Here is a 57,056-nt window from a genome sequence, read left to right on the forward strand (position 1 = left end):
TCATGAGTGAATTGGCCGCTGATTTCCATCACCGAACGCGCCGCGCTGACCATCTCCCGGCAGCGCTTGAAAACCTCTTCACCCCCCTCGCTCAAGCGCAACTTGCGCGTGGTGCGTTGCAGAAGCCTAGTGGCCAGGGCTTGCTCCAGGCGCGAGATGCTGCGGCTCACCGCCGAGGGTGAAACACTCAGTTGCCGCGCAGCCTCAGAGAAGCTGCCGGTTTCGACCACCTTGACGAAAATCGCCATTTCGCCCAGCAACGGCAAAGGAAGATTGATGCTCATGACGCACAGGTCCATTGATATTTGAACGGATTATCACCCATCCGAGCACTATTTATACTGCTCACAGAACCCTGATGCGGATGTAACCCCATGACCGAGCGCCTATTCTTTACTCACGACCATCTGACAGCCGAACTTGAAGTGCTCGCCTGTACACCGCACGAAGATCAGTTTGCAGTCACCTTGCAATCGACGATTTTTCATCCCCAGGGCGGCGGCCAGCCGCACGACACCGGTTGGCTCGGTGAGAGCGCCGTACTGCGTGTTATCCAGGAAGCCGACCGCCTCGTTCACTACGTCGATAAACCCGTCGCGCTCGGAACCGTCACAGCACGGGTCGACGAACAACGCCGCGCCCTGCACACGCGCCTGCATTCCGCCGGGCATCTGATCGGTAATGCCGGGGAAAGCCTGGGCTGGATGCCGATCAAGGCGCATCACTGGCCGGGTGAAGGCAAAATCACCTTTATCCGCGGGGAGACAGCGCAAGCCATGGATCCCGAGTTGATTCAGCGGCAGATCGAGCAATGGATCGCCGCTGACTATGCCCGTCACATGACGCTGGAAGACGGCACACGGGAAGTCGGGTTCGGCGAGTTGCCGCCGTATGCCTGTGGCGGCACACATGTGCAATCGCTGAGCGAACTGGGCCAGGTAAAGATCCTGGCCCTGTCGGAAAAGAAAGGCGCGCTGTCGGTACGCTACAGCCTGGATTAAAGCGCAATCGCCCCCGCTCGCCCCGGCTCCACCACAAACGACTTAAGGGTCGAGACCGTGGCGCTGGGGTCGCGCGGGTCGCTGATCACCCGGAAGTTCGTCACCATCTTTTGCTCTTCCAGGGCCACCGATACGTAGCCACGTTGACGGCTGTCAAAGAACTTCACATGGGGATTGAGCGGCAGGATCTGCGTAAAGGCATCGAACGGTGGGCCGTCGGACGTCACTGACGTGCCGACGAATTCGGTGGCGACAACGGGCGAGTCCGGGTCACTGGCGTCAGCGTGCAGATCCGTGGTCCAGAACGAGTGGATATCGCCGCCCCAGAACACCGGGTTTTTCACCCGTCGGCGTTGAATCGACGCCAACATGCGCTCGCGGTTGGCCATATAGCCGTCCCACCCATCGGTCCAGCGTCCGGGCTTGTGGTTGGTCAGGTCGCGCTGAGTCAGCGGTGCCACCAGCAGGTCCTGGGCGATGACGTTCCACTGCGCCCGCGACTCGGCGAACCCTCGGTCCAGCCAGGCTTCCTGCTCCCAACCGAGCATCGTGCGATTGGGTGCGCGCAAGTCCGTGCACGTATTGTCGGCGACATGCCCCTGGTGACTGCCGTTGGCGAGAATGCAGGGCTGTTCCGAGCGGTACTGGCGCCCATCCAGTACATGGAAGCGCGCCAGCCGGCCGTAGTCCAGACGCCGATAGATGCGCATATCCGGACCTCTGGGCACGCTGCCGGCGCGCAGTGGCATATGCTCGTAAAAGGCTTGGTAGGCCGCCGCCCGTTGCTGCAGGAATTGCCCCACCGGTATTTTCGGGTCCTGGGACCAGCGATTGGCGTAGTCGTTCTGTACCTCGTGATCATCCCAGGTCGCCACGCTGGGCGCGGCGGCGTGCAAGGCCTGTAGGTCCGGGTCGGTTTTGTACAGCGCGTAGCGGTTGCGGTAATCGCTCAGGCTTACCGCGTTGCCACTGCCGTGGGGGCGAATGATCTTGCCCGAGTCCGGCGCGTAGGAACTGTCGTAGATGTAGTCGCCGAGGAAAAACACCAGGTCCGGTTGCTCGGCCGCGAGGTGGCGGTAGGCGCTGAAATACCCGCGCTCCCAATGCGAGCAAGACACAAACCCCACCCGTGCCGCAGCCATAGCCTGCAAGGGCGGCGCCGTATTCACCCGCCCTACCGGGCTCTGTGCCCCAAGCCCTTCGAACTGGTACCAATACGGCCTGCCCGCTTCCAGCCCCGCGACCTCGACATGCACTGAGTGGGCAAACCGTTCGGTCGCCATCACCTCGCCCTGCTTGACGATGCGCTTCATCGCCGCATCACTGGCCACCCGCCAACGCACCGGCACGGCGCGGCTCAACCCACCGCGTCCATCCACGGCATTGAACACGGGCGCCAGGCGCGTCCAGATCACAAAACCATCCGGCAACGGGTCACCCGATGCCACGCCCAGGGTAAACGGGTAGTCCACCCCGGCACTGCGCGCAAAGGGGCTGAGGATCGAAAATGCCGTCGCCACCGCCAGCCCGGAGAGTACCCGGCGGCGGCCATGGTCCACCGCGCCGCTCACAACCGGCGCTCCCAGTCGTCACGCACGGTGGCAAACCCGAGCAAGTCCTCATACACGCCATTTTTGAGAAACGCCTGACGCAGGCAGCCCTCATAGCGCAGTCCGATTTTCTCCATGACCCGCGCCGACTCCTGGTTGCGACCAAAGCACTGGCTGCCCACCCGTTGCAACCCCAGTTCGACGAAGCCGAAGTCGGTCACTGCACTCGCCGCTTCCGCGGCATAACCCTGATTGCGACAGTGCGCCGCCACCCATCCGCCGAGGTGTCCATAGTGATGTCGAGAGTTGATACGCAGGCTGACGATACCGATCAATTCGCCGGTTGCCTGGACATGCATGCCCAGGCTCAGCAACTCGCCGGCACGATATTTTTCTGCGCTCCCGGCAATAAAAAGCTGCGCAGTTTCCAACGTGTAAGGCACTGGAATATTGGCGGTGTTATCCGCGATTTTCGGCCCGTTGGCGAGCGTGGAGAGTATCTCGGCCTGGTCCGGCTCCAGTGCCCGCAGGAGTAAACGCGGCGTGGACAAATGAGGCAGTTCAGTCGACATACGGGGCGGCTCGCGAAATAAATGCACAAGAGTGTACGGCCTTCGTGTCAATTTCATTACGTCACAAAACTGCAAGGTAACTCTTCTGAAAGACTCGTCCTAGAGCCTTCAAACCGTAAATTTTTGTTAACCGTTCGGTCATTTTTGACTGTTAGCGTGTCGCCCCTAATTCAATAACGGGGTAACGGAATGAGAACCTGGGATGAACCCAAGAAACGCAAGGCACACATCGAGTTGATCCCAATGATCGACGTGATGATGTTCCTCCTGGTGTTTTTCGTACTGGTGAGTCTGAACGTGATTCCGGCACTCGGCATGAAGACGCAGTTGCCCAGCGCCAGCAGCTCGCAACAACTCAAGCCGCAGAACAAATTCATCCTGACGCTGGGCCTGGCAGGCCAACTGCAACTCGACGGCAAAGACCTCACGGTCGACGCCTTGGTACCGGCCCTGAAGGCCGCTGAAAAGCCCGATACCAAGTCGACGATCATCGTCAACAGCGACAAAGGCGTCGAGGTTGCGCGCCTGGTGGAAGTGATGGACACCCTGCGCCAGGGTGGCTTTACCTCCGTCTCCATCGCCACGCGTAAGTCCTGACCATGTATGTATTGTTTCGTGCGCGTCAGCTGCTGGGCAGTGTCCCGGCCCTGATCGCCCTGGTGCTGATTGCCTTGGGCATCCAGTCCCAGCCCCTGAAGATCCAGCCTCAGTACGATGAATCGGCAGTCGAGCTTGCCCTGGTCGAGCCGGAGCCCGAGGTGGTGCCTGAACCCGTGGTGGAGCAAGAACCGCCACCACCGGTGATCGAGGATGAAGAAGCCGAACCGGCCCCGCCGCCACCGCCGCCCAAGCCGCTGCCCAAACCTGAACCCAAGCCCAAGCCGCTGCCCAAACCCAAACCCGTGGTGGCCGCCAAGCCAACGCCCGCACCCGCGCCAGTAGCCACCGTCGCCGCCAAGCCGGTGCAGGCCGCCGTCGCACCGACACCCGCACCGCCTGCGCCACCGGCACCGCCCAAGGTGGATGGCCAGGCATTGGAAGGTGGTTACCTCAAGGGGCTGCGCAACGAGCTGGACACTTACAAGCAATACCCCACCGGGCGCCAGGCGTCCCTCGAGCGCCCCAGTGGCGAGGTGGTGGTCTGGCTGATGGTGGATCGACAAGGCCGCGTCCTCGACTCCGGGATCCAGACCCCGGCACCGAGCATGCTGCTCAACCGGGCCGCTACCAATAGCCTGCGCCGCATCAAGCAGGTCAAGCCGTTCCCCGAACAAGCCTTCGGTGGACGCAACGAGCAACGCTTCACCGCCACCTTCAACTACAGCGTGCAATAAGCACCCGACACCAGGACGACAGTGATGAGGTTCACACGTATTCATCTGGCACTCGTTGCCGCAACGAGCATGACCCAGGGCTGGGCCATTGCAGCTACCAGCGACAGTGACGTCGGGACGATTGGCGTACAGGGCAAGGCGACCGCTGGGGGCGGTTACATGGTCCCGGAAGAAAGCGCCAAGGGCCGCTCGACCATCACCAAGGAAGCGTTGGACAAGCAAACCGCCACCGGCAACGCCATCGACAAACTCAAGTACACGCCGGGGCTGAATATCTCCAGCGAAGACAACACCGGCCTCTCCGGTTTCCGCTTTACCATGCGGGGCATGAACTCCGACCAGGTGGGCATGTCGGTGGACGGTATGCCGATCAACGACTCCGGCAATTACGCGCTGTACTCCAACCTGCTGGGCGACCCGGAAAACATCGACCAGATCTTCGTCACCCAGGGTTCCTCGGAGGCGGACGGCCCGCATATCGGTTCCAGCGGCGGCAACATCGGCATCGTGACGATCCGCCCGACCAAGGAAACCGGGGCGTTCGTCAAGCAGGTCGTGGGCAGCAACGCCACCCGCAAGACCTTCGCCCGCCTCAACACCGGCGAGGTCAACGGCCTGAGCAACTGGCTCTCGGTGTCCCACACTGAAGGCGATATGTGGCGGGGCTCGGGCGCCGTGCGCGCGGACAAAGTGGAGTGGAACAGCTTCTTCGATGCCGGCAACGGCAACACCGCGAACCTGATCCTCAAGTACCACGAGCAGGACAACAACAGTTACAGCCAGCTGACCAAGGCGCAGTTCCAGCAGTACGGCCGCAAATACGACCCGTACGCCGCGACGCCGGCCCTGGGCAGCAACGGCAAGGTCAACAACTACTACGCCTTGGCGCAGAACCCGTTCCAGACCTTTACCGGCGTGCTCAACACCCAGTTCAAGCTGGCCGACAACCTGTCGCTGTCGGTCATCCCGTATTACTACTGGGGTAATGGCAGCGGTGTCGGCTCCTCTTCCTATGCGCTGAACCGTGGCTCCAACCAGGGCGGCGTTTTCGATCTGGGCAACCTGCCGACCGCCGCCCAGTACAATGCCGATGGCTCCTCCACCAGCGGCGTCTACTATCGCCCTTCACGCACCCAGACCTGGCGCCCGGGCATCACCACCAAACTGAACTGGGACCTGGGCGACCACAGCCTGCAATTCGGCTACTGGTACGAGCGCGCACGCCAGAGCCAGACCCAACCGTTCATTGCCCTCAAGAACAGCGGCAAGCCAAGCGACACCTGGCCGGATGGCTCGTCCGTGGTCGACGCCAACGGCAACACCGTTCAGGGTCGCGACCGCTTCACCGTGACCCCGGCGCAAAAAGTCTGGGCCCAGGACACCTGGTTCATCAACTCGGACTGGACCCTGATAGCCGGCCTGGCTTACATGAACGTCGAGCGCGACGGCACCAACCATGGCAGCCTCACCGAACAACCGGAAAAGCGTAACCAGACCTACAACAAGCTGCTGCCCAACGCGGGCCTGAAATACCAGCTCGACGAACGTGACCAGTTGTTCTATAGCCTGTCGCGCAACATGCGCGTACCGCAGAACTACGTGCTGTACGACAAAGGCGCCGACTCGATCAACTCCAAGCCGGAAACCAGCTGGAACCACGAACTGGGCTGGCGCTACACCGCCGACGACATGACCCTGGCCGCCACCCTGTTCTACATGGATTTCAAGAACCGCCAGGTATCGTCCAAGGACATCAACGGCGACTTCGCCGACATCAACGCCGGTTCCGTCACCAACAAGGGCCTGGAGTTGGAATGGAGCGGCCTGCTGCCTAACCACTTCAACTACTACACCTCCTACACCTACACCAAGGCCGAACAGCAAGATGACCTGACCGTCTACAACGCGGGCAAAGCCATCGTGTTGCCCACCAGCGGCAAGCAGTTCGCCAACGTGCCCAAGAACATGCTGGCAGCCAACATCGGTTATGACGATGGGCGCTTCTACGGCACCTTCGGCGGAAAATACACCAGCCAGCTCTATGGCGACCTGACCAACGATGAATCCATCTCCGGCCGCACCGTGTTCAACCTCGGCGCCGGCATCTACCTGCCGGTGGACAAGAAAGTGGTCAAGGACGCGACCCTGCGCCTGAACGTCGACAACCTGTTCGACAAGAAATACCTGGACGGCGTGTACACCACCAAGACCAATTCGGCGAGCTACAGCGGCTTCCGCGATGGCGACCCGGCTTACATCGTAGGCGTGGACCGTACCGTCACGGTTTCCCTGGAAGCGAACTTCTAATTGCGAGGCTACAGATCATGGACATGAACCTGCTTCACGCCATCACCTTTTATGTAATGTACGCCGCCATGGCGATTGCGATCTTTATCACCATCGAACGCGGCATCTACTTCGCCTATGTGCGTCGCCAGGCACGTGCCTTGACCGAAGTGCTCGGTGCCAACGTGCACAGCGAACGCGACCTGCCGCAGGCGCTGACCCGCCGCGCCAGCCTGCCGCTGAACATGGTACTGCCGATCCTGGCACAGAAGGCCGCCCATGGTTCGCGCAAGGACCTGGATGACGAGATCGACACCCAGTACCTCAAGACCCGTGCACCGCTGTCGCGCAGCCTGTGGATCATCGAGACCATCACCACCGCCGCGCCGCTGCTGGGCCTGTTGGGCACCATCCTGGGCATCATCGACACCTTCAAGGCACTGGCCACGGCCGGCGTATCCGACCCGGGCCAGATCTCCGGTGGTATCGGTACGGCCTTGTTCGCCACCGGCCTGGGGATTGCCATTGCGCTGTTCTGCGTGGTGTTCCATAACTTCTTCCAGGACAGCCTGGAGCGCATCAACGATCAGTTGAAGATCCTGCTGATCCGCGCCGCCACCGGCGCCCGTGTCCAGGGTGAAGTCCCGCACCTGGTGCCGACGCCGCTGCACACCCGCACGGCATGACCTTCAGGGCGGGCGCGTGATGCGCCCGCCGTTCTTTCTGTTCGATGAGACGCCCATGCACCTATCCATGAAATTGCGTATCGCAGGCCTCGCCGGCGTGCTCCTCAGTCCGCTTGCCCAAGCGGACTTTTCAATTCCGGGGTTTGAACTGGTGCACACCGTACCGGTGGATACTGCGTTGGGTACGGCTGACCTGCGTCAGCCTGGTCCGGTGTGGATCGAGCTGTTCGACGGTGCGACAACGACCATTGATATCGGCCAGTTCTACGCCGCCGACCACCCAGGCTCAGTGATGGACACCGTGATCCAGCACCTGGAAGCCGCCGGCAAACGCGGTGTGAAGATTCGCTTCCTGCTTGAAGAAAAAGGCATCAAGTTATCGGAAGCCTCCACCCTGGAACGCTTGCGCGCCATTCCTAACCTGACCTTCCGCGTATTGCCCTACGGGCAAGTGAGCGGCGGCATCATCCACGCCAAATACCTGGTGGTGGACGGTAAACAGGCGTTTGTCGGTAGCCAGAATTTCGATTGGCGTTCACTGGAACATATCCACGAAACCGGCCTGCGCATCAGCGATGCGACCGTGGTGAGCCAGGTCCAGGCGATCTTCAACCAGGACTGGAAAGCCCAGGCCGCCCTCGCCGACCACAAACCCGTGCCCCTGCCGGTCACCGGCCAGGAACCTGCGCGCACCGGCAACTACCTAGTCGCCAGCCCGCAACGCTACAACCCACCGGGCGTGGGCGATTCACAACTGGAGCTGCCACGCCTGCTGAGCGAGGCGAAGAAAGAAGTGCGCGTGCAACTGTTGGACTATGCGCCGTTGTCCTATGGGCCGGATCGCACCCGCCCCTACTACGCCGTGATCGACAACGCCGTACGCGCCGCCGCCGCACGTGGGGTGTCGATCAAATTGATGGTGTCCAACTGGAACACCGACACGCTGGAACTGCCCTATCTCAAAAGCCTGGCCGTATTGCCGAATGTCGAAATCAAGATCGTCACGCTGCCCGAGGCCAAACAAGGCTTTATCCCCTATGCGCGGGTGATCCACAGCAAGACCATGGAGATCGACGGGCAGGTGGCGTGGGTCGGTACGAGCAACTGGCTCGGCGGCTACTTCGACAACTCGCGCAACCTGGAAGTGGTGATGCACGACAACGCGATGGCCAAGCGAATTGGCGAGTTGCATGAGCAGTTGTGGGATGGGCCATATGCCAAGGCGCTGGAGGTCATGGCTCAGTATCCGGAGCCACACCCAGGCAAGCCTTGACCTGAAATGTGATTCAACGCCCCCCTCCCACATTTGAGTCTTTATTGCCCTGACACCTGAGTACGATATTTCCCACACCAAGGCCTCCCTATAGCGACCTTGGTGATGGTAGTGTGTAGAAATGTTTCTGACTTATTGATCAGAAACCTCTTACTCACTATCTGCAAAGGAATGCCTCTGACAATGCACTTTCCACTCAAAAAACTGGTAGCCGCCACCCTGTTCGCAGCCAGCCTCTCGGCAGTCACCACACCCGCTTTCGCCAACCTCAGCGCCGAACAAAGCGCGACGATCATCAAGCATTTCAACGAAGCGCCGGCCACCGATTTCCGGGGTTTCCTCGGCACCCTGTCCAAGGGCGAGCTGGCGAAAACCGATGATGTCGGCCCGGCCATCGAGACCTTCCTGGCCAACAAACCGCTGAGCGCCGACCAGCAGAACGAAATCAATCGTCTGCTCGGTATTTACACGCGGGTGAAGTACGGCAAGGCCGCCCTGGAAACCCTGCGCGAGCTGGTGGAAATCCCGACGTTCAATGTCGACGGCCTGCCGCAGTACAAGAACCCGGAATTTCTCAAGATCGCCGACAAGATCCAGAGCCTGGCCAAAGCGTTCAATCTGAATTTCCGCAACGTCGACAACCGCGTCTATGAAATCACCCTGGAAGGCAGCGGTGACGAAGTGGTGGGCATCCACGCCCACGCCGACGTGGTGCCCGTAACGCCGGAAAACTGGGTGCTCAAGGACGGCACCAAACTCGACCCGTTCAAAGTCACGCTGATCGGCGACCGCATGTATGGTCGTGGCACCGAGGATGACAAGAACGGCATCGTCGTGGCCATGTACGCCATGAAAGTGATCAAGGAAGAAAAGCTGCCGCTGGCGCGCAACTTCAAGTTGCTGGTGGACACGACTGAAGAAACCTCCGGCGATGCGATCCCGTACTACTTCGAACACAACCCGGTTCCGCAATACAACCTGGCGCTGGATGGCGGCTACCCGGTGGTGATTGCCGAGAAAGGCTACGGCACGGTGATGGCGACCTTCCCGGTGCGCAAAGGTGAAGGCAAAGGCGCCGAGATCATTTCGATGACCGGCGGCATGGCCACCAACCAGATTCCTTCGGTATCGGTGGCCACTCTGGTCAGCGACAAGCCGGCTGAACTGGCGACCAGCCTGGAAAAAGCCGGCGTTGAATACGCCAAGCAGAATGGCGGCGACTTCGAGGTGGCGGCCAAAGTGGTCGGCAACGAGGTCAAGCTGACGGTGACCGGCGTGTCCGCTCACTCCTCTAAACCGGAATCCGGTGTGAACCCGGTGGCGCGCATGCTGGTGCTGATCCACAGCCTGGACGGCAAGATCGCCCTCAAACACAACCACATCACTGATGCCGCGCGATATGCCGCCGACAACTGGGGCCTGGATTACCTGGGCGGCAAATTGGGCGTGGGCTTCTCCGACCCCTTCATGGGGCCGCTGACCACCTCGCTGACCTTTGTCGGCCAGGATGCCAAAGCCTTCAAACTGGCGGTGAACCTGCGCGTGCCGAAGGGCAAGACGCCGGAAGTGCTCAAGGCCGAAATCGCCGACAAACTCAGCGCCTGGGACAAGCAATCCAAGGTCAAGGTGGACTTTACCTACTCGGTGGCCGAGCCGATGTACCGCAACCCTGAAGGCGAATGGGTGAAAGCCTTGCTCGCCGTGGCCAGCGAAAACCTGGGCATGGAACACAAGTTCGGCACTTCGCCCGGCGCGACCTCCGTGCACGAATTGCCCAATGGCGTGCAATTCGGCCTGGCGCGCCCGGAAGTCAAATACACCGGGCACACGGACGGCGAGTTCAAGAGCGTCGAGCAGTTCCTGCTCGACCTGCAGATCGTCACCGAAATGATGGGCCGCGTCGGGCAACTGCCCAAGCTCTGAGGCGATTTGAGCCCGCCACAACGGCGGGCTCAACGCATCAGGATATCTTCGAAGAACCCACCGATGGGCAGCACGGGGTGACAAAGCTGGATCTCCAGCACCCACACCATTTCGCTGGGGGTGATAGCCAAGTCAGCCAGTTCCTTGTTCCCGAACAACGCATGGGGAAAATCCGCAATGCGGTGGCCGGCCAGGTTGCGTGACAGCCGCCAGCCTTTGTCCACGGCGCGGCGTTCGGCAAAGTCATACAGTTCACAGCCGGTCATGCCTCGCAGCCAGGCTTCGCGGGTTTCATCGAAGACTTCATGCAACACCTTGCGGCACTCCAGGTGCAACGGCGCCTCGCCGAAGACAAAGGTATTGCCGTAGTCGCCTTCATAGCCGTCCCAGACCGGGCCAAGGTCCACCACCACGATGTCGCTGGGGCGCAATGTGCGCAGCGGGTCGATGCCTTCCCGGGATGGGCGCACCGTATCATCGCCAAAGCGGATGTAGGTGGGATGCCAGGTATGTGAGGCACCCATGGTTTGCAATTGCTGGGCGGCCATTTCGAGGGCGGCACCCGTGGTCATGCCCACCTTCAGTTGGCTGGCGATCGCGGCCAGTGCACGCACACTTTTCTCACGTGCCGCGAGCATGCCGTCGAGGGAATAGCGCGGCCCGACTTTTTCCCAGGTTTGATCCAGGTTGTCGAGCAGCGTATCGGCGCCGGACTGGCCACTGGGCACAAAGGCCTCTGCGATAAACCGATGGGCCGGCAAGCCCGCGTCCAGGCAAGCTGCACGCGCCTGGTTGATCATTACGCTATTGCCGCAGGCATACACCTGAGCCGCCTCCCAGGCGTGCCCATGGCTCAGCGCAACCTCCTGCACCCTGCCCTCGGTTGCCAGTACCGGGTGCCAATGAAAATGCGCAGAGTCGATGACCGCCTGATCCAGGAATGCGCGGTCGTAGAAATCTGCCGCCTGTGCGCCGCCCCAGTAAAACGTCACCGGCACATCCTGTTGCAGGGCGGTCAGCAAGATCGGCTTGATACCCGCGTAGCCGGTGCCCGTGGCGAACAAGACCACAGGCGCAGCGGCATCGTCCTGCCAGGTGCAGGCACCAAAAGGCCCTTCCAACTGCAACAGATCGCCGGCCTCGAGGTCATCCAGAAGCGTCTCGGAAAACAGCCCGCCGCGCACCCGGCGAATCTGAAACACCAGGCGCCCATCGCCTTCGGCCGGCAGGTTGGCGATCGAGAAGCAGCGCGAGTCACCGCCGACCAGGCGAAATTTGAGGTACTGGCCCGGCCGCACGGCCAATGGCTTATCCGGCATCAGGACCAACTCCGTGATATCGGCGCTGAGTGCGCGCTTGCCCAGCACCGTCGCCTCGACAACCAGCGCGGGCGTGTCCAGCGACCAGCCGGGAATTTCCAGGCGCATATCGGCGCACGCATGACTTTGGCACAACAGCATTTCATTGGCCGCCAGAGGGAAGCATGGCGCAGGGGCGCCGGGCGCCAGTGGCTTGGCCCGGTAGTGCCCCGCAGTGACGATGACCTTGCAGGATCCGCACGCGCCGCGACGGCAGGAAAACGGAACGGACAGGCCGCTGGCAAGCATCGCGTCCAGCAATAGCTCGTCACCGGCTTCAAAGGTTTTCCCCGAGGGGGCGAGTTCGATGACATGGCGTGTATTCATAAAGACCTCGGGGTGAGTGAGGCTTGATTGTTGCGCTAGACTAGGCCCATTAGAAACCTCCAGTTTTGGATACTTCAGATGGTCCAGATGCGTAAATGGCGTCCGTTGCTCAAGTTGGATGAAAACACCCGCCAGGCCTCCTATCGCAAGATCGCCGAGGGCCTGGTGGCTGCGATCGTCGACGGGCGTCTGTCGCCGGGCACGCTGCTGCCGGGCACGCGAGAAATGGCGCAGTTGCTCGACGTCAACCGCAAGACGGTCATCCTGGCCTATGAAGAAGCCCTGACCAAAGGCTGGCTGATCAGCGAGCCGCGACGTGGGACGTTCGTCAATACGCAACTGGCGCCCACGCCAACGCCGCGCGGCGCACAACAGTCTTTTGCCCCGCCATTGCTGGAACAAGCGAACGTCGCGTACTTCACCCAGAACGCCCAGGTGATCGCCCTGCAACATCGGCACGACGCGCTGTTTTTCGATAACGGCGCCTGCGACCACCGCTTGCTGCCCCAGGCCGTGCTGCATCGCTACTACCGCAACGCGCTGCGCAACAGCTTTACGTCCAACTGCGTGCGTTACGGTAGCGAAGGCACCGGCTATGAATTGCGTTGCGCACTGGCGCAGATGTTGCGCAATAACCGTGGGTTGGCCGTCAACGCCGAGAATATCTGCCTGACCCCAGGCACTCAGGTATCGCTGTTCCTGACCGCCGGCCTGCTGATCCAACCGGGGGACGTGGTGCTGGTAGAACGCTTGAGCTATCCCCCCGCGTGGGAAATCTTCCGCAAGCTCGGGGCGCAATTGGTCATGGTCGATATGGACGACGAAGGCTGTCGAACGGACCACATCGAGCGGCTATGCCACATACACAATGTGAGGATGATTTACCTCACGCCGCACCATCAATTCCCCACCACCGTGAGCCTGCATGCAGCACGTCGACAACAGCTGCTGGCACTGGCGGCGCAGCACAATTTCTGCGTGATCGAAGAAGACTACGACCACGAATACCATTTCAACGGGCGGCCGTACTTGCCATTGGCCAGTGATCACGCACAACGTCATGTGATCTATATTGGCTCGTTATCCAAAGCGTTGGGCGCAACCTTTCGTTGCAGCTACGTCGTCGCCCCCGCCAGCGTGATTGAAATGTTGCAGAGGAGCGCGGCATTGGTGGTGGGAGACAGCGACGCGGTCGCGCAGAAGATGCTGGCCGACCTGATCAACCAGGGCGAATTGAAGAAACACCTGCGCCGCGTTTCAAAAGAATACGCCGCGCGTCGGGAGGTGCTGCAGAGCTGCCTGCAGGAGGCATTTGGCGACCGTATCCGGGTACGCGAGCCGGAGGGTGGTCTCGCGCTCTGGGTGCGGTTCGAGGATGACACCGACGTCGATCAACGGGTCAACGCCGCCCAGGGCCAAGGCGTGGTGGTGCGCAGCGCCCGTCAGTTTTCGCCGATGAACCTGCCGGGAAAATGCCCTGCGCCTGGGTTTTGCCTCACTGGATCGGGATGAGATCCGTCAAGCCACGCAGCGGCTGGCAAGGGTGCTTAACGCGCACAAATAAAAACGCCGATCATTGCTGATCGGCGTTTTCATTGAATATGGAGCGGGAAACGAGACTCGAACTCGCGACCCCGACCTTGGCAAGGTCGTGCTCTACCAACTGAGCTATTCCCGCAAATGGCGTCCCCTAGGGGACTCGAACCCCTGTTACCGCCGTGAAAGGGCGGTGTCCTAGGCCACTAGACGAAGGGGACACGCTACTGAAACACATGGTGTGTATTTCAGTGCCCAGAGGTTAAATCCGAAGATCGTACCCTGGTTTCACTCAATGCCGCCCGAAGGCAACACTGCTTAAATTGGAGCGGGAAACGAGACTCGAACTCGCGACCCCGACCTTGGCAAGGTCGTGCTCTACCAACTGAGCTATTCCCGCAAATGGCGTCCCCTAGGGGACTCGAACCCCTGTTACCGCCGTGAAAGGGCGGTGTCCTAGGCCACTAGACGAAGGGGACACGCTACTGAAATACATGGTGTGTATTCCAGTGCCCAGAGGCCATGTCCGAAGACTTGGTCCTGGTTTCACTCAGTGCCGCCCGAAGGCAACACTGCTTAAAATCTGGAGCGGGAAACGAGACTCGAACTCGCGACCCCGACCTTGGCAAGGTCGTGCTCTACCAACTGAGCTATTCCCGCATATTGGCGTCCCCTAGGGGACTCGAACCCCTGTTACCGCCGTGAAAGGGCGGTGTCCTAGGCCACTAGACGAAGGGGACACACGTACAACATTCACTGCTCAACGCGTTTTGCTGTGTGCTTTACGCGTTAAGTGGCGCGCATTCTATGGATGGATTGAAAGGTCGTCAACCCCCAAGGATAAATTTATTAAAATCAATGACTTCGCCCTGCTTCCAGGCCCGTACGGGGATTTTGTCCGTCTGGGTGTTGGCGCCTATATTCTGACGCCCGACAAGACGTTATAGTTCGTACCCGCAAATGATGGCAATGTGCATCCATGCAGGAAATATTCTATCTATATAGAAGAATCTACCTGAGCAACTGGTCGATCAGTCCTATCCGCCAGATGGCGCAGTCACTACACTCCATTGTAAACCCAATAAAGAGGCCACACCGGTGACACCACTCATGATCACCCTGCTGGTAACAGCCGGGATCGTAATACTGATCGCCATTGGCTACATGAACCACGTGGTGGAAAACAACAAGTTGGAAAAGAAGCGCACCGAGATCGAGCTTAATGATCGGTTGCGCCGCTGCGGCGAAATCACCGAAACCTTCCCAGGCCAGTTGATGACCCCCGCGCTCAAACTGTTGCTGACCCGTCTGGAACTCAACGTCAACCAGCGCCTGTTGAACCTTAACAAATCCAGCGCACCGCTCAAGGCACGCATTACTGAGCTGAATGCGCTGATCGCCCAGGGTGAATCGATCCCCGTGGCTAACCCGCCCGCGCCGATCCAGACCGAAGCCAAGGCCAAGGACGTACGGTTCCTGCTCGAAGCGCTGCACGGCCAAGTCACCCGTGCGGCCCAGGACGGCTTCCTGCCTACCAATGAAGCCAAGCACTGGATCAAGGAAATTCGCCATATCCTGGTGCTGCTGCATATCGAGTTCTTCAACAACCTGGGCCAGCACGCCCTGCAGCAAGGCCAGCCTGGCCAAGCGCGCCTGGCATTCGAGCGCGGCGTGCAGTACTTGCGCAAGCAGCCGGAACCGGTGGTCTACAGTGCGCAGTTGCAACTGCTGGAGTCACAGTTGGCCCGGGCCAACTCCACGGTGCTGACCAACAGCAAACCCGCCGAAGACGAGGTCAACGAATTGACCGAAGGCCTGAAAGTCGTCGACGCCGACGCCGAGTGGAAAAAGAAAGCCATCTACGATTGATTGTAGTGAGCGGGCTTGCCCCGCGCTGGGTGGCAAGCCCTAATGCCAGTCAGTTAAGGCTTAACGCTGTCACTGTGGGAGGGGGCTTGCTCCCGATAGCGATGGGTCAGTCGATAAACTGCTGACTGGCACACCGCTATCGGGAGCAAGCCCCCTCCCACAGGTTATCCATCGTCCGCTCTATCGCTTAACTGACTGGCATTAGGGCAAGCCCGCTCACTACATAAGCCCAGCACAACGTGCCATCAATTTGCACCTATCCCCCTTCCCTCGACTAGCGTAAAAAAGTCCCCCTCACTCAATGAAGTTAGAGGCCCGCTATGCCCGTTGCTGTGATTGATGGACAGCCGCTGCACTATCTCGACGAAGGCACCGGCCCAGCCGTCCTGCTGGGCTCCAGTTACCTGTGGGACCGCCACATGTGGGCGCCGCAGATCGAGGCCCTGTCGCAACAGTACCGAGTCATCGTCCCCGAGCTGTGGGGCCATGGTGAATCGGGGCCGTTGCCCGCCCAGACCCGCAGTCTGGACGACCTGGCGCGCCAGGCCCTGGCCCTGCTCGACCAGTTGGACATTGCCCAGGTCAACCTGGTGGGCCTCTCGGTCGGCGGCATGTGGGGTGCGCGCCTGGCATTGAGCGCACCTGAGCGGATCAACAGCCTGATGCTGATGGACACCTACCTGGGCGCAGAGCCCGAGGCCACGCGCCAGTATTATTTCTCGCTGTTCAAGATGATCGAAGACGCCGGCGCCATTCCCGAGCCATTGCTGGATGTGATCGCACCGATCTTCTTCCGCCCGGGTATCGACCGGGAATCGGCGCTGTATCAGGATTTTCGCCAGGCACTGCAGGGTTTTTCCAAAGAGCGCCTGCTGCAAAGCATCGTGCCCCTGGGCCGGCAGATTTTCAGTCGCGCCGACCTGCTGGACCAACTGCCAAAGCTGGACGCGGACACGACCTTGATCCTGTGCGGCGAGCAGGACAAACCCCGACCCCTTGCCGAGTCCCAGGAAATGGCCAGGCTGATCGGCTGCGACCTGATCCTGATTCCGGAGGCCGGGCATATCTCTTCCCGGGAGAATCCGGACTTCGTCAACGAAGCCCTGCTGACCTTCCTCGCCAACAACGCCTGATCGCCCTCCTCCTTGATCGCGGCCTTCGCGCTGCGATCAAAGGCGGAAATGCCCGACCATCCCCTTGAGCTCCGCGCCCAGCTGCGCCAGCTCAATGCTCGACGCCGCGTTACCCTGCATGCTCAGCGCCGACTGATCGGCACTGGCGCGGATGCTGGTGACGCTACGGTTGATCTCTTCAGCAACAGAGCTCTGCTCCTCGGCGGCGGCGGCGATCTGCTGGTTCATCTGCTGAATCAGTGACACCGCTACGGCGATACTACCCAGCGCACTTTCGGTTTCCAGGGCATCACTGACAGCCAGCTTCACCAGCTCACCACTTTGCTGGATCTGCTGCACCGACGCCTGCGCCGCGTGGCGCAGGGTGCTGACCAGCCGCTCGATTTCCTCAGTCGATTGCTGCGTGCGCTTGGCCAGCGCCCGCACTTCATCGGCCACCACCGCAAAACCACGGCCTTGCTCACCCGCGCGGGCCGCTTCGATGGCAGCGTTGAGAGCAAGCAGATTGGTTTGCTCGGCGACGCTTTTGATCACACTCAATACGGTGCCGATATTCTGGATTTCCGCGCTCAGGCTTTCGATGCTGGCGCTGGCACTGTTGCTGGAGGCGGCGAGCGACTCGATACGCTGCAAGCTCTGGCGAACCACCTGCTGACCGCTGTCGACCTTGTCATCCGCCGTCTGCGCGGCTTGAGCCGCCTCTTCGGCGTTGCGCGCCACATCGTGCACCGTGGCCGTCATCTGGTTCATCGCCGTGGCCACCTGCTCGGTTTCCTCCTTCTGACTGCTGACTTCGACGTTGGTCTGCTCCGTCACGCTGGACAGCGAATGCGCCGAGCTGGCCAACTGTTCGATGCCCGCCTGCAGGCCACTGACCATATGGCTCAAGCCGCTGCCCATCTGCTGCATGGCTTGCATCAGCTGGCCCATTTCATCACGGCGACTGACCTCCATGCGCCCGCTCAGATCGCCTGCGGCAATCTGCTGGGCCACGGCGATCACGCTGCGCAGCGGAGCCACAATCAGCCGCGTGATGACCCAGGCCGCAATCAAGCCCACCAACAACGCCAGGGCTGACGATCCGATAATCAGCATTGCGCTTTTCTTGAGTTGCTCCTGCATCGACTGGTCTTCGGCGGCATAGGCCTGGTTGACCCGGCTGACCACTTGCTCGGCCCGGTCATGCAACTGCTTATAGACCTGTTTTTCCTGAGCCAGCAGGCCCGTGTACTCGCCGAGCTTTTCGCTGAACGCGGCAATATGCCCGGACACTTCATTGAGTACGGTCTGGTAACCCGCATCCTTGACCGAGGTTTTCAGTTGTTCGACCTGGGCCAGGGCCTGGTCCGCCTGCTCGATCTTGCCCTGCTCGGCATCATCGGCCTCGGCCTTGCGGCTCTGGTCCAGGCGTACGCGCGCTTCGTTCATGGCTTGCAACATCAGCCTGGACACCTGGCCGACCTGACCCGCCTGCTCGATAAACTCCGCGCCTTCCTTGCCTTGGCTTTCCTTGAGGCCATAAGTACCGTCATCCGCCAGCCCCGACTGCAACACGTCAAGGTTGTTGGCCACGCTGGAGACCGACCAAGTGGCCATTTCCAGGGCCAGGTCCTTGGCCTGGGTCAGCTCGACAAATTCGTCGAACGCCTTGCGATAGGCCGCCAGCGCCTGCTCGACCTCGGTCATCACCGGCACATTGGCGGCGGACCCGGCTTTGAGGGCGGCGGCCTGAGCCGCCAGGGCATCGACACTTTCATGCAAGGCGTCGACGGCCTTGGGGTCGGCGTGCAGGGCGTAGTCCTGCTCGATCAGGCGCACCTTGAACAAGCCGCTATTGAGCGAAGACATCGCCTTGAGGCCCTCGAAGCGCTGACCAACCGTTTGCAGGGACCACACACCAATGGCCGCCACGACGGCCGTCAGCAGTAGCACCAAGGCGAAACCCAGGCCCAGTTTTTTTGCCATACCGAGGTTGGCGAAACGTCGTTGCACGGCCGAAATCATTGCACTTGATCCTCTTGCAATGGCAGATGCCATCAAGCGTGGTTTCCATGCAGCGAGATTCGCAACCACACGCCAACGACACAAGATGCTGGCGTCGGAATAATGGCAAAAAGCTACACGCCCGTCGTTTTCAGGATGGTCGAGGTCGATCTGGCAGGCCCCATGGCGCGAAACAATGCCAATGCCCGCTGATCAGCAGCATAGGCCACATTGATGCGCAGCCAGTCACTGTGTTCACCGCCCGGGTTGAACAACGCTCCCGGCGACAGAAGCACACCGAGCCGTCGTGCGCAGGCCTGCAGATGGGAATGCTCCGCCCAGCCTGGGCGTGCCCACAGGAACATACCGCCGGAAGGTACGGCAAACACCTGCCATTCTTCGTCTTCCAATACCTGCAAGGTCGAGGCCATCTGTGTATTCAGGCGCTTGCGCAGGCGTTGCACCCACTTACGGTACGTGCCGTTGGCCAGCAACGTGGCAACCACCGTTTCAGCAAAACGCGAAGTACCGAGGCCGGTCAGGGTCTTGAGGCTCGCCAATTGTGCAATGACAGAAACACTGGCACTGAGGTAGCCCACCCGCAGGGCGCTGCTCAGAGTCTTGGAAAAACTGGAAATGTAGATCACCCGGTCATCATGGGGCAGCGCCGCAAGCCGTGTGCAGCTGGCGTGCTGCAGGTCGCCATAAACGTCTTCCTCGATGATCAGGAAATCGTCGCTGCGCGCCAATTGCAGCAAGCGTTCGGCGACCTCACGGCACAGGCTGGTACCGGTAGGGTTGTGATACAGGCTGTGGATGAACAGGCACTTGGGCCGATGGGTGCGCAGCAGCGCTTCCAGCACCGGGATATCCGGGCCACCCTGTGTACGCGGCACCTCCAGCAGCGTGACGCCATGGAACGCCAACTGGCGATAGAGGTTGCCATACCCCGGTGTTTCGACCACCACCGTATCACCCGCCTTCAGCAAGGTACGTATGAGCAGGTCCTGGGCATGACTGGCGCCATCGGTGGTGAGGATACGGTCGAGGCTGGTGGCGACCTTGATCCGGGTCAGGCGTTTGAGCAGTTGTTCACGCAGCGCCGGCAGCCCCAGGGGCGGGGTGTAATTGAACAGGCCGCCGGTGTCGGTACGGCTGACTTCACGTACCGCATAAATGAGGTCATCGCTCTCGCGCCAGGCATCCGGTAACCAGCCACATCCCAGTTTCAACTCACCCAGCGGCCCATCGGTATAAGCCCCCCAACCCCGCTCCGCACCTTCATACCAGTGGTTTTCATGCAGGACCGAAGGCTGGGCCACGACAAACCCCGAGCCCTGCTTCGAGACCAGCAGCCCCTGGGCCACCAGCCGATCAAATGCCTCGACCACACTGGACTGGCTCAGCAGGTTATCCAGCGCCAGTTGCCGGACAGAGGGCAGTCGGGTGCCGGGCGTAATCCCACTTGTGCGAATCCATTGCGTCACCGCGCAGACGATTTGCTGCACCACCGGTACAAGGGCTTGTCGATCGATCCCTAAATCCATGCGCCACTCACTTCAACTGTCTGTTATTCAACCCAAAACAGTTAAGCACAGAAGCCCTTGTCGCCCCGCTCTACATTTTTATTAAAGTATTGATTTTATTGAATTATTTACCTTATGACACACATTCAGCCAAGGCCAATTGCCAGCTCTGGAAAAACCTCACATCCCATCAAACCTTTTCAAATAACGGCCTGCATGGATTCCTAGATTGCCGTCGCGCCACCGTCTACCGCCAGCGCGTGGCCCGTGGTGAAAGCCGCACCATCGCTGCACAGGTATAACACCGCGCTGGCAATTTCCTCGACCTTGCCAATGCGCCCGACCGGATGCATGGCGGCGGCAAATTCCGCCTTACGCGGGTCCGCTTCGTAGGCACGGCGGAACATATCGGTATCGATAACGGCCGGGCACACGGCGTTGACGCGGATTTTCTTTTTCGCATATTCGATGGCGGCCGACTTGGTCAGGCCGATGACCGCGTGCTTGGACGCGGCATAGATGCTCATCTTCGGCGCCGCCCCCAACCCCGCGACCGATGCCGTGTTGACGATCGCCCCACCGCCCTGGGTCAGCAACAGCGGCAATTGGTACTTCATGCACAGCCACACACCTTTGACATTGACCCCCATGATGGCGTCGAACTCATCCAGGTTGCCGTCCGCCAGCTTGCCCTTCTCGATCTCGATCCCGGCGTTGTTGAAGGCATAATCCAGGCGGCCATAGGCGGCAACGGTCTGTGCCATCAACTGCTGCACATCGGTTTCCAGCGTGACGTTGCAACGCACGAACAATGCCTCGCCGCCGGCTTGGCGGATCAGCGCGACGGTGCCCTCACCGCCGTCGACGTCGAGGTCCGCGACCACGACTTTCAAGCCTTCGGCAGCGAACGCCAGTGCAGTGGCGCGGCCAATACCGGCGGCGGCGCCGGTCACCAGGGCGACCTGGCCGGAAAATGTCATGCTCATGGGAATATCCTTTTGCAAGAAATGGCGGTGGTGCGAGTCTAGCCAACCGCCTGTACGGCGCGTCAGCACTATCAGAAGGCCGGTTGGCGCTGCATGAATCACAGTGATAACTGCCCCAGCCTGACTATCAACCCGGCCTATCGCGGTGCATTCGCGCCACTCGGACAACCTTGCTCACCGGCCATTGAGGGTCTATCACTCAAGGTTCATTTCTAAAGAGTCCTTGCCATGACTGCCCTGACTAATCGCCAATTCCTGCTTGCCAAACGTCCGGTCGGCGCCGCCACGCGGGACACTTTTACCTACCAGCAAGTGCCGGTGGGCACACTTGGAGAAGGACAAGTGCTGGTGCGCAATGAATACCTGTCCCTGGACCCGGCGATGCGTGGCTGGATGAACGAAGGCAAGTCCTACATTCCACCCGTGGGAATCGGCGAAGTGATGCGAGCGCTGGGCGTGGGCAAGGTGATTGCGTCGAACAATCCGAAGTTTGCGGTGGGGGACTACGTGAATGGCGCGCTAGGGGTGCAGGATTACTTCCTGGGAGAACCGCGTGGGTTCTACAAAGTCGATCCGAAACTGGCTCCCCTGCCCCGTTACCTGTCGGCCCTGGGCATGACCGGCATGACCGCCTACTTCGCCTTGCTCGACACTGGCGCGCCCAAGGCCGGCGAAACCGTGGTGATCTCCGGCGCGGCCGGTGCGGTGGGCAGCATTGCCGGGCAGATCGCCAAGCTCAAAGGCTGTCGCGTGGTGGGTATCGCCGGCGGTGCCGACAAGTGCAAATTCCTGGTGGATGAGCTGGGTTTCGACGCGGCCATCGACTACAAAAACGAAGACGTCCCCGCAGCGCTCAAGCGCGAGTGCCCCAACGGGGTGGATGTGTATTTTGATAACGTCGGCGGCGACATTCTCGACGCGGTGCTCAGCCGCCTGGCCTTGAGGGCACGCGTAGTGATTTGCGGTGCAATCAGCCAGTACAACAACAAGGAAGCGGTGAAGGGGCCGGCCAACTACCTGTCATTGCTGGTCAATCGTGCGCGCATGGAGGGCTTTGTAGTGATGGATCACGCGGCCAATTTTGCCGCCGCCGGGCAAGAGATGGGCGGCTGGATGGCCCAAGGCAAGCTCAAGAGCAAGGAGGACATCGTAGAGGGGCTGGAGACGTTCCCGGAGACGCTGATGAAGCTGTTCAACGGCGAGAACTTTGGGAAGTTGGTACTGAAGGTGTAGGAGCGAGCTGACTCGCTCCTACGCGGATGTATCAGGCGATTTCGGCAACCACCGCCGCCAACGCCTTCGCCGGATCAGCCGCCTGGCTGATCGGGCGACCGATCACCAGGTAATCGGAGCCCGCATCCAGAGCCTGGCGCGGGGTCAGGATGCGGCGCTGGTCATCCTGGGCACTGCCCGCCGGGCGAATGCCCGGAGTGACCAGTTGCAGCGATGGGTGCGCGGTCTTCAGGGCCTGGGCTTCCAGCGCCGAACAGACCAGGCCGTCCAGGCCGGCCTTCTGCGCCAGGGCGGCCAGGCGCAGCACCTGCTCCTGAGGCTCGATATCCAGGCCGATGCCGGCCAGATCCTCGCGCTCCATGCTGGTCAGCACGGTCACACCGATCAACAGCGGCTTGGGACCACTGCGCTGCTCCAACACTTCACGGCAGGCCGTCATCATGCGTAGGCCACCGGAGCAGTGCACATTGACCATCCATACGCCCATTTCAGCAGCGGCTTTGACGGCCATCGCGGTGGTGTTGGGAATATCGTGGAATTTCAGGTCGAGGAATACTTCGAAGCCTTTGTCACGCAGTGTGCCGACGATTTCCGCCGCGCAACTGGTGAACAGTTCCTTGCCGACCTTGACCCGGCAAAGCTTGGGGTCCAACTGGTCAGCCAGCTTCAGTGCGGCGTCACGAGTGGGGTAATCCAGGGCGACGATGATAGGAGTCTGGCAGGCGGACATTGGAATGGGCTCTCAGGCAAGTCGAAATCGGCGCGGATTGTAGCGCAAGCAGCGCCGTTGCGGGATCCGATGATCGGTAAATACTGAACAGCCGTCCATTTCACGGCGTTTCGGGTAATTGTATCAAACACGATACATTCCCGACATGCGCCCTACACGCCCCACGACTAGCCTCGCGCACATGACCGCCCGTCCAGCACTTCCAGCCATGGGGCTGGGCGCCTATGCTGACAGCAATGACCAGGCAGATGATCGCACCTATGCATACCCCTACCGTCTCTGTAAACGAAGAGCCAAAAGGCGCGGTGATCGCCGAAGACAAGCGCTGGAGCACCCGTGCGCTGATCGTCGATGATGACGTGCCGATTCGTGAACTGCTGATCGACTACCTGGCACGCTTCAATATTCTCGCCACCGGCGTGACCGACGGCGGCGCCATGCGCCAGGCCATGCAAGCCGAAACGTTTGACGTGGTGGTGCTCGACCTGATGCTGCCGGGCGAAGATGGCCTGTCGCTGTGCCGCTGGCTGCGCGCCGAATCGGACATCTCGATCCTGATGCTCACCGCCCGCTGCGAACCGACCGACCGCATCATCGGCCTGGAACTGGGCGCCGACGACTATATGGCCAAGCCGTTCGAGCCGCGTGAACTGGTGGCACGCATCCAGACCATTTTGCGCCGTGTACGCGATGACCGCACCGAGCAACGCGCCAATATCCGCTTCGACAACTGGCGCCTGAACAGCGTGTTGCGCCAACTGGTGGCCGACGACGGCCTGGTGGTGCCACTGTCCAACGCCGAGTTCCGCCTGCTTTGGGTATTTATCGAACGCCCCCGCCGGGTGCTCAGCCGCGAACAATTGCTGGACGCGGCCCGCGGCCGGTCCATCGAAGCCTTCGATCGCAGCATCGACTTGCTGGTCTCGCGCCTGCGGCAAAAACTCGGGGATGATCCGAAAGCCCCGCAACTGATCAAAACCGTACGTGGCGAAGGCTACCTTTTCGACGCCCGGGACATCGGTTGATGCGTGCCACCTTTAATACGTTGTTCGGCAGGTTGTTCGGTGTATTGCTGGTGGCTATTGTGTTGGCGCACGTGCTGGCGTTCTTTTGGTTTCACCACTACGGCCCGCCGCCACCGCCGCCCCAGGAGACCTTCGTCGAGCAGCCGGACGGTACGATGAAGCCCCTGCGCAAGCACCATCGCCCCTGGTTCGGCGGCCCGGTGGTGCCGCTGACCTTCCAGTTCATCTCGCTGATCATCGCCGCCTGGTACGGCGCGAAGCTGCTGAGCCGGCCGATCCAGCGCTTGAGTGCGGCGGCTGAGCGCTTGAGCGTCGACCTCGACAGCCCGCCTCTCAACGAGTCCGGGCCACGAGAGGCACGCCAGGCCGCATCGACCTTCAACATGATGCAAAAGCGCATCCGCGAGCAGGTCAGCCAGCGCGCACGCATGCTCGGTGCGGTCTCCCACGACCTGCGTACCCCGCTGTCACGCCTCAAGCTGCGCCTGGAGCAGATCGAAGACACCAAATTGCAAGGCCAGATGCGCCAGGACCTGGACGACATGATCGGCATGCTCGACGCGACCTTAAGCTACCTGCACGAACAGCGCACCAGCGAAACCCGGCACTGGCTCGACGTACAGGCGCTGGTCGAGTCCCTCAGCGAAAATGCCCAGGACCAAGGCTCCGACGTGCAGTTCGCCGGCACCTGTGCGCCGTTGCAGGTACAGCCGATGGCCCTGCGTTCTTGCCTGAACAATCTGATCGACAACGCCCTGCGCTATGCCGGCACCGCACGCGTGGAGTTGGCGGACAGCCGCGAGGCCCTGGTGATCCGTGTGATCGACCACGGCCCCGGGATTGCTGCCGACAAGCGCGAGGCGGTCTTCGAACCGTTCTTTCGCCTGGAGGGCTCGCGCAACCGCAACTCCGGCGGGGTCGGCCTGGGCATGACGATTGCCAAGGAAGCGGTGGAGCGTCTCGGCGGCCACCTCAGCCTGGAAGACACGCCAGGCGGTGGCTTGACCGCCGTGATGTGGTTGCCGAGGATTTAACGGGGGTTGTCTTCGCGACGCCCCTGCGCCTGGGTCGCACTCCAATCCGTCAGCAGGCTGTAGGCCACCGCCAGCAAGGTCGGGCCGATAAACAGGCCGATGAAACCAAACGCAATCAAGCCGCCGAACACCCCCAGCAGCACAATCACCAATGGCAGGTTGCCGCCTCGACTGATCAGGTACGGCTTGAGCACGTTGTCCACGCCGCTGATGATGAACGTGCCCCACACCCCGAGGAACACCGCGTAGGTGTAATCGCCTTTCCAGGCCAGCCAGGCGGTCGCCGGAATCCACACCAGCGGTGGCCCCATGGGAATCAGGCTGAGCAGGAACGTGACGATGCCCAGCACCAGCGCGCCAGGCACGCCGGCGATGAGGAAACCGATCAGTGCCAGCAAGGCTTGAGCCGCTGCGGTGCCGATCACGCCATTGACCACCCGTTGTACGGTGCCTGCCACCAGTTCGATGTAGTAACCGGCCCGCTCGCCGATCAAACGCTCCAGCAGACGGTGCACGAACACCGCCAGCCGAGGCCCGTCCCGGTAGAAGAAGAACACGAACACCAGGCTGAGGGTCAACTCAAGGATGCCGCCGCCGATCTGCGCGCTGCGCGCCAGCAGCCAATTGCCGACCTGGCCCAGATAAGGCTTGATGCTGACCATCAGCGCCGCGCCCTGCTGGTCGATGCTGTCCCAGGTCGCCACTAGGCGCTCACCGACAAAGGGGATTGAGTTCAGCCAAGCGGGTGCTGCCGGCAGGCCGTCGACCTGGATATCCTTGATCAGGCCCACCGCATCACGCACATGGTCGGCCAGGTTGAAGCCCAGCCACACCAGCGGCACCGCCACCAACAGCATCCAGCCCAGGGTCAGGATGCCGGCAGCCAGGGATTCGCGGCCCCCCAGCCAGCGGGTGAGTAAACGCATCAGCGGCCAGCTGGCGAACGCCAGCACTGCGCCCCAGAACAGCGCCGACCAGAATGGCGCCATCACCCAGAAGCTGGCACCAAACAGCACCAGCAGCAGGATTTGCACCAGCAGGCGATCGTTATTGAGCATCGGGTATCTCGAGAATAAGGCTGTAGGAGGAGAGCTTAGGCGAACGGCGCGGGTCCGTTCGCCTGGTGACGGTCAGCGTATCAGATGCAGGTGCAAACCCTTAGCGTCACCGGTGCCGGTTTCCATGCGTGCGGCACGCACACCGCTGTCGATCAGGCCCTGGCGCCAGGCTTCGGCCGTTGGCCCGGTCAAACTGACACGCAAGGTGGCGTCCAGGTTCAAGCCACGGGAGATCAAGGTGATCCAGGCCGGATCGGGTTCGCTCCCCAGTGCAGGGAAATCCAGCTCGCCGGTGCTTTTCAGCTCACGAAGCAAGGTTGCCGAAGTGGGCAGCAAGTCACCCAGGGGCGTACTCGCGTCCAGCTGTTCCACATGCAGATAGGCACGACGGTTGCCCCGAGTGATGCCGTATAGCGCCACCAGGGAGTTGTCCTGCGGCGCCGCCAGCCGTAACAGCAGGTATTCCTGCTGGCCATCGGCGCCGACCAGCTTGGCGTTGCCGAACACTTCGTTGGCCCACAGGCTGCTTTCACCGCAATCGCGGGCCTGGCACCAGAACAACAGCTGCGCGCCCTTGGCCTGCAACGCTTCGCGGGTCGCGGTAAAGGCGGCGCTGGAGGTGTGCTCGGCGGGCAGTTCATAGGTAACCGCAGTGGCTTGGCCACGCGCGGTGGCTTGGCCCTCGTAGCGCAACTGGCCGCTGATCTTGCGGATCGCCCCCATGGGGTAGATGCGCTCCCTGGCTTCAGCGGGGCGGTAATCGACGATCTGCGCGTCGACCTGGCGGGACACTGCCGGCAGATCCTGGCTGCCCGGCACATCGGCGGCGAACACCAAGGGGCTGAAGCAGCACAGCCCGAGGGCACGTATACATCCTTCACGCAGGCTCATCGGATGATTGAGCCCTGGCCATTGGAGGTCGCAGCAGTTTCAAGATGGTTCATGGTTGACTCCCTTTCAATCCGCCCAGCCTCGGCAGTTGACCCCGCCAAGTCAAGGCGTGGAGAAGAACCGATTGAAACAGTCTGCAACAAGAGCCGCACCGGGCTCATCGTTCAGGTGCAAATGATGGCCCCCCGGCAGCGTTGTCACCGTAAAGGGTAGCTGAGAAAGCAATTCTGAATGTTTCGCCAACATGCCGTCAGCCGCGACCACCAACTGTGCAGGACAAGCCACACGTTGCACGAAAGCCATCGCCTGCTCATTGGTCAGTCGTATCGGCGAAGCCAGGGTCAATCGGCTGTCAGTACGCCAGGTGTAGCCGCCCGGCACGGGCATCAAACCGCGCTGGGCGAGCCATTCGGCGGCCTCGCGACTGACTGCGACCAAACCTTTCATCCGCGCTTCAACCGCCCGGTCCAGGGTGCTGTAGACCGGCTTGCGCTTGCCCTGCAGGTTCAATTGCGCCTGCAACGCCATGCCCAATCGCTCCGCCGCGTTTTCACCGGTGGCGGTCGGCGGGATCACGCCGTCGATCAATCCCAGGTGCGTCACCCGCTCCGGCAAGGCGCCTGCAAGCACCAAGGAGACGATGGCGCCGAGGGAATGGCCAAGTAATGCAAAACGTTTCCAACCCAGCTGTTCGGCGACTTGCAGCACGTCAAACACGTAATCCCACAAGGCATAACCGGCCCCCGCAGGACGGTGCGCCGAATGACCGTGCCCCGCCATATCCAGCGCGACGATGCGCAAGCCCTGCAGTTTCGGCGCCAGCCGCGCAAAGCTGTTGGCGTTGTCCAGCCAGCCATGCAGGGCGATCACCGGCAGACCGTCTTCGGGCCCGAACAGATGCGCCGCCAACTCAATATGCGGCAAGCTGAGGCGAACCTCTTCGACCGGCGTACTCATGCGCAACTGCGCTCACGGGCTTCCCAGCGGGAGAACAGGTTCTTGATCAAGGCTGCGGTGTCCTGCGGCCGCTCCAGGGGAAACATGTGCCCGCCGGGCATGGTGAGCATTTCGCCCATGGGCAGGCGGTCAACCCCACTGGCATGGTGACGCATCACGACCCGGCTCTGGCGTCCACGCACCACCGCCAGCGGCACCTTCAACTGGCGCACCTGGCCCGGGCTGGTGTGGGGCACGCCTCGATAAATGCTGATTTCGGTGGCGGGGTCGAAGCGCAGGCGCAGGCGATCGCCCACCTGTTGCAGGCCATGTTGCAGGTAGGCATCAAAACAGTCAGGGTCGAACCCGCGAAACAGGGTTTTACCGGCGAAGTAGTTGCGCGCGGCGTCCAGGTCGCTGAACTCTTCACGCCGGCCCAGGGTGCGCCCGGCCGGGGTCAGGCGATCGATGAACCCCAAGCGCTTGGCCGCGCGGATCACCCAGCGGTCGGCACGCGTCAGCACCGGCGAATCCAGCATCACCACACCGCGATACAACTGCGGGCAACGCATGGCCGCGTGCAGGTGCAACACCCCACCGAGGGAGTGCCCGACACCCCACACCGGCTGCGGTTGCTGCTCCAAGTGGTGGATCAACTCGTCCACCAGGTTGCGCCAGTTGTCATCCACTGGAAATCGCGGGTCGTGCCCATGCTGCGGCAAGTGAGCCACCGTATATTCCGGGGCCAGGGCGGCAAACAACTTGCCGTAGGTGGCCGAAGGAAAACCATTGGCGTGGGCAAAAAACACGTGCTGCGACATACCGGACTCATCTACAGAAACAGAAGTGGATTGTCACCAGCCCCAAGCCGTACAGCAATGACTGTAACTGCCAGGAATGATGACACTCACGCCATGTCTATCGCACCGGCGGGTTTTCGCCCAGCGGCACTACGGCTATGGTCAGGCGCGAGACGCAATTGGTCTTGCCGTCATCGGCCGTCAGGCGGATGTCCCACACCTGGGTCGTACGGCCGATATGGATGGCTCGCGCCACCGCCGTCACTCGCCCGCTGCGCACGCCGCGCAAGTGGTTGGCATTGATCTCAAGGCCCACGCAATAGAATTTGCTCGGATCGATGCACAGGTAGGCCGCCATGGAGCCGATACTCTCCGCCAGCACCACCGACGCGCCGCCGTGCAGCAGGCCGTACGGCTGATGGGTGCGGTGGTCGACCACCATGCTGGCGGTGAGTGACTCGTCGTCGAAGCTTTCGAAACGAATATCCAGCAACTCACCGATGGTGTTTTTCTGCAGGCTGTTGAGTTGCTCGATATTGGGTTGGGTGCGCCACAAGCTCATAGCAGTGTCCTTATTGATTTTATTACGCCCCTAATCCTGCCACAGAATCGATTCGCCGCGCTCGCTCCAAACATGCAATTGAGCACCATAGGTCGATTCGATCACACTGCGCTTGATCTTCAGGGTCGGGGTCAGGAAACCGTTTTCGACGGCCCAACTGTCTTTGACCACCACCAGTTGGCGCAGACGCTCAGGCTTGTCCAGGGCCTGGTTGACCTGTTCCAGCCAGCGTTCCAGGCTATCGCGCAGGGCCTGACGCTCCTCGCCCGTCGCCGCGAGTACGCATAAACCTATCGGCGCGCTCAGCCCTTCGCCGACCACGCACACCTGCTCGATGCGTGGATGTTCGGCCAGGCGGTTTTCAATCGGTGCCGGGGCCACATATTTACCCTTGCTGGTCTTGAAGATCTCCTTGAGCCGCCCGGTCAGGCGCAAGCGGCCGGCCGCGTCCTGCTCACCCTTGTCGCCGGTGCGCAGAAAACCGCCATTGGTGAGGGTCTCGGCGGTTTTCTGCGCGTCCTTGAAGTAGCCGAGCATGGTCGCGCCGCTGCGCACCTGCACTTCGCCCAACGGGTCGATGCGCACTTCCACCCCAGGGCATGGCAGGCCGATCCAGCCCAGTGTCTGTTGCCCGGGGCGACATACGTGGGAATAGCCACAGCTTTCCGTCATGCCGTACACCTCGAGCACATCCAGCCCCAGCCGCTGATACCAACGCAGCAGCGCCTCAGGCACCGGCGCCGCACCGGATAGCGCAATACGCAGGGCGTCCAGGCCCAGACCCGACAGCACCTTGCGGCCTACAAATGGCCCGATGAAAGGCAGGCGCAACAGCCGGTCCAGACGCTTTTGTGGAACCTTGCCATACACACCCATCTGGAGCTTGGTCCAGATCCTCGGCACTCCGAACAGCGCTGTCGGCCGGGCCCGGCGCAGGTCAGTCAGAAAGGTCTCGAGGCTTTCAGCGAAAAATACCGTTTGCCCGGTATAAATTGACGCGAGTTCGACGAACATGCGCTCCGCCACGTGGCACAACGGCAGGTACGACAGCAGCCGGTCGTCCTCCCCCAGGCCAAACAACTCAGTGCCACGGGTGGCGGCAAAGCCCAAGGCGCCGAAGGTTTGCATCACACCCTTGGGCAAGCCGGTGGTGCCGGAGGTATAGATGATCGTGGCCAAGCGGGTGGCGTCGGGCTCGGGGTTATCTTGAATGGGTGAACAGGCCAGCAGATCGGCCCAAGTGAAATCGAAGTCGCCGGCCGGGGCCAGCGGCAGACGGACAGTCGACAAACCGGCTGGGATACCGGGCGCCATGGCCGGCCAGTCGTCCAACTTGCCGATCAACACCAATGCCGCCTCGGAATGGGTCAGCACATGGGCCACGGAGTCGGCCGTCAGGTTCGGGTACAACGGCACCGAGACATGCCCGGCCATCCAGATCGCCAGGTCGGCGATGATCCAGTGCGCACAGTTTTTCGAGATCAGGGCAATGTGCGAGCCTTGCGGCAACGCCCGAGCACGCAGCCAGTGTGCGGCGCACCGGGCCTGATGGCCGACGTCGCCCCAGGTCAGGGTTTGCACCTCGCCCCCGCCGATGGGCTGCACGAGAAAGGGTTTGCGCGGCTGCCGCGCTTCACGTTCGAAGAAGACCTGCAACGGCAAACGAAAAGCGACTGGCATGGGACGCGCTCCTTTGTGTGACCGGATGATAGCCAACCAAGCACTTGCTTGGTTGACTATATAGCACACACAGCAGCGATCACTTTTCCTACGGGTTCTTCACACTGACCAGGTTCATCAGCCCCGCCAGCGGAAAATCACCTTCCAGCTCCGCCAGACTGGCGGTGTGCATCGGTTGCGGTTGGCGCTGATGGCCATGCTGCAGGAAGCTGATCAGGCAGCCCACCAAAGGCTGGTGACTGACCAGCAGCACATTGTCATCGCTGTCGAGCTTTTCCAGCACCCGCAGCGGGTTGCCTTCGGGTGTCAGCCACGGCACCGTGCGGATATCGGGCGTGAAACCCAGCGCCTCGCGAACCAGCTGCGCGGTCTGCTGCGCCCGCACATATGGGCTGGCGATGATCGCGCCGAGGGGCTGGCCGATGAGATGCGCAGCACTGCGCAACACTTCGGCGCGGCCATGTTCGGTCAGGTTGCGCTCGGCGTCGGTGGGCGCATAGCTTTCGGCTTCACCGTGCCGCAAGATCCACAGTTTCACAGTTTTGGCTCTTCATCACGTACCGGATGCGGTGCCGGCGGCACGCTGTGGGCGGCTTCGCCTTCCGGTGCACGCGGCGTCGGCCAATCGGCGAATGGCCAAGGCTTTTGCTCAGTGTGGAAGCTGCCGAAACGGCCGATCTGCGCCAGGAACTGGCTGAGGCTGTCACCGAAGTTCATCAGGCCCAGGTTCGGCGCGGCGTAGACCAGGCGATAGATCAGTTGCACCAGCACCAGCGCGCCGAGCAGGAACTGCGCCACTTGCCACACCAGGGCAAATACCAGCATCCACACAATACGCAGGACGATGGATTCGTACTTGGGCGCTGCTTTCGGATCGTTCATGACGCGTTCCTCAGTTGAAACCACTGGTGGAAATAAAGTCGACATCGGTTTTCGGCTCAGCCCGCATCAGCAACTCGATGACCTGGTTCAAGGTGCGCCCTTCAAACAGGATCGCGTGCAGCCCAGCGACCAACGGCATGTACACACCGACTTCCTGGGCCTTGGCCTTCAACACTTTGAGGGTGTTGACGCCCTCGGCCACTTCCCCCAGGCGCGTAACGGCGTCGTCCAGGCTCAAACCCTGGCCCAAGGCAAAACCGACTTGATAGTTGCGGCTCTTGGGCGACGAACAGGTGACGATCAAATCCCCGACCCCGGCCAGGCCCAGGAATGTCATCGGGTTGGCGCCCTGGTTCACCGCAAAGCGGGTCATCTCGGCCAGGGCACGGGTAATCAGCATGCTCTTGGTGTTCTCGCCCATGCCCAGGGCCACCGCCATGCCGGCGATGATCGCGTAAACGTTTTTGAGCGCACCGCCCAGCTCAACACCAAAACGATCGCCACTGGCGTAAACACGGAACGTACGGCCATGCAGGACCGCCTGCACGCGCTCGCACAGCGCTTCATCTTCACTGGCCACCACGGTGGCCGTCAGCGCGTGCTCGGCGACTTCCCGCGCCAGGTTCGGCCCGGAGAGCACGCCGATACGTGCCTGGGGCGCAATCTCTTCGAGGATTTCGCTCATCAGCTTGAACGTGTGCGCCTCGATACCCTTGGTCAAGCTGACCAGCAGCTTGCCTGCCAGGCGTTCGGCGTGGGGCGCCAGCACCGAGCGCAAGGCGCTGGACGGCAATGCGACGAAGCACAGGTCGCAGTCAGTGAGGGTCTCCAGCAGGTCCGTGACCGGTTCCACCGCCGGATGAATCTTGATGCCTTTAAGGTAACGGGGGTTTTCCCGATGCACGCGGATGGCCTCGGCCTGCTCGGGATCGCGCATCCACTGGCGCACCGCGTGGCCGTTCTCAGCCAGCAGGTTAGCCACGGCGGTACCAAAACTTCCGCCTCCCAGGACCGCAATAGGGCGCTGTTCAGTCATATGCAATCCGTTAATCCATACCAGTGGCGATAGCGGCATTATACGGGGCGACCCGCTTGCGGCCAGCCCCCGCGTCAATTCCCATGCTTGTCGGAAAATGCCACATATACGTGAAGTAATTGCAAGTTCGACGACTGGCAAATGGCCCCACCTCAGTTAACATGGGCGGCTATTCGTCATTATCAAGGCCGCGCCGTGTATCTGGGCCCTCCTCCTCGCTCATCGCTGTTGTTGATGCTGTTGTGCAGCGCCCCCGCGCTGGCCGACGATCTGTTCCTGGACGGCCAGCCGCTGCCGCAGGTATTGACCGCCACACGCCTCAAGCAATCCGCTGCCGCCGTACCCGGCAGCATGACGGTGATCGACAGCGAGTTGATCAAGGCCAGCGGCGCACGGGACATCGCCGAATTGCTGCGCCTGGTGCCCGGGATGATGGTCGGCTACACCACCGGCAACCAGGCGGCGGTGAACTATCACGGCACCAGTGCCAGCGATGCACGGCGCATGCAGGTGTTGATCGACGGGCGCTCGGTGTACCGCGCCGGCCTGGCCACCGTGGACTGGAGCGATATTCCGGTGGCCATGGAAGACATCGAGCGCATCGAGGTGTTCCGCGGCCCCAACACCGTCAGCTATGGCGCCAATGCACTGATGGCGGTGGTCAACATCCTCACGCGGTCACCGGCCAACAGCCATGGTTCACGGGTCAAAGTCATCCGTGGCGCACGCGGGATCAACGATTTCTACGCCAGCCAGGGCGCGGGATGGGAGACCGGCGACCTGCGCCTGTCGCTGTCCGGGCAACAGGATGATGGGTTTGACAGCGATGCCGCCGGCGCCGATCGCCGTGACGGCCGGCGCCTCAGTCGCTTCAGCCTGGCCGTGAGCCAGAGCCTGAACGCGCAGCAGAGCATCGACTGGCAATTGAACGCCAAGGAAGGGTCCAACCAGCGTCCTTATACCTACAGCCCGGTATTTGCCGGGATTACCGAAGGCGGTACGAACTCCGACGTTACCGCCAAGGACTATGCCACCTCTCTGCGCTGGAACATCGATATCAACCCCGAGCACAGCTTGTATGTTCAAGGCTCGGCCCAGCAATGGGACCGCCAGCAGGTCTGGAAAGCCTGTGATGCCAAGGTCTCATTCAGCCCGGAGCTGACCCGCCTCTGGCAAATCAACCCCAACTATGCCGAGTTGCTGGCCCGGCACATGAACGCCTACACCCCGGAAAACCTGCCGCCCGGCAGCGACGCCGAACAGGCCCTGGCCAAGCAGGTCTTGCAGCAATGGGGTAGCGGCGGCAAAGACCCGGTCTGCGGCGATATCGATCAAAGTACTCGAGAAAGCCGTTACGACCTGGAGATCCAGGACACCCTCAGCCTGTCCGATAGCCTGCGCCTGGTCAGCGGTATGAACTACCGCTACGACCGCGCCGACTCCGACACCTATTTCAATGGCACCCTGGACGACACCACCTGGCGCCTGTTCGGCCATCTGGAGTGGCGCGCCAGCGAACACTGGCTGGTGCAGGGTGGGGCGATGTACGAAGACACCCACTTGAGCGGCAACTCGCTGACGCCACGAATAGCAGTCAACTACCTGATCAACCCGCGCCATGGCTTGCGAGCGGTGTATTCCGAAGCGATCCGCTCACCGGACATGTTCGAGAACAACGTCAACTGGAGCTACCGCGTCACCAACCTCAGCTCCCCGGCCTACGGGCAGAATTCGGGGCAATATTTTGTGGTGACGCGCGGCCCGGGCAACCTCGATAAAGAGTTGATGCGCTCGCGAGAGCTGGGCTACAACGGCTTCTTTGCCGACCTCGGGCTGAATGTCGACGTGAAACTGTTCTACGACGAAATCACTGACATGATCAGCTCACCGCTGCGCAACAACCAATACATTGCCAGCAACGCCAACAGCTCACGGTTCACCGGTGCCGAGTCACAGTTCGATTGGCGCATGAGCAACGCCGACCGCCTGCGACTCACCTATGCTTATGTCGATGCCAGCGCCAGCAACCCGTTGGACAAGGCACAAACCGCACGTAACAGCGGCTCGGCCGGCTGGCTGCGTGAATGGGGCCACGGCTGGTCCAGTGCGCTGTTCTACTATGGCGACGACGCACTCAACCAATATCGCTTCGAACGGGTCGACCTGCGGGTGGCCAAGCGCATTGCCCTGGGCAAAGCCAACGTGGAGCTGGCCGGCATGCTGCAACAACGCCTGGATAACCAGCCCACCACCTGGGCCGATAACAACTACGACAGTCGTCATGTCCTCTACTTCAGCGCGGAGCTGGAATTCTGACATGGCCGCTCAGTCACGGATGACCGCCTTCTTCTCAAGGCTGTGGCGGCGCGGCCTGCTGCTGGTATGCCTGTTGTTGACGACGCAGGCCAGGAGCGCCGACATCCTGCTCACCGCCGCCGAAGACGGTGCCGGCGTGCAAGCGTTCGCCCAGGCCCTGGCCCGGCAACGCCCCGAAGACCACGTGACCTTCACCCCGCTCAAAGACATGCCGGCACCGAACCAGTTGCCCGCCGCCACTCGCCTGATCCTGCTCGACCTGCCCGGCCTAGACTGGCGCCTGCAGGACTCCCAGGGCCCGCCCACCCTGGTGCTGCGTATCAGCCGCCTGCAAGCCCGGCAGCGCCTGGGCACCACGCACCCGGCCAAAATCAGCCTGTTGTGGAGCGACCCACCCTTGGAGCGCCAGTTGCACCTGATCGCGCAGATTTTGCCTCAGGCCCGCCGCATCGGCGTGCTCTACGGCACCGACAGTGAGTTCCTGCTACCCGAATTGACCCGATACGCAGCGCCCATAGGCCTGGAAATCGTGCCGCAGCGCTGGGACAACATCAATGACAGCCGGCCACTGCAAAACCTGTTCAAGAACAGCGATGTACTGCTGGGGCTCGACGACCCGCAACTGTACAACCCGAAAACCGTGAAGAACCTGTTGCTCAGCAGCTACGCCCAACAATTGCCGCTGGTGGGGCCCAACGCCGGCTTCGTCAAGGCCGGCAGCCTGGCCAGCACCTACAGCGACCAGACCGACTGGCTCGATGTGCTCGACCGGCTGCTGGACCATTCACCGGCCAACTGGCCACGCTCGTTGTACCCGGAACACTTCAAAGTCGTGGGCAACCCGCAAGTCGCGCGCTCACTGGGCATCGAACAGGTTGACGAAGCCGACGTCGCCGCCCGATTGGCCGAAGGAGAAAAACGCCCATGACCTTACGCCGTCGTTGGGATATCAACACCCGCACCCAGCTCATCACCCTGGGCCCGGCCTTGTTGCTGACCTTGCTGTTGATCAGTTTCTTTACCTTCGTGCGTATCCAGGACCTGCGCCAGGAACTGGACCATACCGGCCAGCTGATCGCCAACCAGCTCGCACCGGCGACCGAGTACGGGGTGATTTCCGGCAACAATGACGTGCTCGAGAGCCTGCTGCGCGCCACCTTGGCCACGCCCCACGTGCGCTTCCTGGAAATCCAGGACAGCGCCGAAAACATTCTGGTGTACGTTGAGCAACCGACCGAGAAACACGACCGCTCACTGTCGGTGAAGGTGTTCCAGGCGCCGATCCGCCTGCAGCATATCCAGCTGGGCACGGACTTTTTCCAGGACAACCTCAACGAACCCAAGGCGCCACGGGCGGATTACCTTGGCCGGGTGATCGTCGGCATGTCCAACGATGCCTTCAGCCAGCGCCAGCAGGAGATCCTGTTCAAGGCCGGCATCCTCGCCCTCTTCGCCCTGCTGTTTACCTTCCTGCTCGCGCGCCGCCTGGCCGCCAGCCTGTCGCAGCCGATCAGCGCGATGGGCCACGCGGTCAAAGCCATCCAGCAAGGCGACTACAAGACGCCGCTGCCGATTGTCGATGATTCCGAGCTGGGCGACCTGTCACGCCATATCAACAACCTCGCCGAAGGCCTCAACCAGGCCAGCCGCGAACAAGAACAAGCGATGGCGCAGTTGATCCAGACCCGCGAAGAGGCCGAACGCGCGAACAACGCCAAGTCGGACTTCCTGGCGATGATGAGCCACGAATTGCGCACCCCCATGAATGGCGTGCTGGGCATGCTGCAACTGCTGGAAACCACCGAAATGACCGAGGAGCAGACCGAGTATGCGGCGCTGGCCTCCGAGTCCACCGAACATCTGCTCAAGGTCATCAACGACATCCTCGACTTCTCGCGCATCGAACGCGCCGCGCTGGAGCTGGAACATATCTCGTTCAACCTGGCGGACCTGATCAGCAGTTGCGCCCAAGCCTTCCAGCACAGCGCCCAGCAACGCGGCCTGGCCCTGGAGCTGCCCATTCCCCTGGGCATGGACTCACTGCAGGTGCGGGGTGACCCGACGCGTATCCGGCAAATTCTGGTGAACCTGATCGGCAACGCGCTGAAATTCACCGAACACGGCACCGTGACCGTCGAGCCGCATTGGCAAACCCTTGATCATGAACTGGTGTGGTTCACCTGCACCGTGCGCGACAGCGGTATCGGGATCTCCCCCGAGCGCCTGGAAATGATGTTCAACGCATTCCAGCAAGCTGACAGTTCCATTTCAAGACGTTACGGCGGCACCGGCCTTGGGCTGCCCATCGCCCGCACGCTGGCCGAACGCATGGGGGGCACCTTGCGCGCCCAAAGCGAGGAAGGCCGAGGTTCAGTGTTTACCCTGGAAATTCCATTGGCCATCGATCAGAAAAGCCTGCCGGCGCTAGCCCCCGACGCCGACGGCAAAGCCAGCGCCGGTGATGGACGACACGTACTGCTGGTGGAAGACAACCCGGTCAATCGTACCGTGGTCGAAGCCATGCTGCGCAGCCTGGGTTTTGAAGTGAGCCTGGCCACCGACGGCGCCGAGGCGATCCGCAGTGCCGAGAGCCTGATTTTCACCGCCATCCTGATGGACTGCCGCCTGCCGCTGATCGACGGCTACGAAGCGACCCGACAAATCCGCCAGTTGCCCGGCTGCGCCGACTTGCCGATCATCGCCCTGACGGCCAATGCCTTGCAGGGTGACCGCGAAGCCTGCCTGGCAGCTGGAATGAACGATTACCTGGCCAAGCCATTCAAACGCACGGATTTGCAGCAAATCCTGCAGCGCTGGGTGCAATAGCGCCGCGCCATCAGCCAACTGCGACTGGCGTGAAACACGAAAGTGCGGCAGTCTTAGGCACCCAAACGGGCTGATAAACAGGCCCGGTTTAAAATTTCAGTGAACAAGTGTACATTGAGTGCCTTGACGCTGTGACTTTCACTACAACGCAATAGTCTATGTGTAGGCTGCCGCTATGAGGCATGAACGCTTCATTCGGTTCGGGAAGATTGACCCTACCCTGCCGCATGGGATTATTGAGGAGCTCGCATGACCAAACAAAACGCCTTTACCCGGGAAGATCTGCTGCGCTGCAGTCGCGGTGAGCTGTTCGGCCCAGGTAACGCGCAACTGCCCGCCCCGAACATGCTGATGGTGGATCGCATCACCCATATCAGCGAAGAAGGCGGCAAGTACGGCAAAGGTGAATTGGTCGCCGAGCTGGATATCACCCCGGACCTCTGGTTCTTCGCCTGCCACTTCGAAGGTGACCCGGTCATGCCAGGCTGCCTGGGCCTCGACGCCATGTGGCAACTGGTCGGTTTTTACCTTGGCTGGCAAGGCCTGCCAGGTCGCGGTCGCGCCCTGGGTTCGGGCGAAGTGAAATTCTTTGGCCAGGTCCTGCCGACCGCCAAGAAAGTCACCTACAACATTCAAATCAAGCGCGTCCTCAAGGGCAAGCTGAACCTGGCCATCGCCGACGGTTCGGTGACTGTCGACGGTCGCGAGATCTATACTGCCGAAGGCCTTCGGGTCGGCGTATTCACTTCCACTGACAACTTTTAAGGGTTATCCGCATGCGCCGCGTCGTTATCACTGGTCTGGGCATTGTTTCTTGCCTGGGCAATGACAAAGAGACCGTCACCGCTAACCTGCGTGCAAGTCGCCCTGGCATCCGCTTCAACCGGGAATATGCCGAAATGGGTCTGCGTAGCCAGGTTTCCGGCTCCATCGACCTGCCCCTCGAAGAACTGATCGATCGCAAGATCTATCGCTTCGTCGGCCACGCTGCCGCCTACGCCTACCTGGCCATGAAAGACGCGATCGCCGACTCCGGCCTGAGCGAAGACCAGGTGTCCAACGTACGTACCGGCCTGATCGCCGGCTCCGGCGGCGCATCGACCCTGAACCAGATGGAAGCGCTGGATATCCTGCGCGAAAAAGGCGTCAAGCGCGTTGGCCCTTACCGTGTCACGCGGACCATGGGCAGCACCGTTTCCGCCTGCCTGGCCACGCCGTTCCAGATCAAGGGCGTGAACTACTCGATCTCCTCCGCCTGTGCCACCAGTGCTCATTGCATCGGTACTGCCGTTGAGCAGATCCAGCTGGGCAAACAGGACATCGTGTTCGCCGGCGGCGGTGAAGAAGAACATTGGAGCCAGTCATTCCTGTTCGACGCCATGGGCGCACTGTCCACCCAGTACAACGAAACCCCGGAAAAAGCCTCCCGCGCCTATGACGCCAAGCGTGACGGTTTCGTCATCGCCGGCGGTGGCGGCATGGTGGTGGTCGAGGAGCTGGAACACGCTCTGGCCCGTGGTGCGAAGATCTACGCGGAAATCGTCGGTTACGGCGCCACTTCCGACGGCTACGACATGGTTGCCCCAAGCGGTGAAGGCGCCATCCGTTGCATGCAGATGGCCATGTCCACCGTTGATACCCCAATCGACTACCTGAACACCCACGGCACCTCGACTCCGGTCGGCGACGCCAAGGAAATGGAAGGCGTACGTGCGGTATTCGGCGACAAGGCTCCGGCCATCAGCTCCACCAAGAGCCTGTCCGGTCACTCCCTGGGCGCCGCCGGCGTTCACGAAGCGATCTACTGCCTGCTGATGATGGAAGGCAAATTCATGGCAGGTTCGGCCAACATCGACGAGATCGACCCGGTCGTCGCCGATATGCCGATCCTGACCAAGACCGTTGAAAACGCCAAGATCGACACCGTGATGAGCAACAGCTTCGGCTTCGGTGGCACCAACGCCACCCTGGTACTGAAACGCTGGCAGGGCCAGTAAGCCCCGCAGGTTGATCAGCTGAAAAGCCCCGACTGGTTCGGGGCTTTTTTATGCGCGACGGGCGCTGGGTGACTCGGCATCCAGCACGGATGACAGCGCCAGCACACCAAAACCCAGCCGCCACGAAAAAACCTGGAACACTCAAGTGCCAGGATGTTCTATAACTGCATGCCCTTCATCCTGCGACCCTGTGAGGTTTGCCATGCCCGTTATCGTAAACACACTGAACACCGACAACTTCCGTCATAGCCTCAACATCGACAACCACGAGCTATTTACCGACTTGCCCAAAAGCCTGGGCGGCGACGATTCGGCGCCCTCGCCCCATGATTATTTCGACGCGGCCCTGGCCTCGTGCAAAGCCCTGACCCTCAAGCTTTACGCGCAGAAAAAAGGCATCCCGCTCACCGGCGTCACCGTGGAAGTCACCCATGACGCCAGTGAAGAGCAAAAGGGCAGGTACCAGCTCAACGTCAAACTCACGCTCAAGGGCGTACTCACCGACGCGCAACGCGAGGAGCTGCACCGCGTGGCCGATCGTTGCCCGGTGCACAAGCTGATGACCACCGCCGAGATCAGCATTGACACCCGGCTATCGGAAGGCGCCTTCAGCCAATAGCACCCACTTCCCGTCGGGCGGGTTATGCTCAGCATCATCCAACCCGCTCAGACTGGGATGCACCATGACCCGCCTCACCGTGATCCACCCTCGCCCCGAAGATGTCGAAGGCCAACCCATCCTGCGTCCACTGCCATCGCGCGAATGCCGCAGCGTCGGGCCTTTTGTGTTTTTCGACCATATGCTGCTCACACGCTATGCGCCGGGCAGCGGCATGAATATCCGCCAACACCCGCACATCGGGCTGTCGACCCTCACCTACCTGTTTGAAGGCACCTTGCAGCACAAGGACAGCCTGGGCTCGGATCAAGTGGTACAGGCCGGCGATGTCAGCTGGATGACCGCCGGCAGCGCAATCGCCCACGTCGAGCGTACGCCCGAGGCAATCAAGGCCAGCGGGTTCAGCCTGCATGGCCTGCAAGTGTGGCTGGCCTCGCCCAAGGACCACGAGACCGGGCCAGGGCATTACAGCCATCACCCGGCCGCGAGCCTGCCGTTGAGCGATAACCTCGGCGTCCAGATCCGCCTGATCGCCGGCAGCGGTTTCTGTCTCGACTCGCCGGTTCCTGTCTTGTCGCCAACCCTGTATGCCGAAGTACGGATGCAGACGGCCACCACCCTGCTGGTCCCGGATGAACACGAAGAACGGGCGGTGTATGTGCTGGAAGGTGATGCAAAGCTCGACGACGAACCGCTGGAAGTGCACAGCCTGGTGGTGTTGCCGAGCGGTCAGCAGATGACATTGTCTGCCGAAACCGATTGCCATTTGGTGGTGTTTGGCGGCGCGCCGCTGGATGGACCGCGACGGATCAATTGGAATTTTGTGGCGAGTGATCCTTTGAGGATCGAACAGGCTCGACAGCGCTGGGCGGCCGGGGATTGGCCGACGGTGCCAGGGGAGTCGGAGAGAATTGAATTGCCTGTAAGGTAGGCATCGGGGGCGGTGCGATGGCTCGATTTACCCCCGACGAGGTCGGAACAACCCAGCAGCTTTACCGCTGGAACACTTCGTCCAGCAAGTTATGCATCGACTGGAAAGCCCGGGCAGCGGTCTTCACGTCGTACATCATCTTGCCCGGTACATTGGCGTGAGGGTCGGTGAAAGAATGCACCGCGCCGCCGTAGCTCAACAGCTGCCAATCCACGCCGGCCGCGTTCATTTCATCTTCGAACGCGGGTAGCTGCTCTTTCGGTACCAATGGGTCAGATGCACCGTGCAACACCAATACCGAGCCCTTGATGTTCTTCGCATCCGCTGGGTTCGGCGTATCGAGGGTGCCGTGGAACGACACGGCCGCCTTCAATGGCGCACCCGTGCGGGCCAGCTCCAGGGAGCAGCAACCACCGAAGCAGAAGCCGAAAGTCGCCAATTTCGACTTATCCACCGCGGCTTCGGTCTGCCCTTTCAGTTGCTCAAGGGCCGCCTGCATGCGCTTGTTCAGCAGCGGGCGATCATTTTTCAAAGGCATCATCGCCGCGCCGGCCTCATCGCCGTTCGAGGGGCGCACGCTTTGCCCATACAGGTCGGCAACCAGCACCACGTAGCCCTGGCCGGCCACACGCTTGGCGATTTCTTCGGCACCCGCACTCACCCCCATCCAGTTCGGCGCCATCAGCAGGCCCGGCAACGGCCCCTTATGGCTGGCATCGAATGCCAGGCGGCTTTCATAAGACTGGCCATCAATCTGATAGACCACGGAACGCACAGTGACTTGGCTCATCATTTACTCCAGTTTGAGGTGCAGTAGAACGAAAAAACCCGCCGAAGCGGGTTTTTCTACCACGGTGTTAAACCGACAGTTCAACCAGCAGCTTGTTCAGTCGACGGACATAGGCCGCCGGGTCTTTCAAGCTGTCGCCAGCCGCCAGGGCCGCCTGATCGAAGAGGATGTGCGACAAGTCGCCAAAGCGCTCTTCGCTCTGCTCGCCGTCGAGTTTCTCGATCAGCGGGTGAGCCGGGTTGAATTCGAAGATCGGCTTGGAATCCGGAACCTTCTGGCCGCTGGCCTCGAGGATCTGACGCATCTGCAGGCCCAGGTCCTGCTCGCCGATGGCCAGAATCGCCGGAGAGTCGGTCAGACGATGGGAAACCCGTACTTCGCTGACGGTATCGCCCAGGGCAGTCTTGATCCGCTCAACCAACCCTTCCTTGGCCTTGGCGACTTCCTCGGCCTCTTTCTTCTCTTCTTCGGAGTCCAGGTTACCCAGGTCCAGGTCACCACGGGCGACGTCGACGAAGGTCTTGCCGTCGAACTCGCTGAGGTAGCTCATCAGCCACTCATCGATACGGTCGGTCAGCAGCAGCACTTCGATGCCTTTCTTGCGGAAGACTTCCAGGTGCGGGCTGTTCTTGACCTGGGCGTAGGTTTCGCCGGTCAGGTAGTAGATCTTGTCCTGGCCTTCCTTGGCGCGTGCCAGGTACTCGGCCAGGGACACCACCTGCTCGCCGTCTTCACCCTGGGTGGAGGCAAAGCGCAGCAGGCCGGCGATTTTTTCCTTGTTGGCGAAATCTTCAGCCGGGCCTTCTTTCATGACCTGGCCGAAATTTTTCCAGAAACCTTTGTATTGCTCAGGCTCGTTCTTCGCCAGTTTTTCCAGCATGTCGAGGACACGCTTGGTCAGCGCCGACTTCATGGAATCGATGATCGGGTCTTTCTGCAGTATTTCCCGCGATACGTTCAGCGACAGGTCGTTGGAATCGACCACGCCTTTGATGAAGCGCAGGTACAGCGGCAGGAAGGACTCCGCCTGATCCATGACGAACACGCGCTGCACATAGAGCTTGAGGCCTTTAGGCGCTTCACGCTGGTAGAGGTCGAACGGAGCACGGGCCGGCACGTAGAGCAACGAACTGTATTCCAGCTTGCCTTCGACCTTGTTGTGGCTCCAGCTCAGTGGGTTCTCGTAATCATGGGCGATGTGCTTGTAGAACTCCTGGTATTCCTCATCCTTCACTTCGGTGCGAGGACGGGTCCACAGGGCGCTGGCACGGTTGACCACTTCCCATTCCTGGGCAGGCTTCTCTTCACCTTCGACAGCCGCTTGTTCTTTCGGCAACTCGATCGGCAGAGCGATGTGGTCGGAGTACTTCTTGATGATGTTGCGCAGGCGGTAGCCGTCAGCGAACTCGTCTTCACCCGACTTGAGGTGCAAGACAATGCGGGTGCCGCGATCCGCTTTATCGATAGTGGCGATTTCAAACTCGCCTTCGCCTTTGGAGGCCCAGTGCACGCCTTCGCTCGCATCGAGACCGGCGCGACGGCTGAACACTTCAACCTTGTTGGCGACGATGAAAGCCGAGTAGAAGCCCACGCCGAACTGACCGATCAGGTGCGAATCCTTCTTCTGGTCGCCCGACAGGTTCTTCATGAAGTCGGCAGTACCGGATTTGGCGATGGTACCCAGGTGGGTGATCGCATCGTCACGGCTCATGCCGATACCGTTGTCTTCGAGGGTGACGGTCTTGGCGTCCTTGTCGAAGCTCACACGGATTTTCAGTTCGGCGCCACCTTCCATCAATTCAGGCTTGGACAGGGCTTCGAAACGTAATTTGTCGACAGCGTCAGAGGCGTTCGAGATCAATTCGCGAAGGAAGATTTCCTTGTTGGAATACAGCGAATGGATCATGAGGTGCAGCAGTTGCTTCACCTCGGTCTGGAAGCCCAGGGTTTCCTTTTGAGTTTCCACACTCATGGTCATCAAACTCCAATTGGATGGCAGTGGCCGCGCCCTTGAGGGTTGGCGGCGGGTTGTCATCAAAGTTGGGGGCTAAGACCAGGATTTCAAGAGCGCTCCACCTCCTCGATCTTGAAATGTGCCCGAGCGGTGGCAATCGGCTCCGCCGCTGTGCTTTGCCAGGCCGTGACCGCCACATTCGCCACCCGCCGGCCCTGGCGCCATACCTGGCATTTGGCGTAAGTGTCGCGAAACTGGCCGGCGCGCAGGTAATCCAGGGAAAAATCGATGATCTTCGGCACACCGGGCGCGCCCGTGAACACCAACAGATGCAAGGCGGCCGACAGCTCCATGAAGCCGGCAATCACCCCGCCGTGCAGCGCCGGCAATATCGGGTTACCAATGTTGTCCTGGTTGGCCGGCAGGCGAAACAGCAACTCGTCGCCCAACCGCGTGCATTCGATACCGATCAACTTGGCATAGGGGATCAGGTCGAGCAACGCCGTGTAATCACCTCGCGCATGAGCCTGTTCGATACGCGTCTTGAATCGGTGTGTCATGCCTGCTCTCCCTTGATCGCGCTGCCCAGCCCTTGCGTGCCCTTGAGGCGCTTGCCCATGCGCATGAAGGTGCCGACCACATGGGCGATCGGCTGCTGCGGGTCATCCTGATACGCGAAGCCACGGGTAAAAATCACGTCGGTAGTCACCCGGTAGCATTGGGCAAAGCCATACACCGGTTTATGCGGTTCGGCGGGATGCATGTAGTCAACGCGCAGATCCAGCGTCGGGCATACCTCGAATTCGGGCAATACGCACAGCGTGGCCATGCCGCAGGCGGTGTCCATCAGGGATGTTAGCGCGCCGCCGTGTATCACGCCCGTGCGCGGATCGCCGACGATATGTGAGCCGTAGGGCAATATCAGGGTCATGCCATCCTCACTGGCGGCATGCACGCTCACACCGAGCACTTGGCAATGGCGCAGCGCTGAAACAAAGCGGGTAGCGCGTGCTAACAAAGGGTTTTCGGTCATTGGTTTCAGACTCTTATTAGTGTGGAAACGGCGGATGAAGCTCTGCGGTGAAAGTTCCTTGGAGGAAAAGCTTTATATATCTGTAGGATAAAAGGAACTAATGGTGGCCCCTTAGGTTCGAAAGGCCAGTAGATATCTTCAATAAGGAGAAACACCCCATGCGCAAGACTTTAGCTATTTCCATGATGTTGGCTGCTGCCCTCGGCCTCGCTGCCTGCGACAAGAAATCCGAAGACAAAGCCCAAGATGCTGCAGCCCATTCTGAGCAAGCTCAGAAAGACATGGCTAAAGCACAGGATAAAGTGAACGACGCCGCGAAAGAAAACGCCGAAGCCGCCAAAGCTCAGGCTGAATCGAACGCCGCCGCTGCAAAAGAAGCCGCACCTGCTGCACCTGCCGCCCCTGCAGAACCTGCCAAGCAGTAATCGCCGGGTTTGAATTAGCAGCGCTGCAAAAAAAGAAAGCCCGCTTATAGCGGGCTTTACTTTGTCTGCTGTTTTTCTGCCGACGCAAAGTAGGTGTGACGGCGACCGACTAAGACACCGCCTCTTTAGGCACTTCAGGCGTCGGGGTATAAACCATCACCTGCAATACGTCTGAGTGAAATTCCCGGCGGTACAACACCAGCACGACCCCGCTGCTCATCAACATGAACAACCAGGGGCTGACAAACCAGGCGAGCATGGTCATGCCGAAGTAATAAGAGCGCAGGCCGAAGTTGAACTGGTTGGCGGCCATGGAAATAACCCTTGCCGCCCGCAAAGCAAATGCCTTGCGCTCCTGCTCCGACACGTCGCGCTCACCGATCATCGGCGCCGACCCGACCAATACCGCCGCAAAGTTGTATTGACGCATGCACCAGCTGAAGGTGAAGAACGCGTAGACAAACACCAGCGCCAGGCACAACAGCTTGATTTCCGACATGCCCTGGGAGGCCTGCTGCACCATGGGAATGTCTGCCAGCAGCGACACCGCACGCTCCGAGGCGCCCAGCACGGTGAGAATCCCGGCGAGAATGATCAGGGTACTGGAGGCAAAGAACGAAGCGTTGCGCTCCAGGTTGCCGATCACACTGGCATCGGCAATACGGTTGTCCCGCAGCAGCATGCGGCGCATCCAGTCTTCACGATACAGATGCAGCACGCTGGCCAGGCACGCAGTGTCGCGGGCTTTCCAAGTGGCGTATCGGGTGTAGCCGCCCCAGCACAGGATGAACCAGAGGGCAGCCAGCAAGTGAATCTGATTGTTTTCGACGAACGACATGCGGGTCCTATTACACAAGAAAAAGTGATGAGCCCGGACACTGGTTGGACGCAAGCCGCCCAAGACTGACCGAGTTTCAACTTTAGAAGGTGCTGCCTCACAAGTATAAAAAATGCCCCGTATCGATTGATACGGGGCATTTCAGTGCAGCACGAAACCCGTCGATCAGGCGATGGCTTCGCTGCGCTTGCCGAGCATACGGTCAATCACCACAGCCACGGCGAGGATCATCACCGACGGCACCAGCCAGGCCAGGCCTTGCTCGCTCAGTGGCAGGTGTGCCAGCTGGGCAGGCAGCCAATCCGCCAGGCCCGCACCTTTCAGCGCATCGATGCAGCCAAAGATGAAGGACACCAGCATCACCGGGCCAACAATACGCCCCTGCTCCTGCCAGAAGCCTTTGCAGAAGCTCAATGCCACCAGCACGATGCACGGCGGGTAGATCGCGGTGAGTACGGGGATCGAGAATGCAATCAGCTTGGTCAGGCCCAGGTTCGATACGAACAGCGAGAACAGCGCCAGGATCACGACCAGCGTCTTGTAGGACAAAGGCAGGACTTTGCTGAAGTACTCGGCGCAGGCACAGGTCAGGCCCACGGCCGTGACCAGGCACGCCAGGGAAATCAGCACGGCAAGGAAGCCACTGCCCAGGGAGCCGAAAGTGTATTGCACGTAAGCGTGCAGGACCGCCGCGCCGTTGCTCGCACCGGCGGCGATGGCATGGCTGCCCGAACCCAGGCGGAACAGGCTGATGTACACCAGCGCCAGGCCCACGCCGGCAATCAGCCCGGCAATGATCGCGTAACGGGTGATCAACTGCGGCGACTCCACGCCACGGGAGCGGATGGCATTGACGATGACAATCCCGAACACCAGCGCACCCAGGGTATCCATGGTCAGGTAACCATTGATAAAGCCTTGGGAGAACGGAGCGGCGACGTATTCCGGGGTAGCGACGCCCACATCCCCTGCCGGCAAGGCAAACGCGGCGATGCCAAGGATGGCCAGCGCGATGATCTTCAGCGGGGCCAGGAAACGCCCCACGGTGTCCAGCAGTCGACCTGGGTACAGGGAAACGAAGAACACCACCAGGAAATACACCGAGCTGTAGAGAAACAACGCCAGCGGGCTTTCGCCGGTCAGCGGCGCCAGGCCCACCTCGAACGAAACGGTCGCGGTACGCGGGGTAGCGAACAGCGGCCCTACCGCCAGATACGCCGCCGCCGCAAGCAAGCCACCGGCGATCTTGCCGATCGGGCTGCTCAACGCGTCCATACCACCGCCAACCTTGGCCAGGGCGATGACGGTAACCACCGGCAGACCCACAGCGGTAACCAGGAAGCCCAGCGCCGCCATCCAGACACTCGGCCCGGACTGCAGACCGACGATAGGCGGGAAGATGATGTTGCCGGCGCCCACGAACAGGGCAAAGGTCATAAAGCCCAGCGCCAGGATGTCCTGGCTTTTCAACACTTTCATTTGAGGAAATACCACACTGCTGAATCGGAATTTAGAGAGGGCTTCCCTATGGATGAGGGAAATGCTGCCGGCCCTTATGGGAGCCGACCGGTCTAGCGCGCAGCGTCCTTTTGGGATGCGGGCGCATAAAGAGGCGGCTAGCGTACAGAATTAACCTGACAAACGCACTGTTGCGGGGCGTACTGTCCGATAAGCGACATTCAAATGTCGCGTTTTCATACTTAATTGGAAACATGCACAAAAAATGTGGGAGCGGGCTTGCCCTAATGCCAGTCAGTTAAGGCTCTTTGTAGGAGCGAGCTTGCTCGCTCCTACAGACGGCACTTATCCAGAAAGCACAAAGGCCACCCGAAGGTGGCCTTTGCCTGGTAAAGCGTCAGCTAAGCGCGAAGCTTACTTGACAGCCCAACCGGTCAGCTCGGCCAGGGCCTTGCCGATGTCCGCCAGCGAACGCACGGTTTTCACGCCTGCGTCTTGCAGTGCAGCGAATTTCTCGTCTGCAGTGCCTTTGCCGCCGGAGATGATTGCGCCAGCATGGCCCATGCGCTTGCCAGCAGGGGCAGTCACACCAGCGATGTAGGAAACAACCGGCTTGGTCACGTGTGCCTTGATGTAGGCAGCCGCTTCTTCTTCAGCCGAACCGCCGATCTCACCGATCATCACGATCGCTTCGGTCTTCGGGTCTTCCTGGAACAGCTTCAGGATGTCGATGAAGTTGGAGCCCGGGATCGGGTCACCACCGATGCCGACGCAAGTCGACTGACCGAAACCGGCGTCAGTAGTCTGCTTCACAGCTTCGTAGGTCAGGGTGCCGGAACGGGAAACGATACCGACTTTACCTGGCAAGTGAATGTGACCTGGCATGATGCCGATCTTGCATTCGCCTGGAGTGATTACGCCTGGGCAGTTAGGGCCGATCAGGACTACGCCCAGCTCGTCGCACTTAACTTTAGCGTCCAGCATGTCCAGGGTAGGAATGCCTTCGGTGATGCACACGATCAGCTTGATGCCGCCGAATGCCGCTTCCAGGATGGAGTCCTTGCAGAAAGGAGCTGGAACGTAGATCACGCTGGCGGTGGCGCCAGTGGCAGCTACAGCGTCTTTCACGGTGTTGAACACTGGCAGGCCCAGGTGCTCGGTGCCGCCTTTGCCCGGAGTTACGCCGCCAACCATCTTGGTGCCGTATTCGATGGCTTGCTGGGTGTGGAAACTACCTTGCGAACCGGTAATACCCTGGCAGATAACTTTGGTGTCTTTATTGATCAGGACGCTCATTATTTGCCCTCCGCAGCTTTGACAACTTGTTGAGCAGCGTCGGTCAGGCTGGTAGCCGCGATGATGTTCAAACCGCTTTCTGCCAGTACTTTAGCGCCCAGTTCAGCGTTGTTACCTTCAAGGCGAACAACAACCGGGATTTTAACGCCGACTTCTTTCACTGCACCGATGATGCCTTCGGCAATCATGTCGCAACGAACGATGCCGCCGAAGATGTTGACCAGTACTGCAGCGACATTGGCGTCGGACAGGATGATCTTGAAGGCTTCGGTTACGCGTTCTTTGGTAGCACCACCACCTACGTCGAGGAAGTTGGCTGGTTTGCCGCCATGCAGGTTGACGATGTCCATGGTACCCATGGCCAGGCCGGCACCGTTGACCATGCAACCAATGTTACCTTCCAGGGCTACGTAGTTCAGTTCGAACTTGGCAGCGTGCGCTTCGCGCGGATCGTCTTGCGACGGATCGTGGAAAGTCTTCAGCTTAGGCTGACGGTACATGGCGTTGGCGTCGATGTTGATCTTGGCGTCCAGGCAGTGCAGATCGCCGTCAGCCTTGATCACCAGCGGGTTCACTTCCAGCAGGGCCAGATCGTGATCCTGGAACAGTTTGGCCAGACCTACGAAGATCTTGGCGAACTGGGCAACTTGCTTGCCTTCCAGGCCCAGCTGGAAAGCCAGCTCGCGACCCTGGAATGGCTGAGCGCCAACCAGTGGGTCGATAGTGGCTTTCAGAATTTTTTCTGGGGTTTCGTGAGCGATCTTCTCGATGTCCACGCCACCTTCGGTGGAGGCCATGAACACGATACGGCGGCTCGAACGGTCAACGACAGCGCCCAGGTACAGCTCTTTAGCGATATCAGTGCACGATTCAACCAGGATCTTGGTGACTGGTTGGCCATTGGCATCAGTCTGGTAAGTCACCAGACGCTTGCCCAGCCACTGCTGTGCGAAGGCCTTGGCGTCTTCTTTGCTGCGAACCAGCTTGACGCCGCCCGCTTTACCGCGACCACCGGCGTGAACCTGGGCTTTGACGACCCATTCAGTGCCGCCAATTTTGTCGCAAGCTTCTGCTGCTGCTTCCGGGGTGTCTACTGCGTAGCCCTTGGAAACTGGCAGGCCGTATTCAGCGAACAGCTGCTTACCCTGATACTCGTGAAGATTCATGCTTTTTACCGTCTTCGTTAGGTACTGCGCATTCGGCGCTGCGCTCATTATGAGTGCCGCGCCACCTGTGACTGCTGCTTGCACAACTTGCAGGGCTCAAGGCCCGTAAAGCTGCGCAAGGCTGCGTCCGGCGGATATTCCGCGGTGAGTCTTGCGCACAAGGCTCACGACGGGCAACTCCGCCGTGGTTTCTTATTATCTCGCTTAGCGCTTCTTCTTGTTGGCGATGTGGATGGCGCCGCCATTCACTGCCAACGCGGCTTCATGCAGCGCTTCGGACAGGGTCGGATGGGAGAAGACCATCATACCCAGGTCCTCGGCACTGGTGCCGAATTCCATACCGATCGCGCCTTGCTGAACCAGTTCTGCAGCGCTTGGGCCAATCACGTGGACGCCCAATACGCGGTCAGTCTTGGCATCAGCGATGACTTTGACAAAACCACCGGTGTCGTTGGCTGCCATGGCACGGCCAGAAGCGGCAAACGGGAAGGTGCCGACGTTAACTTCAACGCCTTCAGCTTTCAACTGCTGTTCGTTCTTGCCGACCCATGCAATTTCCGGGTGGGTGTAGATAACCGATGGGATCAGGTCGTAGTTCATCTGGGTTTTGTGGCCCTTGATGCGCTCGACAACCATGATGCCTTCTTCGGAGGCTTTGTGCGCGAGCATCATGCCGCGAACCACGTCGCCAATGGCGTAGACGCCAGGCACGGTGGTAGCGCAGTGATCGTCAACGTGGATGAAGCCACGCTCGTCGATGTTCACGCCGCTGTCAGCCGCCAGCAGGTCGGTGGTCACTGGACGGCGACCCACGGCTACGATCAGCTTGTCGAAAGTGATGGTCTTTTCACCATCCTTGTCGGTGTAGTTGACGACAACTTCTTCACCGTTGACTTTCGAACCGGTCACGCGAGCGCCCAGCTTGATGTCCAGACCTTGCTTGGTCAGGGTTTTCAGCGCTTCCTTGGACACAGCCGTGTCGGCAGCCAGCAGGAACGTGTCCAGGGCTTCCAGCACAGTCACTTCAGCGCCCAGACGGGACCATACCGAACCCAGTTCCAGGCCGATTACGCCAGCGCCGATCACGCCCAGGCGTTTTGGCACAGCCTGGAATTCCAGGGCGCCGGTCGAATCAACGATCACCTTCTGGTCAACTGGAGCGGGTGGAATGTCGATTGGACGCGAACCTGGTGCCAGGATCACGTTTTCGGCTTCGATGACTTCCACCGAACCGTCCGGCTTGGTGATTTCGACTTTCTTGCCGGCCAGCAGCTTGCCGTGGCCCTGGATCGAAGTCACGCCGTTGGCCTTGAACAAGGTGGCAACGCCGGAAGTCAGGCCTTTAACGATGTTGGCTTTACGGCCGACCATTGCGGGTACGTCCATGGTGACGCCAGCATGGTTGATACCGTGGATCGCGAAACCATCCTGGGCTTCGTGGAATTTCCAGGAGCTGTCCAGCAGCGCCTTGGAAGGAATGCAACCAACGTTCAGGCAAGTACCGCCCAGTGCCAGTTTGCCTTCCTTGTCGGTGTATTTTTCGATGCAAGCAGTCGAGAGGCCCAGTTGTGCGGCCTTGATGGCGGCAACATAGCCGCCAGGACCTGCACCAATCACAACAACGTCAAATTTCTGCGACATGAAAATAGTTCCTCTATTTAGCAGCAAGCTTTCAAGCCGCAAGCTCCAGGCCAGGCCGCCTTATCCGGCAACCTGCCCGAAGCCTGCAGCTGCTTCTATCAGATATCCAGCAGCAGACGAGCCGGGTCTTCCAGCAGGTTCTTGATGGTCACCAGGAAAGTCACGGCTTCTTTACCATCGATCAGGCGGTGATCGTACGACAGCGCCAGGTACATCATCGGGCGGATCACGACTTGGCCGTTGATGGCCATCGGACGCTGGATGATGTTGTGCATGCCCAGGATCGCAGCTTGTGGCGGGTTGACGATCGGAGTCGACATCATCGAACCGAAGGTACCACCGTTGGTGATGGTGAAGGTACCACCGGTCATCTCGTCGATGGACAGCTTGCCGTCACGGGCTTTCTTGCCGAAGGTGGCAATGCCGCCTTCGATTTCAGCCAGGCTCATCAGCTCGGCGTTACGCAGAACCGGTACGACCAGGCCACGATCGCTGGAAACGGCAACGCCGATGTCCGCGTAGCCGTGGTAAACGATGTCGCTGCCGTCGATCGACGCGTTGACTGCCGGGAAGCGCTTGAGTGCTTCGGTGGCCGCTTTCACGAAGAACGACATGAAGCCCAGGCGCACGCCGTTGTGGCTCTTCTCGAACAGATCCTTGTACTTCGAACGCAGTGCCATGACTTCGGTCATGTCGACTTCGTTGAACGTGGTCAGCATCGCCATGTTCGACTGCGCTTCTACCAGGCGTTTGGCCACAGTGGCGCGCACGCGGGTCATCGGTACGCGCTTCTCGGTGCGGTCGCCGGCAGCGAACACTGGAGCAGCGGCAGCCGGTGCGGCAGCCTTGGCAGGTGCGGCGGCCGGAGCGTTCTTCTTGGCTTCAACAGCAGCAACCACGTCTTCCTTGGTGATGCGACCGTCTTTGCCGGTGCCTTTGACGGAAGCCAGGTTGATGCCGTTCTCTTCAGCCAACTGGCGCGCAGCCGGTGCAGCGATCGGGTCTTCAGCGCCAGCAGCCGGGGCGGCAGCTGGAGCCGACGCAGCCGGTGCGGCAGCGGCGGCAGGAGCAGGAGCGGCAGCAGCGCCGCCCTCTTCGATCGAGCCCAGGACCTGGTTCGACAGGACGGTAGCGCCCTCTTCAGCAACGATCGCGCCCAGCACGCCGTCAGCCTCGGCCAATACTTCCAGTACGACTTTGTCAGTCTCGATGTCGACGATCAGGTCGTCACGCTTTACAGCGTCGCCAGGTTTCTTGTGCCAGGTGGCAACGGTGCCATCGGCAACCGATTCCGGGAATGACGGGGCTTTGATTTCGATAGCCATTATCTGTGGGTCCTTAAAATTCGGTTTCAGTCAGCGCGAAGGCGTTAAACAGTGAAAGCATCTTGCAGCAGTTTTTCCTGCTGCTCGGCGTGCATCGACGCATAACCACACGCAGGTGCAGCAGATGCATCACGGCCGGCGTACTCCAGGCCCAGGGCCTTGTTGTGGTTACCGATGCTGCGACGCAGGTGATGCTGGCTGCTGTACCACGCGCCCTGGTTCATCGGTTCTTCCTGGCACCACACCACGTTAGTGAGGTTGGTGTAAGGCGCGATGGCCTCCATCAGGTCGTCTTCCGGGAACGGGTAAAGCTGCTCGATACGCACGATGGCGATGTCTTCGCGGCCTTCGGCACGGCGTTTTTCCAGCAGATCGTAGTAAACCTTGCCGCTGCACAGGATCAGGCGAGTGACCTTGGCTGCGTCCAGCGTATCGATTTCTGGAATCACGGTCTGGAACGAACCATCGGCCAGATCTTCCAGGGTCGAGATGGCCAATTTGTGACGCAACAGCGATTTCGGGGTCAGCACTACCAGCGGCTTGCGCAGCGGGCGGATCACCTGGCGACGCAGCAAGTGGTAGATCTGGGCCGGGGTGGTCGGCACGCACACCTGGATGTTGTGCTCGGCGCACAGTTGCAGGTAGCGCTCCAGACGTGCCGAGGAGTGCTCCGGCCCCTGACCTTCATAACCGTGCGGCAGCAGCATGGTCAGACCGCACAGGCGGCCCCACTTGTGCTCACCGCTGGTGATGAACTGGTCGATCACCACTTGGGCACCGTTGGCGAAGTCGCCGAACTGGGCTTCCCAGATCACCAGCGCGTTTGGCGTGGTGGTGGAGTAACCGTATTCGAACGCCAGTACGGCTTCTTCGGACAGGAACGAATCGTACAGGTCGAAACGTGGCTGGCCTTCGTACAGGTGCTTGAGCGGAATGTAGGTGCTGGCGTCTTTCTGGTTGTGCAATACCGCGTGACGGTGCGAGAACGTACCACGGCCGATGTCCTGGCCGGTCATGCGGATCGGGTGACCTTCGAACGCCAGGGTCGCGTACGCCATGGTTTCGGCGTAACCCCAGTTGATCGGCAGGCCGCCGGCTTGCATCTTCTGACGGTCTTCGTAGATCTTCGCAACCTGGCGCTGCACCACGAAACCTTCTGGAATTTCCAACAGTTTGGCGGACAGTTCCTGCAGGGTCTTGAGGTCGAACGTCGTGTCGTGACGGGCAGTCCAGGCATGGCCCAGGTATGGGCGCCAGTCCACGAACAGCTCTTTGTTCGGCTCTTTAACCAGGCTTTTCACTACGTGCAGACCATTGTCCAGCGCGTTGCGGTATTCATCGACTTTCGCCTGAACACGCGCATCGTCTACCACACCGGCCTTGATCAGGTTGTCGGCGTACAGCTCACGGGTGGTGCGCTGCTTGGTGATCTGCTGGTACATCAACGGCTGGGTGCCGCTTGGCTCGTCCGCTTCGTTGTGACCGCGACGGCGGTAGCAAACCAGGTCGATCACCACGTCACGCTTGAATTGCATGCGGTAGTCGACAGCGAGCTGGGTCACGAACAGCACGGCTTCCGGATCATCACCATTCACATGGAGGATCGGCGCCTGGATCATCTTGGCAACGTCGGTGGCGTACTCGGTGGAACGCGCGTCCAACGGGTTGCTGATGGTGAAGCCCACCTGGTTGTTGATGACGATGTGAACGGTACCGCCGGTCTTGAAGCCGCGAGTCTGCGACATCTGGAAGGTTTCCAGGACCACGCCTTGACCGGCGAATGCCGCGTCACCGTGGATGGAAATCGGCAGAACCTTCTCACCGGTGGCGTCGTTACGACGGTCCTGGCGAGCACGCACCGAACCCTCGACCACTGGAGAAACGATTTCCAGGTGGGATGGGTTGAAGGCCATGGCCAGGTGAACTTCACCGCCGGTGGTCATTACGTTGGACGAGAAGCCCTGGTGGTATTTAACGTCACCGGAACCCAGCTCGACCTTCTTCTTGCCTTCGAACTCGTCGAACAGTTCACGCGGGTTCTTGCCGAAGGTGTTGACCAACACGTTCAGGCGACCACGGTGAGCCATGCCGATCACGATTTCCTTGGTGCCGTAGGAACCGGAACGCTGGATCAGCTCGTCGAGCATCGGAATCAGGCTTTCGCCGCCTTCCAGGCCGAAACGCTTGGTGCCTGGGTATTTGGTGCCCAGGTATTTTTCCAGGCCTTCGGCGGCGGTTACGCGCTCGAGCAAGTGGCTGCGCACATCGGCGGACAACACCGGACGGCCACGCACGCCTTCCAGGCGATGCTGGAACCAGTGACGCTGCTCGGAATCGGTGATGTGCGTAAACTCAGCGCCGATGGTGCGGCAATATGTCTGCTGCAACGCTTCGTGAATTTCGCGTAGGCTCGCTTCCTCTTTGCCGATGAACAGGTCGCCGGCACGGAAGGTCGTATCAAGATCGGCATTGGTCAAGCCGTAATGATTGATCGACAGGTCAGCAGGTGCAGGACGCTTCCAGAGCCCCAGCGGGTCAAGCTGGGCCGCCTGGTGGCCACGCATCCGGTAGGCCTGGATCAGTCGCAGTACTTCAACTTGCTTCTTCTCGTGCTCACTGCTCACGCTGCCGGCGGAAACCGGTTGGGCGCGGCGCTGGTTCTTTGCCAGCAGCACAAACTGATCGCGAATTGTTGCATGCGATACATCGGTGGCAGCGTTGCCGTCTGAAGACAACGTCTGAAATTTGGTGCGCCATTCTTCTGGCACAGCGTTAGGGTCGTGCAGGTAGAGCTCATAAAGCTCTTCCACATAGGCAGCGTTACCACCTGAAAGATAGCCGCTGTTCCACATGCGCTGCATCACGCTTTCTTGCATGCTTGGTCACCCTCGGTTAGGGGACACCACCGGCGAAGACACCGAGTCTGCTTGCAAAAGGCCGAGTGCAGCGACCAAAACAAGCCACTTAGGATCACGCTGATAGTCCGGGTACCAACCCGGATGCCCCTGCTTGTCTCATTTCTTCAAAATAAGAGCCGCGACCTTGTAAGTCGCTGCTCAGGTTAAAACTACGGCGCCGGTTGAAGCCTGCGCCGCAGCATCTACGGGCACAACGGTCCTGCTTTGCTACAACGTCGCTTACACGCCGCTTTGCAGCAGCATGTTACGGATGTGACCAATGGCCTTAGTCGGGTTCAGGCCTTTGGGACATACGTTGACGCAGTTCATGATC

49 protein-coding genes, 6 tRNA genes and 2 pseudogenes (2 of these 57 only partly in view) are annotated in these 57,056 nt (G+C 60.6%); 21 read left to right on the forward strand and 36 right to left on the reverse strand.

The window, feature by feature from the left end:
* Positions 1-284, reverse strand: the start of a protein-coding gene (locus tag JBE38_RS25895) for a LysR family transcriptional regulator (RefSeq protein WP_090365903.1). The gene continues 649 nt to the left of window position 1, outside the view; 284 of the gene's 933 nt are visible here — the first part of the coding sequence; its start codon is at positions 282-284; its stop codon lies off the left edge, out of view.
* A 90-nt stretch (positions 285-374) separates the two neighbouring features.
* Between JBE38_RS25895 and JBE38_RS25900 the strand changes: the two genes are divergently transcribed.
* The gene (locus JBE38_RS25900; RefSeq protein ID WP_205345449.1) at positions 375-1,001 is read left to right on the forward strand and encodes an alanyl-tRNA editing protein; all 627 of its coding nucleotides are present in this window, start codon (positions 375-377) and stop codon (positions 999-1,001) included.
* Here the strand turns inward: JBE38_RS25900 and JBE38_RS25905 are convergent.
* Positions 998-2,572: an alkaline phosphatase D family protein gene (locus JBE38_RS25905; protein ID WP_090365906.1), complete on the reverse strand. Its 1,575-nt coding sequence runs from the start codon at positions 2,570-2,572 to the stop codon at positions 998-1,000. The two genes, JBE38_RS25900 and JBE38_RS25905, sit on opposite strands and share 4 nt — an antisense overlap.
* On the reverse strand, positions 2,569-3,123 hold the full coding sequence (locus JBE38_RS25910; protein WP_090365907.1) for a GNAT family N-acetyltransferase: 555 nt from the start codon (positions 3,121-3,123) through the stop codon (positions 2,569-2,571). Before JBE38_RS25910 ends, JBE38_RS25905 begins: the two co-directional genes overlap by 4 nt.
* Positions 3,124-3,312: 189 nt before the next feature.
* Here JBE38_RS25910 and JBE38_RS25915 point away from each other — a divergent pair, with 189 nt between their 5' ends.
* The 6 genes from JBE38_RS25915 to JBE38_RS25940 all read left to right on the forward strand — a co-directional run bounded on the left by JBE38_RS25915 (position 3,313) and on the right by JBE38_RS25940 (position 10,625).
* Positions 3,313-3,720: an ExbD/TolR family protein gene (locus tag JBE38_RS25915; RefSeq protein ID WP_060757004.1), complete on the forward strand. Its 408-nt coding sequence runs from the start codon at positions 3,313-3,315 to the stop codon at positions 3,718-3,720.
* Between the two features lie 2 nt (positions 3,721-3,722).
* On the forward strand, positions 3,723-4,457 hold the full coding sequence (locus JBE38_RS25920) for an energy transducer TonB family protein (protein ID WP_205345450.1): 735 nt from the start codon (positions 3,723-3,725) through the stop codon (positions 4,455-4,457).
* Positions 4,458-4,481: 24 nt separating this feature from the next.
* Complete coding sequence (locus JBE38_RS25925) at positions 4,482-6,764, forward strand: TonB-dependent receptor (RefSeq protein ID WP_205345451.1); 2,283 nt, start codon at positions 4,482-4,484, stop codon at positions 6,762-6,764.
* A 17-nt stretch (positions 6,765-6,781) separates the two neighbouring features.
* On the forward strand, positions 6,782-7,429 hold the full coding sequence (locus JBE38_RS25930) for a MotA/TolQ/ExbB proton channel family protein (RefSeq protein WP_060757007.1): 648 nt from the start codon (positions 6,782-6,784) through the stop codon (positions 7,427-7,429).
* A 55-nt stretch (positions 7,430-7,484) separates the two neighbouring features.
* The gene (locus tag JBE38_RS25935) at positions 7,485-8,702 is read left to right on the forward strand and encodes a phospholipase D-like domain-containing protein (RefSeq protein WP_205345452.1); all 1,218 of its coding nucleotides are present in this window, start codon (positions 7,485-7,487) and stop codon (positions 8,700-8,702) included.
* A 183-nt stretch (positions 8,703-8,885) separates the two neighbouring features.
* Positions 8,886-10,625, forward strand: coding sequence for a dipeptidase (locus JBE38_RS25940; RefSeq protein WP_205345453.1), 1,740 nt, complete (start codon positions 8,886-8,888; stop codon positions 10,623-10,625).
* A 29-nt stretch (positions 10,626-10,654) separates the two neighbouring features.
* Here the strand turns inward: JBE38_RS25940 and JBE38_RS25945 are convergent, their stop codons facing one another.
* A complete protein-coding gene (locus tag JBE38_RS25945; protein ID WP_205345454.1) occupies positions 10,655-12,310 on the reverse strand; it encodes a M24 family metallopeptidase in 1,656 nt (551 codons plus the stop codon).
* A gap of 78 nt (positions 12,311-12,388) precedes the next feature.
* Between JBE38_RS25945 and pdxR the strand changes: the two are divergent.
* Positions 12,389-13,874: pseudogene (gene pdxR / locus JBE38_RS25950) on the forward strand (MocR-like pyridoxine biosynthesis transcription factor PdxR).
* A gap of 38 nt (positions 13,875-13,912) precedes the next feature.
* Here pdxR and JBE38_RS25955 read toward each other — a convergent pair.
* The 6 genes from JBE38_RS25955 to JBE38_RS25980 form a co-directional block, all read right to left on the reverse strand.
* A tRNA-Gly gene (locus JBE38_RS25955) sits at positions 13,913-13,988 on the reverse strand.
* A 3-nt stretch (positions 13,989-13,991) separates the two neighbouring features.
* Positions 13,992-14,067 (reverse strand) — tRNA-Glu (locus tag JBE38_RS25960).
* 103 nt (positions 14,068-14,170) lie between these two features.
* Positions 14,171-14,246 (reverse strand) — tRNA-Gly (locus JBE38_RS25965).
* A gap of 3 nt (positions 14,247-14,249) precedes the next feature.
* Positions 14,250-14,325 (reverse strand) — tRNA-Glu (locus tag JBE38_RS25970).
* A 105-nt stretch (positions 14,326-14,430) separates the two neighbouring features.
* Positions 14,431-14,506, reverse strand: a tRNA-Gly gene (locus tag JBE38_RS25975).
* Between the two features lie 4 nt (positions 14,507-14,510).
* Positions 14,511-14,586 (reverse strand) — tRNA-Glu (locus JBE38_RS25980).
* 370 nt (positions 14,587-14,956) lie between these two features.
* Between JBE38_RS25980 and JBE38_RS25985 the strand changes: the two genes are divergently transcribed.
* Together JBE38_RS25985 and JBE38_RS25990 are read left to right on the forward strand one after the other, a co-directional pair.
* Positions 14,957-15,715, forward strand: a complete 759-nt coding sequence (locus tag JBE38_RS25985; RefSeq protein WP_081087098.1) for a hypothetical protein — start codon at positions 14,957-14,959, stop codon at positions 15,713-15,715.
* Positions 15,716-16,035: 320 nt separating this feature from the next.
* Complete coding sequence (locus JBE38_RS25990; RefSeq protein ID WP_205345455.1) at positions 16,036-16,848, forward strand: alpha/beta fold hydrolase; 813 nt, start codon at positions 16,036-16,038, stop codon at positions 16,846-16,848.
* A gap of 36 nt (positions 16,849-16,884) precedes the next feature.
* On the opposite strand, the gene JBE38_RS28100 is transcribed toward JBE38_RS25990, so the two are convergent.
* From JBE38_RS28100 to JBE38_RS26005, 4 genes and pseudogenes are all read right to left on the reverse strand, one after another.
* Positions 16,885-17,766: a methyl-accepting chemotaxis protein gene (locus JBE38_RS28100; protein ID WP_412047684.1), complete on the reverse strand. Its 882-nt coding sequence runs from the start codon at positions 17,764-17,766 to the stop codon at positions 16,885-16,887.
* Positions 17,746-18,885: pseudogene (locus tag JBE38_RS28105) on the reverse strand (HAMP domain-containing protein); the annotation flags it as partial. The pseudogene JBE38_RS28105 and the gene JBE38_RS28100, both read right to left, overlap by 21 nt.
* A gap of 80 nt (positions 18,886-18,965) precedes the next feature.
* Positions 18,966-20,378: an aminotransferase-like domain-containing protein gene (locus JBE38_RS26000; RefSeq protein WP_205345456.1), complete on the reverse strand. Its 1,413-nt coding sequence runs from the start codon at positions 20,376-20,378 to the stop codon at positions 18,966-18,968.
* Positions 20,379-20,581: 203 nt separating this feature from the next.
* Positions 20,582-21,343 carry an SDR family oxidoreductase gene (locus JBE38_RS26005; RefSeq protein WP_205345457.1) on the reverse strand — a complete coding sequence of 254 codons (762 nt, stop codon included), beginning with the start codon at positions 21,341-21,343 and terminating at the stop codon, positions 20,582-20,584.
* A 228-nt stretch (positions 21,344-21,571) separates the two neighbouring features.
* Between JBE38_RS26005 and JBE38_RS26010 the strand changes: the two genes are divergently transcribed.
* The gene (locus tag JBE38_RS26010; protein ID WP_205345458.1) at positions 21,572-22,576 is read left to right on the forward strand and encodes an NADP-dependent oxidoreductase; all 1,005 of its coding nucleotides are present in this window, start codon (positions 21,572-21,574) and stop codon (positions 22,574-22,576) included.
* Positions 22,577-22,607: 31 nt separating this feature from the next.
* Here JBE38_RS26010 and pyrF read toward each other — a convergent pair whose 3' ends face one another.
* Positions 22,608-23,306 (reverse strand): orotidine-5'-phosphate decarboxylase, encoded by a 699-nt coding sequence (gene pyrF, locus JBE38_RS26015; protein ID WP_060754493.1) that lies wholly within the window; start codon positions 23,304-23,306, stop codon positions 22,608-22,610.
* Between the two features lie 260 nt (positions 23,307-23,566).
* Here pyrF and JBE38_RS26020 point away from each other — a divergent pair, with 260 nt between their 5' ends.
* Positions 23,567-24,331 (forward strand): response regulator, encoded by a 765-nt coding sequence (locus tag JBE38_RS26020; RefSeq protein WP_446731257.1) that lies wholly within the window; start codon positions 23,567-23,569, stop codon positions 24,329-24,331.
* Positions 24,331-25,365, forward strand: a complete 1,035-nt coding sequence (locus JBE38_RS26025) for an ATP-binding protein (RefSeq protein ID WP_060754495.1) — start codon at positions 24,331-24,333, stop codon at positions 25,363-25,365. The genes JBE38_RS26020 and JBE38_RS26025 overlap by 1 nt, the downstream gene beginning before the upstream one ends.
* On the opposite strand, the gene JBE38_RS26030 is transcribed toward JBE38_RS26025, so the two are convergent.
* From JBE38_RS26030 to JBE38_RS26070, 9 genes are all read right to left on the reverse strand, one after another.
* On the reverse strand, positions 25,362-26,423 hold the full coding sequence (locus JBE38_RS26030; RefSeq protein WP_060754496.1) for an AI-2E family transporter: 1,062 nt from the start codon (positions 26,421-26,423) through the stop codon (positions 25,362-25,364). The genes JBE38_RS26025 and JBE38_RS26030 overlap by 4 nt on opposite strands.
* A gap of 72 nt (positions 26,424-26,495) precedes the next feature.
* Entirely contained in the window at positions 26,496-27,314 is an 819-nt protein-coding gene (locus tag JBE38_RS26035; protein WP_205345460.1) for a DUF4892 domain-containing protein, read from the reverse strand.
* Between the two features lie 102 nt (positions 27,315-27,416).
* Positions 27,417-28,271 carry an alpha/beta hydrolase gene (locus tag JBE38_RS26040; protein WP_090365938.1) on the reverse strand — a complete coding sequence of 285 codons (855 nt, stop codon included), beginning with the start codon at positions 28,269-28,271 and terminating at the stop codon, positions 27,417-27,419.
* A complete protein-coding gene (locus JBE38_RS26045; RefSeq protein WP_090365940.1) occupies positions 28,268-29,071 on the reverse strand; it encodes an alpha/beta fold hydrolase in 804 nt (267 codons plus the stop codon). The genes JBE38_RS26040 and JBE38_RS26045 overlap by 4 nt, the downstream gene beginning before the upstream one ends.
* A 97-nt stretch (positions 29,072-29,168) precedes the next feature.
* Complete coding sequence (locus JBE38_RS26050; RefSeq protein WP_205345461.1) at positions 29,169-29,612, reverse strand: hotdog fold thioesterase; 444 nt, start codon at positions 29,610-29,612, stop codon at positions 29,169-29,171.
* Positions 29,613-29,642: 30 nt separating this feature from the next.
* Complete coding sequence (locus tag JBE38_RS26055) at positions 29,643-31,292, reverse strand: AMP-binding protein (RefSeq protein ID WP_205345462.1); 1,650 nt, start codon at positions 31,290-31,292, stop codon at positions 29,643-29,645.
* Positions 31,293-31,380: 88 nt separating this feature from the next.
* On the reverse strand, positions 31,381-31,830 hold the full coding sequence (gene sixA / locus JBE38_RS26060) for a phosphohistidine phosphatase SixA (RefSeq protein WP_205345463.1): 450 nt from the start codon (positions 31,828-31,830) through the stop codon (positions 31,381-31,383).
* Complete coding sequence (locus JBE38_RS26065) at positions 31,827-32,174, reverse strand: DUF4389 domain-containing protein (RefSeq protein WP_090365945.1); 348 nt, start codon at positions 32,172-32,174, stop codon at positions 31,827-31,829. The genes sixA and JBE38_RS26065 overlap by 4 nt, the downstream gene beginning before the upstream one ends.
* Positions 32,175-32,184: 10 nt before the next feature.
* A complete protein-coding gene (locus tag JBE38_RS26070; RefSeq protein ID WP_090365947.1) occupies positions 32,185-33,210 on the reverse strand; it encodes an NAD(P)H-dependent glycerol-3-phosphate dehydrogenase in 1,026 nt (341 codons plus the stop codon).
* 195 nt (positions 33,211-33,405) lie between these two features.
* Here JBE38_RS26070 and JBE38_RS26075 point away from each other — a divergent pair, with 195 nt between their 5' ends.
* The 7 genes from JBE38_RS26075 to JBE38_RS26105 all read left to right on the forward strand — a co-directional run bounded on the left by JBE38_RS26075 (position 33,406) and on the right by JBE38_RS26105 (position 41,899).
* On the forward strand, positions 33,406-35,526 hold the full coding sequence (locus tag JBE38_RS26075) for a TonB-dependent receptor plug domain-containing protein (RefSeq protein ID WP_327194339.1): 2,121 nt from the start codon (positions 33,406-33,408) through the stop codon (positions 35,524-35,526).
* A 1-nt stretch (position 35,527) separates the two neighbouring features.
* Complete coding sequence (locus tag JBE38_RS26080) at positions 35,528-36,454, forward strand: ABC transporter substrate-binding protein (RefSeq protein ID WP_205345464.1); 927 nt, start codon at positions 35,528-35,530, stop codon at positions 36,452-36,454.
* Entirely contained in the window at positions 36,451-38,352 is a 1,902-nt protein-coding gene (locus JBE38_RS26085; RefSeq protein WP_090365949.1) for an ATP-binding protein, read from the forward strand. The genes JBE38_RS26080 and JBE38_RS26085 overlap by 4 nt, the downstream gene beginning before the upstream one ends.
* A 249-nt stretch (positions 38,353-38,601) precedes the next feature.
* Positions 38,602-39,117 carry a 3-hydroxyacyl-[acyl-carrier-protein] dehydratase FabA gene (gene fabA, locus JBE38_RS26090; protein ID WP_003210552.1) on the forward strand — a complete coding sequence of 172 codons (516 nt, stop codon included), beginning with the start codon at positions 38,602-38,604 and terminating at the stop codon, positions 39,115-39,117.
* Positions 39,118-39,128: 11 nt separating this feature from the next.
* Positions 39,129-40,349, forward strand: a complete 1,221-nt coding sequence (gene fabB, locus JBE38_RS26095) for a beta-ketoacyl-ACP synthase I (protein ID WP_205345465.1) — start codon at positions 39,129-39,131, stop codon at positions 40,347-40,349.
* Positions 40,350-40,551: 202 nt separating this feature from the next.
* Positions 40,552-40,968, forward strand: a complete 417-nt coding sequence (locus JBE38_RS26100; protein ID WP_205345466.1) for an OsmC family protein — start codon at positions 40,552-40,554, stop codon at positions 40,966-40,968.
* A 64-nt stretch (positions 40,969-41,032) separates the two neighbouring features.
* Positions 41,033-41,899, forward strand: a complete 867-nt coding sequence (locus JBE38_RS26105) for a pirin family protein (RefSeq protein WP_090365952.1) — start codon at positions 41,033-41,035, stop codon at positions 41,897-41,899.
* Positions 41,900-41,960: 61 nt separating this feature from the next.
* Here JBE38_RS26105 and JBE38_RS26110 read toward each other — a convergent pair whose 3' ends face one another.
* From JBE38_RS26110 to JBE38_RS26125, 4 genes are all read right to left on the reverse strand, one after another.
* On the reverse strand, positions 41,961-42,689 hold the full coding sequence (locus tag JBE38_RS26110) for a dienelactone hydrolase family protein (RefSeq protein ID WP_205345467.1): 729 nt from the start codon (positions 42,687-42,689) through the stop codon (positions 41,961-41,963).
* Between the two features lie 67 nt (positions 42,690-42,756).
* A complete protein-coding gene (gene htpG / locus JBE38_RS26115) occupies positions 42,757-44,661 on the reverse strand; it encodes a molecular chaperone HtpG (protein WP_205345468.1) in 1,905 nt (634 codons plus the stop codon).
* Between the two features lie 89 nt (positions 44,662-44,750).
* Complete coding sequence (locus tag JBE38_RS26120; protein WP_060754511.1) at positions 44,751-45,203, reverse strand: PaaI family thioesterase; 453 nt, start codon at positions 45,201-45,203, stop codon at positions 44,751-44,753.
* Positions 45,200-45,676, reverse strand: a complete 477-nt coding sequence (locus JBE38_RS26125) for a PaaI family thioesterase (protein ID WP_205345469.1) — start codon at positions 45,674-45,676, stop codon at positions 45,200-45,202. Before JBE38_RS26125 ends, JBE38_RS26120 begins: the two co-directional genes overlap by 4 nt.
* 158 nt (positions 45,677-45,834) lie before the next feature.
* Between JBE38_RS26125 and JBE38_RS26130 the strand changes: the two genes are divergently transcribed.
* Positions 45,835-46,101, forward strand: a complete 267-nt coding sequence (locus JBE38_RS26130; protein ID WP_060754513.1) for a hypothetical protein — start codon at positions 45,835-45,837, stop codon at positions 46,099-46,101.
* A 109-nt stretch (positions 46,102-46,210) separates the two neighbouring features.
* Here the strand turns inward: JBE38_RS26130 and JBE38_RS26135 are convergent, their stop codons facing one another.
* The 8 genes from JBE38_RS26135 to JBE38_RS26170 all read right to left on the reverse strand — a co-directional run.
* Positions 46,211-46,939 (reverse strand): DUF599 domain-containing protein, encoded by a 729-nt coding sequence (locus tag JBE38_RS26135; protein ID WP_060754514.1) that lies wholly within the window; start codon positions 46,937-46,939, stop codon positions 46,211-46,213.
* A 165-nt stretch (positions 46,940-47,104) separates the two neighbouring features.
* Complete coding sequence (gene brnQ, locus JBE38_RS26140) at positions 47,105-48,418, reverse strand: branched-chain amino acid transport system II carrier protein (RefSeq protein ID WP_060754515.1); 1,314 nt, start codon at positions 48,416-48,418, stop codon at positions 47,105-47,107.
* A gap of 393 nt (positions 48,419-48,811) precedes the next feature.
* On the reverse strand, positions 48,812-49,693 hold the full coding sequence (gene sucD / locus JBE38_RS26145; RefSeq protein ID WP_003172813.1) for a succinate--CoA ligase subunit alpha: 882 nt from the start codon (positions 49,691-49,693) through the stop codon (positions 48,812-48,814).
* Positions 49,693-50,859, reverse strand: coding sequence for an ADP-forming succinate--CoA ligase subunit beta (gene sucC / locus JBE38_RS26150; RefSeq protein WP_060754516.1), 1,167 nt, complete (start codon positions 50,857-50,859; stop codon positions 49,693-49,695). The genes sucD and sucC overlap by 1 nt, the downstream gene beginning before the upstream one ends.
* A 204-nt stretch (positions 50,860-51,063) precedes the next feature.
* Positions 51,064-52,500, reverse strand: coding sequence for a dihydrolipoyl dehydrogenase (gene lpdA, locus JBE38_RS26155; RefSeq protein ID WP_090365957.1), 1,437 nt, complete (start codon positions 52,498-52,500; stop codon positions 51,064-51,066).
* A gap of 98 nt (positions 52,501-52,598) precedes the next feature.
* On the reverse strand, positions 52,599-53,825 hold the full coding sequence (odhB, locus tag JBE38_RS26160; protein ID WP_060754518.1) for a 2-oxoglutarate dehydrogenase complex dihydrolipoyllysine-residue succinyltransferase: 1,227 nt from the start codon (positions 53,823-53,825) through the stop codon (positions 52,599-52,601).
* Positions 53,826-53,869: 44 nt separating this feature from the next.
* Positions 53,870-56,701 carry a 2-oxoglutarate dehydrogenase E1 component gene (locus JBE38_RS26165; RefSeq protein ID WP_090365959.1) on the reverse strand — a complete coding sequence of 944 codons (2,832 nt, stop codon included), beginning with the start codon at positions 56,699-56,701 and terminating at the stop codon, positions 53,870-53,872.
* A gap of 261 nt (positions 56,702-56,962) precedes the next feature.
* A protein-coding gene (locus JBE38_RS26170) for a succinate dehydrogenase iron-sulfur subunit (RefSeq protein WP_003172807.1) crosses the window boundary here: on the reverse strand, positions 56,963-57,056 show its 3' end. The gene runs 611 nt beyond the window's last position; 94 of the gene's 705 nt are visible here — the last part of the coding sequence; its start codon lies beyond the right edge, outside the window; its stop codon occupies positions 56,963-56,965.

It is taken from the genome of Pseudomonas sp. ICBG1301 (assembly GCF_016918385.1).
Taxonomy (GTDB): Bacteria; Pseudomonadota; Gammaproteobacteria; order Pseudomonadales; family Pseudomonadaceae; genus Aquipseudomonas; species Aquipseudomonas palleroniana.

Excerpts from the sequence above, each read along its gene's own strand:
- JBE38_RS25900 (WP_205345449.1), top strand. The coding sequence starts at position 375 with ATGACCGAGCGCCTATTCTTTACTCACGACCATCTGACAGCCGAACTT.
- JBE38_RS25910 (WP_090365907.1), bottom strand. The coding sequence starts at position 3,123 with ATGTCGACTGAACTGCCTCATTTGTCCACGCCGCGTTTACTCCTGCGG.
- JBE38_RS25915 (WP_060757004.1), top strand. The coding sequence starts at position 3,313 with ATGAGAACCTGGGATGAACCCAAGAAACGCAAGGCACACATCGAGTTG.
- JBE38_RS25920 (WP_205345450.1), top strand. The coding sequence starts at position 3,723 with ATGTATGTATTGTTTCGTGCGCGTCAGCTGCTGGGCAGTGTCCCGGCC.
- JBE38_RS25925 (WP_205345451.1), top strand. The coding sequence starts at position 4,482 with ATGAGGTTCACACGTATTCATCTGGCACTCGTTGCCGCAACGAGCATG.
- JBE38_RS25930 (WP_060757007.1), top strand. The coding sequence starts at position 6,782 with ATGGACATGAACCTGCTTCACGCCATCACCTTTTATGTAATGTACGCC.
- JBE38_RS25935 (WP_205345452.1), top strand. The coding sequence starts at position 7,485 with ATGCACCTATCCATGAAATTGCGTATCGCAGGCCTCGCCGGCGTGCTC.
- JBE38_RS25940 (WP_205345453.1), top strand. The coding sequence starts at position 8,886 with ATGCACTTTCCACTCAAAAAACTGGTAGCCGCCACCCTGTTCGCAGCC.
- JBE38_RS25945 (WP_205345454.1), bottom strand. The coding sequence starts at position 12,310 with ATGAATACACGCCATGTCATCGAACTCGCCCCCTCGGGGAAAACCTTT.
- JBE38_RS25985 (WP_081087098.1), top strand. The coding sequence starts at position 14,957 with ATGATCACCCTGCTGGTAACAGCCGGGATCGTAATACTGATCGCCATT.
- JBE38_RS25990 (WP_205345455.1), top strand. The coding sequence starts at position 16,036 with ATGCCCGTTGCTGTGATTGATGGACAGCCGCTGCACTATCTCGACGAA.
- JBE38_RS28100 (WP_412047684.1), bottom strand. The coding sequence starts at position 17,766 with ATGCAAGCCATGCAGCAGATGGGCAGCGGCTTGAGCCATATGGTCAGT.
- JBE38_RS26000 (WP_205345456.1), bottom strand. The coding sequence starts at position 20,378 with ATGGATTTAGGGATCGATCGACAAGCCCTTGTACCGGTGGTGCAGCAA.
- JBE38_RS26005 (WP_205345457.1), bottom strand. The coding sequence starts at position 21,343 with ATGAGCATGACATTTTCCGGCCAGGTCGCCCTGGTGACCGGCGCCGCC.
- JBE38_RS26010 (WP_205345458.1), top strand. The coding sequence starts at position 21,572 with ATGACTGCCCTGACTAATCGCCAATTCCTGCTTGCCAAACGTCCGGTC.
- pyrF (WP_060754493.1), bottom strand. The coding sequence starts at position 23,306 with ATGTCCGCCTGCCAGACTCCTATCATCGTCGCCCTGGATTACCCCACT.
- JBE38_RS26020 (WP_446731257.1), top strand. The coding sequence starts at position 23,567 with ATGCATACCCCTACCGTCTCTGTAAACGAAGAGCCAAAAGGCGCGGTG.
- JBE38_RS26025 (WP_060754495.1), top strand. The coding sequence starts at position 24,331 with ATGCGTGCCACCTTTAATACGTTGTTCGGCAGGTTGTTCGGTGTATTG.
- JBE38_RS26030 (WP_060754496.1), bottom strand. The coding sequence starts at position 26,423 with ATGCTCAATAACGATCGCCTGCTGGTGCAAATCCTGCTGCTGGTGCTG.
- JBE38_RS26035 (WP_205345460.1), bottom strand. The coding sequence starts at position 27,314 with ATGAGCCTGCGTGAAGGATGTATACGTGCCCTCGGGCTGTGCTGCTTC.
- JBE38_RS26040 (WP_090365938.1), bottom strand. The coding sequence starts at position 28,271 with ATGAGTACGCCGGTCGAAGAGGTTCGCCTCAGCTTGCCGCATATTGAG.
- JBE38_RS26045 (WP_090365940.1), bottom strand. The coding sequence starts at position 29,071 with ATGTCGCAGCACGTGTTTTTTGCCCACGCCAATGGTTTTCCTTCGGCC.
- JBE38_RS26050 (WP_205345461.1), bottom strand. The coding sequence starts at position 29,612 with ATGAGCTTGTGGCGCACCCAACCCAATATCGAGCAACTCAACAGCCTG.
- JBE38_RS26055 (WP_205345462.1), bottom strand. The coding sequence starts at position 31,292 with ATGCCAGTCGCTTTTCGTTTGCCGTTGCAGGTCTTCTTCGAACGTGAA.
- JBE38_RS26065 (WP_090365945.1), bottom strand. The coding sequence starts at position 32,174 with ATGAACGATCCGAAAGCAGCGCCCAAGTACGAATCCATCGTCCTGCGT.
- JBE38_RS26070 (WP_090365947.1), bottom strand. The coding sequence starts at position 33,210 with ATGACTGAACAGCGCCCTATTGCGGTCCTGGGAGGCGGAAGTTTTGGT.
- JBE38_RS26080 (WP_205345464.1), top strand. The coding sequence starts at position 35,528 with ATGGCCGCTCAGTCACGGATGACCGCCTTCTTCTCAAGGCTGTGGCGG.
- JBE38_RS26085 (WP_090365949.1), top strand. The coding sequence starts at position 36,451 with ATGACCTTACGCCGTCGTTGGGATATCAACACCCGCACCCAGCTCATC.
- fabA (WP_003210552.1), top strand. The coding sequence starts at position 38,602 with ATGACCAAACAAAACGCCTTTACCCGGGAAGATCTGCTGCGCTGCAGT.
- fabB (WP_205345465.1), top strand. The coding sequence starts at position 39,129 with ATGCGCCGCGTCGTTATCACTGGTCTGGGCATTGTTTCTTGCCTGGGC.
- JBE38_RS26100 (WP_205345466.1), top strand. The coding sequence starts at position 40,552 with ATGCCCGTTATCGTAAACACACTGAACACCGACAACTTCCGTCATAGC.
- JBE38_RS26105 (WP_090365952.1), top strand. The coding sequence starts at position 41,033 with ATGACCCGCCTCACCGTGATCCACCCTCGCCCCGAAGATGTCGAAGGC.
- JBE38_RS26110 (WP_205345467.1), bottom strand. The coding sequence starts at position 42,689 with ATGAGCCAAGTCACTGTGCGTTCCGTGGTCTATCAGATTGATGGCCAG.
- htpG (WP_205345468.1), bottom strand. The coding sequence starts at position 44,661 with ATGAGTGTGGAAACTCAAAAGGAAACCCTGGGCTTCCAGACCGAGGTG.
- JBE38_RS26120 (WP_060754511.1), bottom strand. The coding sequence starts at position 45,203 with ATGACACACCGATTCAAGACGCGTATCGAACAGGCTCATGCGCGAGGT.
- JBE38_RS26125 (WP_205345469.1), bottom strand. The coding sequence starts at position 45,676 with ATGACCGAAAACCCTTTGTTAGCACGCGCTACCCGCTTTGTTTCAGCG.
- JBE38_RS26130 (WP_060754513.1), top strand. The coding sequence starts at position 45,835 with ATGCGCAAGACTTTAGCTATTTCCATGATGTTGGCTGCTGCCCTCGGC.
- JBE38_RS26135 (WP_060754514.1), bottom strand. The coding sequence starts at position 46,939 with ATGTCGTTCGTCGAAAACAATCAGATTCACTTGCTGGCTGCCCTCTGG.
- brnQ (WP_060754515.1), bottom strand. The coding sequence starts at position 48,418 with ATGAAAGTGTTGAAAAGCCAGGACATCCTGGCGCTGGGCTTTATGACC.
- sucD (WP_003172813.1), bottom strand. The coding sequence starts at position 49,693 with ATGAGCGTCCTGATCAATAAAGACACCAAAGTTATCTGCCAGGGTATT.
- sucC (WP_060754516.1), bottom strand. The coding sequence starts at position 50,859 with ATGAATCTTCACGAGTATCAGGGTAAGCAGCTGTTCGCTGAATACGGC.
- lpdA (WP_090365957.1), bottom strand. The coding sequence starts at position 52,500 with ATGTCGCAGAAATTTGACGTTGTTGTGATTGGTGCAGGTCCTGGCGGC.
- odhB (WP_060754518.1), bottom strand. The coding sequence starts at position 53,825 with ATGGCTATCGAAATCAAAGCCCCGTCATTCCCGGAATCGGTTGCCGAT.
- JBE38_RS26165 (WP_090365959.1), bottom strand. The coding sequence starts at position 56,701 with ATGCAAGAAAGCGTGATGCAGCGCATGTGGAACAGCGGCTATCTTTCA.